Origin of the sequence: Salmonella sp. SJTUF15570 (genome assembly GCF_043357055.1) — a bacterium.
GTDB lineage: Bacteria > Pseudomonadota > Gammaproteobacteria > Enterobacterales > Enterobacteriaceae > Salmonella > Salmonella enterica.
Window position 1 is genome coordinate 1 of sequence record NZ_JBEUKJ010000001.1, and the last position, 56,675, is coordinate 56,675.

56 protein-coding genes and 2 pseudogenes (1 of these 58 running past the window's edge) are annotated in these 56,675 nt (G+C 52.9%); 39 read left to right on the plus strand and 19 right to left on the minus strand.

What is annotated here, in order from left to right:
* Window positions 1-31 precede the first annotated feature (31 nt).
* The 8 genes from dmsB to clcB all read left to right on the plus strand — a co-directional run bounded on the left by dmsB (window position 32) and on the right by clcB (window position 7,341).
* A complete protein-coding gene (gene dmsB, locus ABVN44_RS00005) occupies window positions 32-649 on the plus strand; it encodes a dimethylsulfoxide reductase iron-sulfur subunit DmsB (protein WP_000213073.1) in 618 nt (205 codons plus the stop codon).
* A 1-nt stretch (window position 650) separates the two neighbouring features.
* Entirely contained in the window at window positions 651-1,508 is an 858-nt protein-coding gene (locus ABVN44_RS00010; RefSeq protein ID WP_048348847.1) for a dimethyl sulfoxide reductase anchor subunit family protein, read from the plus strand.
* 42 nt (window positions 1,509-1,550) lie between these two features.
* Window positions 1,551-2,165, plus strand: coding sequence for a Tat proofreading chaperone DmsD (gene dmsD / locus ABVN44_RS00015; RefSeq protein WP_000206571.1), 615 nt, complete (start codon window positions 1,551-1,553; stop codon window positions 2,163-2,165).
* Window positions 2,166-2,469: 304 nt separating this feature from the next.
* A complete protein-coding gene (gene osmY / locus ABVN44_RS00020) occupies window positions 2,470-3,180 on the plus strand; it encodes an osmoprotectant ABC transporter permease OsmY (protein ID WP_000557304.1) in 711 nt (236 codons plus the stop codon).
* Between the two features lie 28 nt (window positions 3,181-3,208).
* Window positions 3,209-4,111, plus strand: coding sequence for an osmoprotectant ABC transporter substrate-binding protein OsmX (osmX, locus tag ABVN44_RS00025; RefSeq protein ID WP_001211193.1), 903 nt, complete (start codon window positions 3,209-3,211; stop codon window positions 4,109-4,111).
* A 9-nt stretch (window positions 4,112-4,120) separates the two neighbouring features.
* Complete coding sequence (gene osmW, locus ABVN44_RS00030) at window positions 4,121-4,768, plus strand: osmoprotectant ABC transporter permease OsmW (protein ID WP_000379677.1); 648 nt, start codon at window positions 4,121-4,123, stop codon at window positions 4,766-4,768.
* Window positions 4,768-5,916: an osmoprotectant ABC transporter ATP-binding protein OsmV gene (gene osmV / locus ABVN44_RS00035; RefSeq protein WP_000593088.1), complete on the plus strand. Its 1,149-nt coding sequence runs from the start codon at window positions 4,768-4,770 to the stop codon at window positions 5,914-5,916. Before osmW ends, osmV begins: the two co-directional genes overlap by 1 nt.
* A gap of 135 nt (window positions 5,917-6,051) precedes the next feature.
* Window positions 6,052-7,341, plus strand: a complete 1,290-nt coding sequence (clcB, locus tag ABVN44_RS00040) for a voltage-gated ClC-type chloride channel ClcB (RefSeq protein WP_000554909.1) — start codon at window positions 6,052-6,054, stop codon at window positions 7,339-7,341.
* On the opposite strand, the gene bioD is transcribed toward clcB, so the two are convergent.
* From bioD to ABVN44_RS00055, 3 genes are all read right to left on the minus strand, one after another.
* On the minus strand, window positions 7,297-7,992 hold the full coding sequence (gene bioD / locus ABVN44_RS00045) for a dethiobiotin synthase (protein ID WP_000919206.1): 696 nt from the start codon (window positions 7,990-7,992) through the stop codon (window positions 7,297-7,299). The two genes, clcB and bioD, sit on opposite strands and share 45 nt — an antisense overlap.
* 125 nt (window positions 7,993-8,117) lie before the next feature.
* Window positions 8,118-9,338 carry a sugar metabolism global transcriptional regulator Mlc gene (mlc, locus tag ABVN44_RS00050; protein WP_000225093.1) on the minus strand — a complete coding sequence of 407 codons (1,221 nt, stop codon included), beginning with the start codon at window positions 9,336-9,338 and terminating at the stop codon, window positions 8,118-8,120.
* A 127-nt stretch (window positions 9,339-9,465) separates the two neighbouring features.
* Window positions 9,466-10,365, minus strand: coding sequence for a LysR family transcriptional regulator (locus ABVN44_RS00055; protein ID WP_001019577.1), 900 nt, complete (start codon window positions 10,363-10,365; stop codon window positions 9,466-9,468).
* Between the two features lie 119 nt (window positions 10,366-10,484).
* Between ABVN44_RS00055 and ABVN44_RS00060 the strand changes: the two genes are divergently transcribed.
* Entirely contained in the window at window positions 10,485-11,738 is a 1,254-nt protein-coding gene (locus tag ABVN44_RS00060) for an MFS transporter (RefSeq protein WP_000091796.1), read from the plus strand.
* A gap of 66 nt (window positions 11,739-11,804) precedes the next feature.
* Here ABVN44_RS00060 and ABVN44_RS00065 read toward each other — a convergent pair whose 3' ends face one another.
* Window positions 11,805-11,897, minus strand: a complete 93-nt coding sequence (locus tag ABVN44_RS00065; RefSeq protein ID WP_001068154.1) for a KPN_01571 family protein — start codon at window positions 11,895-11,897, stop codon at window positions 11,805-11,807.
* A 235-nt stretch (window positions 11,898-12,132) separates the two neighbouring features.
* On the opposite strand from ABVN44_RS00065, the gene asr reads away from it, so the two are divergent.
* Together asr and ABVN44_RS00075 are read left to right on the plus strand one after the other, a co-directional pair.
* Window positions 12,133-12,384, plus strand: a complete 252-nt coding sequence (gene asr / locus ABVN44_RS00070) for an acid resistance repetitive basic protein Asr (protein WP_023231952.1) — start codon at window positions 12,133-12,135, stop codon at window positions 12,382-12,384.
* A 268-nt stretch (window positions 12,385-12,652) separates the two neighbouring features.
* On the plus strand, window positions 12,653-13,474 hold the full coding sequence (locus ABVN44_RS00075; protein ID WP_000549649.1) for a serine protease: 822 nt from the start codon (window positions 12,653-12,655) through the stop codon (window positions 13,472-13,474).
* 34 nt (window positions 13,475-13,508) lie between these two features.
* On the opposite strand, the gene mdtI is transcribed toward ABVN44_RS00075, so the two are convergent.
* Window positions 13,509-13,838, minus strand: coding sequence for a multidrug/spermidine efflux SMR transporter subunit MdtI (mdtI, locus tag ABVN44_RS00080; protein WP_001183821.1), 330 nt, complete (start codon window positions 13,836-13,838; stop codon window positions 13,509-13,511).
* Window positions 13,825-14,187, minus strand: coding sequence for a multidrug/spermidine efflux SMR transporter subunit MdtJ (mdtJ, locus tag ABVN44_RS00085; protein WP_000500278.1), 363 nt, complete (start codon window positions 14,185-14,187; stop codon window positions 13,825-13,827). Before mdtJ ends, mdtI begins: the two co-directional genes overlap by 14 nt.
* A gap of 417 nt (window positions 14,188-14,604) precedes the next feature.
* Here mdtJ and ABVN44_RS00090 point away from each other — a divergent pair, with 417 nt between their 5' ends.
* Window positions 14,605-15,639, plus strand: a complete 1,035-nt coding sequence (locus ABVN44_RS00090) for an AI-2E family transporter (RefSeq protein ID WP_001118268.1) — start codon at window positions 14,605-14,607, stop codon at window positions 15,637-15,639.
* Between the two features lie 174 nt (window positions 15,640-15,813).
* On the opposite strand, the gene pntB is transcribed toward ABVN44_RS00090, so the two are convergent.
* Together pntB and pntA are read right to left on the minus strand one after the other, a co-directional pair.
* Window positions 15,814-17,202: a Re/Si-specific NAD(P)(+) transhydrogenase subunit beta gene (pntB, locus tag ABVN44_RS00095; RefSeq protein WP_000014056.1), complete on the minus strand. Its 1,389-nt coding sequence runs from the start codon at window positions 17,200-17,202 to the stop codon at window positions 15,814-15,816.
* A gap of 10 nt (window positions 17,203-17,212) precedes the next feature.
* Window positions 17,213-18,742 (minus strand): Re/Si-specific NAD(P)(+) transhydrogenase subunit alpha, encoded by a 1,530-nt coding sequence (gene pntA / locus ABVN44_RS00100; RefSeq protein ID WP_001219362.1) that lies wholly within the window; start codon window positions 18,740-18,742, stop codon window positions 17,213-17,215.
* Between the two features lie 526 nt (window positions 18,743-19,268).
* Between pntA and ydgH the strand changes: the two genes are divergently transcribed.
* Both ydgH and ABVN44_RS00110 read left to right on the plus strand, forming a co-directional pair.
* Window positions 19,269-20,213 carry a DUF1471 family protein YdgH gene (ydgH, locus tag ABVN44_RS00105; protein WP_000769294.1) on the plus strand — a complete coding sequence of 315 codons (945 nt, stop codon included), beginning with the start codon at window positions 19,269-19,271 and terminating at the stop codon, window positions 20,211-20,213.
* Between the two features lie 298 nt (window positions 20,214-20,511).
* The gene (locus ABVN44_RS00110; RefSeq protein ID WP_000412353.1) at window positions 20,512-21,894 is read left to right on the plus strand and encodes an amino acid permease; all 1,383 of its coding nucleotides are present in this window, start codon (window positions 20,512-20,514) and stop codon (window positions 21,892-21,894) included.
* A 61-nt stretch (window positions 21,895-21,955) separates the two neighbouring features.
* Here ABVN44_RS00110 and ABVN44_RS00115 read toward each other — a convergent pair whose 3' ends face one another.
* Window positions 21,956-22,291 carry a GlpM family protein gene (locus tag ABVN44_RS00115; RefSeq protein WP_000524877.1) on the minus strand — a complete coding sequence of 112 codons (336 nt, stop codon included), beginning with the start codon at window positions 22,289-22,291 and terminating at the stop codon, window positions 21,956-21,958.
* A gap of 126 nt (window positions 22,292-22,417) precedes the next feature.
* Here ABVN44_RS00115 and rstA point away from each other — a divergent pair, with 126 nt between their 5' ends.
* The 5 genes from rstA to tus all read left to right on the plus strand — a co-directional run bounded on the left by rstA (window position 22,418) and on the right by tus (window position 29,038).
* Entirely contained in the window at window positions 22,418-23,149 is a 732-nt protein-coding gene (rstA, locus tag ABVN44_RS00120) for a two-component system response regulator RstA (RefSeq protein ID WP_001080048.1), read from the plus strand.
* 479 nt (window positions 23,150-23,628) lie between these two features.
* Entirely contained in the window at window positions 23,629-24,762 is a 1,134-nt protein-coding gene (gene ompC / locus ABVN44_RS00125; protein WP_023232588.1) for a porin OmpC, read from the plus strand.
* A gap of 152 nt (window positions 24,763-24,914) precedes the next feature.
* On the plus strand, window positions 24,915-26,621 hold the full coding sequence (locus ABVN44_RS00130; protein ID WP_129339449.1) for an amidohydrolase: 1,707 nt from the start codon (window positions 24,915-24,917) through the stop codon (window positions 26,619-26,621).
* Window positions 26,622-26,731: 110 nt separating this feature from the next.
* Window positions 26,732-28,033 (plus strand): two-component system sensor histidine kinase RstB, encoded by a 1,302-nt coding sequence (gene rstB / locus ABVN44_RS00135; protein WP_000732951.1) that lies wholly within the window; start codon window positions 26,732-26,734, stop codon window positions 28,031-28,033.
* A gap of 75 nt (window positions 28,034-28,108) precedes the next feature.
* Entirely contained in the window at window positions 28,109-29,038 is a 930-nt protein-coding gene (gene tus, locus ABVN44_RS00140; protein ID WP_000092489.1) for a DNA replication terminus site-binding protein, read from the plus strand.
* On the opposite strand, the gene fumC is transcribed toward tus, so the two are convergent.
* Together fumC and fumB are read right to left on the minus strand one after the other, a co-directional pair.
* The gene (fumC, locus tag ABVN44_RS00145; protein WP_000259117.1) at window positions 29,035-30,438 is read right to left on the minus strand and encodes a class II fumarate hydratase; all 1,404 of its coding nucleotides are present in this window, start codon (window positions 30,436-30,438) and stop codon (window positions 29,035-29,037) included. The genes tus and fumC overlap by 4 nt on opposite strands.
* Before the next feature lie 167 nt (window positions 30,439-30,605).
* Window positions 30,606-32,252, minus strand: a complete 1,647-nt coding sequence (fumB, locus tag ABVN44_RS00150; protein ID WP_000066611.1) for a class I fumarate hydratase — start codon at window positions 32,250-32,252, stop codon at window positions 30,606-30,608.
* 199 nt (window positions 32,253-32,451) lie between these two features.
* Here fumB and manA point away from each other — a divergent pair, with 199 nt between their 5' ends.
* Together manA and ABVN44_RS00160 are read left to right on the plus strand one after the other, a co-directional pair.
* Window positions 32,452-33,627: a mannose-6-phosphate isomerase gene (gene manA, locus ABVN44_RS00155; RefSeq protein WP_001170622.1), complete on the plus strand. Its 1,176-nt coding sequence runs from the start codon at window positions 32,452-32,454 to the stop codon at window positions 33,625-33,627.
* A 102-nt stretch (window positions 33,628-33,729) separates the two neighbouring features.
* Entirely contained in the window at window positions 33,730-35,238 is a 1,509-nt protein-coding gene (locus tag ABVN44_RS00160) for a YdgA family protein (protein ID WP_000753328.1), read from the plus strand.
* A gap of 57 nt (window positions 35,239-35,295) precedes the next feature.
* Here the strand turns inward: ABVN44_RS00160 and malI are convergent.
* Window positions 35,296-35,898 (minus strand): annotated as a pseudogene (malI, locus tag ABVN44_RS00165) (Mal regulon transcriptional regulator MalI); the annotation flags it as partial.
* Between the two features lie 18 nt (window positions 35,899-35,916).
* Here malI and ABVN44_RS00170 point away from each other — a divergent pair.
* Both ABVN44_RS00170 and add read left to right on the plus strand, forming a co-directional pair.
* Window positions 35,917-36,291: pseudogene (locus tag ABVN44_RS00170) on the plus strand (aminotransferase class I/II-fold pyridoxal phosphate-dependent enzyme); the annotation flags it as partial.
* 217 nt (window positions 36,292-36,508) lie between these two features.
* Complete coding sequence (gene add / locus ABVN44_RS00175) at window positions 36,509-37,510, plus strand: adenosine deaminase (protein ID WP_000565565.1); 1,002 nt, start codon at window positions 36,509-36,511, stop codon at window positions 37,508-37,510.
* A gap of 74 nt (window positions 37,511-37,584) precedes the next feature.
* Here the strand turns inward: add and ABVN44_RS00180 are convergent, their stop codons facing one another.
* Window positions 37,585-38,625, minus strand: coding sequence for an oxidoreductase (locus ABVN44_RS00180; RefSeq protein ID WP_000998242.1), 1,041 nt, complete (start codon window positions 38,623-38,625; stop codon window positions 37,585-37,587).
* A gap of 207 nt (window positions 38,626-38,832) precedes the next feature.
* Here ABVN44_RS00180 and blr point away from each other — a divergent pair, with 207 nt between their 5' ends.
* The 12 genes from blr to gstA all read left to right on the plus strand — a co-directional run bounded on the left by blr (window position 38,833) and on the right by gstA (window position 49,173).
* Entirely contained in the window at window positions 38,833-38,958 is a 126-nt protein-coding gene (gene blr, locus ABVN44_RS00185; protein WP_001708800.1) for a division septum protein Blr, read from the plus strand.
* Between the two features lie 297 nt (window positions 38,959-39,255).
* Window positions 39,256-39,471 carry a transcription modulator YdgT gene (ydgT, locus tag ABVN44_RS00190; RefSeq protein WP_000217946.1) on the plus strand — a complete coding sequence of 72 codons (216 nt, stop codon included), beginning with the start codon at window positions 39,256-39,258 and terminating at the stop codon, window positions 39,469-39,471.
* A gap of 88 nt (window positions 39,472-39,559) precedes the next feature.
* The gene (locus ABVN44_RS00195) at window positions 39,560-40,000 is read left to right on the plus strand and encodes a DUF2569 domain-containing protein (RefSeq protein ID WP_023232210.1); all 441 of its coding nucleotides are present in this window, start codon (window positions 39,560-39,562) and stop codon (window positions 39,998-40,000) included.
* Window positions 40,001-40,076: 76 nt separating this feature from the next.
* Complete coding sequence (gene rsxA, locus ABVN44_RS00200; RefSeq protein ID WP_000133179.1) at window positions 40,077-40,658, plus strand: electron transport complex subunit RsxA; 582 nt, start codon at window positions 40,077-40,079, stop codon at window positions 40,656-40,658.
* Complete coding sequence (rsxB, locus tag ABVN44_RS00205; protein ID WP_001092600.1) at window positions 40,658-41,236, plus strand: electron transport complex subunit RsxB; 579 nt, start codon at window positions 40,658-40,660, stop codon at window positions 41,234-41,236. The genes rsxA and rsxB overlap by 1 nt, the downstream gene beginning before the upstream one ends.
* Window positions 41,229-43,343, plus strand: a complete 2,115-nt coding sequence (gene rsxC, locus ABVN44_RS00210; protein WP_393954231.1) for an electron transport complex subunit RsxC — start codon at window positions 41,229-41,231, stop codon at window positions 43,341-43,343. Before rsxB ends, rsxC begins: the two co-directional genes overlap by 8 nt.
* Window positions 43,344-44,402, plus strand: coding sequence for an electron transport complex subunit RsxD (rsxD, locus tag ABVN44_RS00215; RefSeq protein ID WP_023258494.1), 1,059 nt, complete (start codon window positions 43,344-43,346; stop codon window positions 44,400-44,402).
* 3 nt (window positions 44,403-44,405) lie between these two features.
* On the plus strand, window positions 44,406-45,026 hold the full coding sequence (gene rsxG, locus ABVN44_RS00220) for an electron transport complex subunit RsxG (protein ID WP_000920822.1): 621 nt from the start codon (window positions 44,406-44,408) through the stop codon (window positions 45,024-45,026).
* A gap of 2 nt (window positions 45,027-45,028) precedes the next feature.
* A complete protein-coding gene (locus tag ABVN44_RS00225) occupies window positions 45,029-45,721 on the plus strand; it encodes an electron transport complex subunit E (RefSeq protein WP_023232038.1) in 693 nt (230 codons plus the stop codon).
* Window positions 45,721-46,356, plus strand: a complete 636-nt coding sequence (gene nth / locus ABVN44_RS00230; RefSeq protein WP_001030325.1) for an endonuclease III — start codon at window positions 45,721-45,723, stop codon at window positions 46,354-46,356. The genes ABVN44_RS00225 and nth overlap by 1 nt, the downstream gene beginning before the upstream one ends.
* A 601-nt stretch (window positions 46,357-46,957) precedes the next feature.
* A complete protein-coding gene (gene dtpA / locus ABVN44_RS00235; RefSeq protein ID WP_052908347.1) occupies window positions 46,958-48,463 on the plus strand; it encodes a dipeptide/tripeptide permease DtpA in 1,506 nt (501 codons plus the stop codon).
* A gap of 104 nt (window positions 48,464-48,567) precedes the next feature.
* Window positions 48,568-49,173: a glutathione transferase GstA gene (gene gstA / locus ABVN44_RS00240; protein ID WP_000765727.1), complete on the plus strand. Its 606-nt coding sequence runs from the start codon at window positions 48,568-48,570 to the stop codon at window positions 49,171-49,173.
* 58 nt (window positions 49,174-49,231) lie between these two features.
* Here gstA and pdxY read toward each other — a convergent pair whose 3' ends face one another.
* From pdxY to anmK, 5 genes are all read right to left on the minus strand, one after another.
* Window positions 49,232-50,092 (minus strand): pyridoxal kinase PdxY, encoded by an 861-nt coding sequence (gene pdxY, locus ABVN44_RS00245; protein WP_000789740.1) that lies wholly within the window; start codon window positions 50,090-50,092, stop codon window positions 49,232-49,234.
* A gap of 59 nt (window positions 50,093-50,151) precedes the next feature.
* On the minus strand, window positions 50,152-51,426 hold the full coding sequence (tyrS, locus tag ABVN44_RS00250) for a tyrosine--tRNA ligase (RefSeq protein WP_000168626.1): 1,275 nt from the start codon (window positions 51,424-51,426) through the stop codon (window positions 50,152-50,154).
* 126 nt (window positions 51,427-51,552) lie between these two features.
* Complete coding sequence (gene pdxH / locus ABVN44_RS00255) at window positions 51,553-52,209, minus strand: pyridoxamine 5'-phosphate oxidase (protein ID WP_001282334.1); 657 nt, start codon at window positions 52,207-52,209, stop codon at window positions 51,553-51,555.
* Between the two features lie 58 nt (window positions 52,210-52,267).
* On the minus strand, window positions 52,268-52,597 hold the full coding sequence (gene mliC / locus ABVN44_RS00260) for a C-type lysozyme inhibitor (RefSeq protein ID WP_001132086.1): 330 nt from the start codon (window positions 52,595-52,597) through the stop codon (window positions 52,268-52,270).
* An 87-nt stretch (window positions 52,598-52,684) separates the two neighbouring features.
* The gene (gene anmK, locus ABVN44_RS00265) at window positions 52,685-53,806 is read right to left on the minus strand and encodes an anhydro-N-acetylmuramic acid kinase (protein ID WP_000835021.1); all 1,122 of its coding nucleotides are present in this window, start codon (window positions 53,804-53,806) and stop codon (window positions 52,685-52,687) included.
* 272 nt (window positions 53,807-54,078) lie between these two features.
* Here anmK and slyB point away from each other — a divergent pair, with 272 nt between their 5' ends.
* Window positions 54,079-54,546 (plus strand): outer membrane lipoprotein SlyB, encoded by a 468-nt coding sequence (gene slyB, locus ABVN44_RS00270; RefSeq protein ID WP_000597179.1) that lies wholly within the window; start codon window positions 54,079-54,081, stop codon window positions 54,544-54,546.
* A gap of 47 nt (window positions 54,547-54,593) precedes the next feature.
* On the opposite strand, the gene slyA is transcribed toward slyB, so the two are convergent.
* Window positions 54,594-55,034 carry a transcriptional regulator SlyA gene (slyA, locus tag ABVN44_RS00275; RefSeq protein WP_000764554.1) on the minus strand — a complete coding sequence of 147 codons (441 nt, stop codon included), beginning with the start codon at window positions 55,032-55,034 and terminating at the stop codon, window positions 54,594-54,596.
* Window positions 55,035-55,228: 194 nt separating this feature from the next.
* Here slyA and ABVN44_RS00280 point away from each other — a divergent pair, with 194 nt between their 5' ends.
* The 3 genes in view from ABVN44_RS00280 to ABVN44_RS00290 are tightly spaced (at most 2 nt apart) and all read left to right on the plus strand, a layout consistent with a single transcriptional unit that may run on beyond the window.
* Window positions 55,229-55,465, plus strand: coding sequence for a DUF1656 domain-containing protein (locus ABVN44_RS00280; protein ID WP_000649755.1), 237 nt, complete (start codon window positions 55,229-55,231; stop codon window positions 55,463-55,465).
* Window positions 55,466-55,467: 2 nt separating this feature from the next.
* Complete coding sequence (locus tag ABVN44_RS00285; RefSeq protein ID WP_001518804.1) at window positions 55,468-56,328, plus strand: HlyD family secretion protein; 861 nt, start codon at window positions 55,468-55,470, stop codon at window positions 56,326-56,328.
* A protein-coding gene (locus ABVN44_RS00290) for an FUSC family protein (RefSeq protein WP_000777612.1) crosses the window boundary here: on the plus strand, window positions 56,328-56,675 show its start. Its footprint extends 1,692 nt past the window's final position; the window shows 348 of its 2,040 coding nt (coding positions 1-348); its start codon is at window positions 56,328-56,330; its stop codon lies beyond the right edge, outside the window. Before ABVN44_RS00285 ends, ABVN44_RS00290 begins: the two co-directional genes overlap by 1 nt.

The window sequence follows — 56,675 nt, forward strand, 5'->3', positions numbered from 1 at the left end:
GTTCAGGTTGAAAAGGCGTAAGGAGTAACCGATGACAACCCAGTATGGATTTTTTATTGATTCCAGTCGTTGCACCGGTTGCAAAACCTGCGAACTGGCCTGCAAGGACTACAAAGATCTCACTCCCGACGTCAGTTTCCGGCGGATATATGAATACGCGGGCGGCGACTGGCAGGAAGATAACGGCGTCTGGCACCAGAACGTCTTTGCCTATTATCTCTCCATTTCATGCAACCACTGCGAAGACCCGGCCTGTACCAAAGTCTGCCCGAGCGGCGCGATGCACAAGCGCGATGACGGTTTTGTGGTAGTGAACGAAGAGGTCTGTATCGGTTGCCGCTACTGCCACATGGCCTGCCCGTACGGCGCGCCGCAGTACAACGAGGCCAAAGGTCATATGACCAAGTGCGACGGCTGTTATGACCGGGTGGCGGAAGGCAAGAAACCGATCTGCGTCGAATCCTGTCCGCTGCGGGCGCTGGATTTCGGCCCGATAGACGAACTGCGCAAAAAACACGGTGAGCTGGCTGCCGTCGCGCCGTTGCCGCGCGCGCATTTCACGAAGCCGAATATTGTGATTAAACCCAACGCCAACAGCCGCCCGACCGGGGACACTACCGGTTACCTGGCCAATCCGAAGGAGGTATAAGATGGGAAGTGGATGGCATGAATGGCCGTTGATGATCTTCACGGTCTTTGGTCAGTGCGTGGTCGGCGCGTTAATCGTTAGCGGACTGGGCTGGCTGACGGCAAAAGACGATACCATCGCCCGTCAGCGCATCGTGCGCAGCATGTTTTTTCTGTGGCTAGTGATGGGACTGGGATTCCTCGCGTCGATTATGCATCTCGGCTCGCCGATGCGCGCGTTTAACTCGCTTAACCGCGTAGGCGCTTCCGCACTGAGTAATGAAATCGCCGCAGGATCGGTGTTCTTTGCCGTAGGCGGCATCTGGTGGCTGGTGGCGGTACTCGGTAAAATGCCCCCGGCGCTGGGTAAAGTGTGGCTGCTGGTCAGTATGGCGCTCGGCGTTGCATTCATCTGGGCAATGACGCTCGTTTATCAGATAGATACCGTGCCAACCTGGTATAATGGCTACACCACGCTGGCCTTTTTCCTCACGGCATTCCTGTGCGGCCCGGTGTTTGCAGCGCTACTGCTACGCATCGCGCGCGTCCCATTTTGCAGCGTGACGTTTGCCAGTATTAGCGGCCTGGCATTGGTGGTGTGCGTGGCGGTCATCGTACTACAAGGACTGTCTCTCTCAACCATTCACAGTTCCGTGCAACAGGCCAGCCATCTCGTACCGGATTACGGTATGCTACAGGTCTGGCGCATTGTCTTGCTTGCTGCCGGATTAGGCTGCTGGCTATGTCCGCTAATCCGTCGCCGCGAACCGCATACCGTTGGTTTGCTGCTCGGTGTCGTGCTGGTGCTGGCAGGCGAAATTATTGGCCGCGGACTTTTTTATGGCCTGCATATGACCGTAGGTATGGCCGTCGCAGGTTAATTTATGCGTGCGGGGCGACCCGCACCTTTCGGGATTGTTTGAATGACCACTTTTTTACAACGTGATGATTTTTCAGTAACGGCGCGTGTTCTCGGCGCGTTGTTTTATTATTCGCCGGAAAGCCACGAAACCGCTCCTCTGGTTCAGGCGCTATTAACCGACGACTGGCAGGCGCAGTGGCCGCTTGATGCCGAGGCGCTTGCGCCTGTGGCGGCTATGTTTAAGACCCACAGCGAAGAGTCGTTGCCACAGGCCTGGCAGCGTCTGTTTATCGGCCCTTACGCTCTGCCGTCTCCGCCGTGGGGTTCCGTCTGGCTGGATCGTGAGAGCGTATTATTTGGCGATTCTACGCTGGCGCTACGTCAGTGGATGCGCGAAAACGGAATTCAGTTTGAAATGCAGCAAAACGAGCCAGAAGATCATTTTGGGTCGCTGTTGCTGCTGGCGGCCTGGCTTGCCGAGAATGATCGTCATCATGAATGCGAACAACTCCTGGCCTGGCATCTGTTTCCGTGGTCGTCCCGCTTTCTGGACGTATTTATCGATCATGCCGGGCATCCGTTTTATCAGGCGTTGGGGCAACTGGCGCGTCTGACGCTGGCGCAATGGCAAGCTCAACTTATTATTCCCGTCGCTGTAAAACCGTTATTCCGTTAATCCCCACAAAAGGCAGGATTTTACCTGCCTTTTCTCCCATTGCGGCCTATTTTTATCTACAAAAAGTGACAACGTCACACTACGCTTCTATTTTTAAGATAATTCTTTATCGTGAATGTTCACGCTAAGCCGCATAAGGGCAAAACATAATTGTTAATAGATGTTTAACAGTGTTAAACATCACGCTCCGCTGGAATCCTTCCCAACCTGTTGCTATAGCTCAAAGCACCCTGCCGGAACATGGCATAACAACACGCGACTCTTAACGTCGCCATAACACATGCAAACAGGGAGACACACCGCAATGCACACCCTCACCCTAAAACGTGTACTTGGGTTCACTATCGTCATTTTGCTGTTACTGGCGCTGTTTATCTGGGGAATCGGTCTGGAGACGCTGAAAGCACGTCAGGTCGATCTGCTGTATCTCGGACAACGGCATTTGATGCTGGTCTTTACGTCCATGTTTTTTGCTTTACTGGTCGGTATCCCGAGTGGGATTTTACTCAGCCGTCCTGCGGCAAAAGGATTTGCTGAATATGTCATGCAAATCTTTAATGTTGGTAATACCTTGCCGCCACTGGCCGTCCTGGCCTTAGCGATGGTGATTATCGGGATCGGCGATACGCCCGCCATTGTCGCGCTATTTCTGGCTTCTCTTCTGCCTATCGTCCGCAATACCTATGCGGGCCTCTGTTCCGTTCCCGCCTCACTGATTGAAGCGGCGAACGGGATTGGGATGACAAAATGGCAGCGGCTTCGTCAGGTAGAGCTACCTAATGCGTGGCCAGTGATGCTGTCCGGTATTCGCATCGCGACCGCCATCAATGTCGGCACCGCGCCGCTGGCCTTTCTGATTGGCGCCAGCAGCTACGGCGAGCTGATTTTCCCGGGAATTTATCTCAACGATTTTCCGACGTTGATCCTCGGCGCAACGGCCACGGCGTTATTCGCGCTGATTCTTGACACTCTGCTTGCCTGGTTTGGGCGACGCCTTAGCCCTCATACCGTCTGAACGCATAAATAACAATAAGGAGCGTTAAATGAGATTCAAAAAACACCTGTTGGGATGGCTTGCCGCAACGCTGTTGTTCAGTAGCCAGACGCAGGCCGCGCCGCTGGTTCTCGCCACCAAAAGCTTTACCGAGCAGCATATTCTTTCCGCTATGACCGTTCAGTATTTGCAGAAGAAAGGCTTTCAGGTTCAGCCGCAAACCAATATCGCCGCGGTGATTTCACGTAATGCGATGGTGAATAAACAAATTGATATTACCTGGGAATACACCGGTACATCGCTGATTATTTTCAACCGTATCGATAAGCGCATGAGTCCACAGGAAACCTACGACACGGTAAAACGCCTGGATGCGAAGCTGGGCCTGGTATGGCTCAAACCGGCTGACATGAACAATACTTACGCGTTCGCGATGCAGCGCAAACGCGCCGAGTCGGAAAATATCACCACCATCTCGCAAATGGTGGCAAAAATCGAACAGGTCCGGCAGAACGATCCTGACCACAACTGGATGCTCGGCCTCGATCTGGAATTTGCCGGGCGCAGCGACGGAATGAAGCCCCTTCAGCAAGCCTACCAGATGCAGCTTGATCGCCCGCAAATACGACAGATGGACCCAGGGCTGGTCTATAACGCCGTTCGGGATGGGCTGGTTGACGCCGGGCTGGTCTATACCACCGACGGACGGGTGAAAGGGTTTGATCTGAAAGTGCTGGAAGATGATAAAGGCTTCTTTCCAAGTTACGCTGTCACGCCCGTGGTGCGTAAAGAGGTGCTGGAAGCCAATCCTGGCCTTGATGACGCCTTAAACACCCTTTCCGGCCTGCTCAATAACGATGTGATATCGACCCTAAACGCCCAGGTCGATATCGAGCATCGCACGCCGCAACAGGTAGCCCATCAATTTTTGCAGGACAAAGGTCTGCTGTAAGGAGCGCCTATGGATACGATACATTATATGCTGGATAACGCAGGCTATCTCGCCAGCCTTACCTTTCAGCATCTCTGGCTGGTCGCGCTGGCCGTCGGTCTGGCGATTATCATCGGCGTACCGTTAGGCGTTTTGATTGTACGCCACAAATGGCTGGCAACGCCGGTATTGGGCGCCGCCACGCTACTTCTTACCATTCCGTCTATCGCGCTGTTTGGGTTAATGATCCCGCTCTTTTCGCTGATCGGACATGGTATTGGCGTTCTGCCCGCCGTGACGGCTGTTTTTCTCTACTCTTTACTGCCGATTGTCCGTAATACCCATACTGCGCTTGATAGTTTGCCGCCCGGTCTGCGTGAAGCGGGACGCGGCATCGGTATGACTTTCTGGCAACGGCTGCGCTGGGTCGAAATCCCAATGGCCCTACCGGTTATTTTCGGGGGTATCCGCACCGCGGTAGTGATGAATATCGGCGTAATGGCGATTGCCGCGGTGATCGGCGCCGGCGGTCTGGGACTGCTACTGTTAAACGGCATTAGCGGCAGCGATATTCGCATGTTAATTGCCGGCGCGCTGATGATCTGTCTACTGGCGATTGTGCTTGACTGGCTGTTGCATCGTCTGCAAGTCGTACTGACACCTAAGGGGATACGATAATGATAAAACTGGAAAATCTCACCAAACAATTTGTACAGAAAAAGGGTCAGCCGCTAAAAGCCGTCGACAACGTCAACCTGAACGTGCCGGAAGGCGAAATGTGCGTCTTACTCGGTCCCTCCGGCTGCGGCAAAACCACCACGTTAAAGATGATCAACCGGCTGATCGCGCCCAGCAGCGGTAATATTCTTATCAACGGCGAGAATACCAACGATATGGATACGGTAACGCTACGCCGCAATATTGGGTATGTTATCCAGCAGATCGGCCTGTTTCCTAATATGACGATTGAAGAAAATATTACCGTTGTGCCGCGCATGTTGGGTTGGGACAAAGCGCGCTGCAAGCAACGCGCCGAAGAGTTGATGGACATGGTGGCGCTGGATGCCAGAAAATTTCTGCATCGCTATCCAAAGGAGATGTCCGGGGGACAGCAACAGCGTATTGGCGTGATCCGCGCTCTGGCCGCCGATCCGCCGGTACTGCTGATGGATGAGCCCTTCGGCGCGGTGGACCCCATTAACCGCGAAGTGATCCAGAACCAGTTTCTGGATATGCAGCGTAAGCTAAAAAAGACCGTGATGCTGGTCAGCCATGATATCGACGAAGCGCTAAAACTCGGCGACCGTATCGCCGTGTTCCGTCAGGGGCGAATTGTACAGTGCGCCAGTCCTGATGAACTGCTGGCCAAACCGGCTAACGAGTTTGTCGGGTCGTTTGTCGGTCAGGACAGAACGTTAAAGCGTTTGCTACTGGTCTCCGCAGGCGATGTGACCGACCAACAGCCAACCATTACCGCGCGGCCTTCAATGCCGTTAAGCGAGGCGTTCGGCATTATGGATGATCACGATATTCGCGCCATTACCGTCATTGACAACGACGGTAAGCCACTGGGATTTGTGAAGCGCCGGGAGGCTCGGAACGCCAGCGGAATCTGCGCCGATATCACCCATCCTTTCCGTATTACGGGCAAAGCGGAAGATAATCTGCGTATTGTGCTGTCCAGATTGTACGAAAGTAATACTAGCTGGATGCCGATCGTTGATGAAGACGGACGCTATAACGGTGAAATCTCTCAGGATTACATCGCCGATTATCTCAGCTCAGGCCGCACGCGTCGGGCGCTAAATATTCACGAAAACAGCTAACGCTGCCGCCGGATGGCCTCTCGCTATCCGGCAATATCATTATTGTACGCAATATTATATCGCACATAGTGCTTTTGCGTCTGACGCCATTTCCCCGCAGAATAGGCTATCCTGAAACTCCCTGTTTACCCGCTCATGCATCGTTTACACGCTTACCCGGATCTGCGCGCGATGTTTCGTCGCCTGCTGATCGCTACGCTCATCGGTATTCTCGCGGCGCTGGCTGTCGCCGCCTTCCGTCATGCGATGCAATTGCTGGAGTGGATTTTCCTGAGCAATGACACTGGCAGTCTGGTGAATGCGGCTGAGGGGCTTTCGCCCTGGCGACGGCTGATTACGCCAGCGCTTGGCGGCCTGGCCGCTGGTCTGTTGCTGTGGGGGTGGCAAAAAATGAACCAACAACGCCCCCATGCGCCCACTGACTATATGGAAGCATTGCAAACCGACGGGCAATTTGACGTTGGCGCCAGTCTGGTGAAATCGCTGGCCTCGCTGCTGGTCGTGGTCAGCGGCAGCGCAATTGGTCGCGAAGGCGCAATGATCCTCCTCGCCGCGCTGGCGGCATCCAGCTTTGCCCGACGCTTCACGCCGCGTGAGGAATGGAAATTATGGATCGCCAGCGGCGCCGCTGCGGGCATGGCGGGCGCTTACCATGCGCCGCTGGCGGGCAGCCTGTTTATCGCGGAGATCCTGTTCGGTACCTTAATGCTGGCTTCCCTCGGCCCGGTTGTCGTTTCCGCCGTCGTCGCCCTGCTAACCACCCATGTATTAAACGGTAGCGATTCACTACTCTATACCGTACATCTGACCGTTGATCTCCACGCGCGGGAGTACGTCATGATAGTCAGTACCGGTCTGGTCGCCGGTCTGTGCGGCCCATTGCTGATGTGGCTGATGACGGCCAGCCATAATAGTTTCTTACGCTTAAAACTGTCCCCGCCCTGGCAACTGGCGTTGGGCGGGCTTATTGTCGGATTACTGTCGTTACTCACGCCCACGGTATGGGGAAACGGCTATAGCGTCGTACAATCATTTTTGCTCTCTCCGCCGCTATTCTCGCTGATTGGCGGAATTTTTGCGTGCAAAATCCTGGCGGTGCTCGCCAGCAGCGGGTCTGGCGCGCCGGGCGGCGTCTTTACGCCAACATTATTTGTCGGATTATCCATTGGAATGTTTCTGGGTCGGATATGGGGATTCTGGCTGCCAGGCTCGGATGAAATAGCGATTTTATTGGGGCTGGTGGGTATGGCGACGCTACTGGCGGCGACAACCCATGCGCCGATAATGTCCACCCTGATGATTTGTGAAATGACCGGCGAGTATCAGTTACTCCCCGGTCTGCTGATTGCCTGTGTAGTCGCGTCAGTGCTCTCGCGAACGTTACGCCATGATTCTATCTACCGCCAGCACGCTGCCGAGCATTGACAAACGAATATACTGCCCCAGCTCACGCTGCTCGGCGCGCGGCAGGTACGGTAACTCGCCAATCAGCGGCGCTGGCAGTTTTTTCCCAAGCACATCAATAATTTCAGCATAATGCGCCAGGCCAGGATTGATACGATTCGCCACCCAGCCAATTAATGGCAGTCCATCGTTAGCGACAGCTTGCGCAGTCAGTAGCGCATGATTAATGCACCCCTCCTGAATCCCTACCACCATCAATACCGGTAACTGTTCCTGTACCACCCATTCGGACAATGGACGTAAATCATTCATCAAACTACGCCAGCCGCCAGTACCCTCCACAACCACGTGGTCCACTTTATCGCTCAGGCTCGCCAGACCGTTGGACAGCAAGGTGTAATTTATAGGACAGCTATGCGCGACGCTGCTTTCTTCTTCGCTTAACGCGATCGGATTAATCGCCTCATACGGCAACTCCAGCGAAGAGACGCTTTGCAATACCAGCGCGTCTTTGTTGCGCATCCCTTCTGCAGTCTCTTTGCTCCCTTTAGCGACAGGTTTATACCCTGCAACGCTCTTACCACCCGACGCTAACGCTTGTAGTAATGCGCGGGAAACCACCGTCTTCCCAACAGAAGTGTCTGTACCTGTAATAAAGAAACGCTTCAGCATCACTAACTCCACCGTTATGCTTCGAAAATATAAGCCAGGAAAATAATACAGTGGAGAAAGTCTAAGATATGGCAAGGGCAATCAGCTTGAGTTAGCGCAAATTTTTGTACAACAGTTAAAAAATGTTAACCCTGTAATAGACGAATCAACAAAGAGCCGTTATACATCGCGTCTTTTACCAACGCCGCCCCGGCCATCGTACCCTGGTTGGTAAACTGCGTGCTTTCCACAACCGTATTCCTGCTGTAGGCGGGCAGCGCCTGCTGACGGATACTGTCAGCAATGGCCGGAAAAAGGATATCAGCCGCTTTACTTAGCGGCGAACCAATAAGAATTTTTTGCGGATTAAATAAATTCACCATGATAGCCAGAATGCGTCCGACATGCGCGCCAACGCCGCTAATAATATCTTTTGCTAATAGATCTCCCTGCATCGCCGCCTGACACAGTGAATCTACCGTTAACGGCTGGCCGTGCAACATTGAACTCATTGACTGATTAAGCCGAAGCTGCGTAAGTTCCAGCACGCTATCGACGCTGGCTATGGTCTCCAGACAGCCATGATTACCGCAATAACAGCGCTTACCATAAGGATCGACCTGGGTATGCCCAATCTCTACCAGACTGCTACTGCCCGCATGAAGCAAATGACCGTCGGTGATAACGCCCGCCCCCACATTATGATCAATCACCACCTGGATAACGTCGCGCGCGCCGCGTGAAGCGCCAAAAAGCGCCTCTGCCATCGTCCAGGCGCTAATATCATGCTGAATGTAAACCGGTACGCCGGTGTGCCGCTCCAGCGCATCTCCCAAAGGCATCTCTTTGACATCTTCGTAATACGGCATTCGGTGCACAACGCCGTTTTCGGTATCGATAATGCCCGGTAACGTAATGGCAATAGAGGTCAGACGCTCCAGTTTCTGCTGATGGCGGGTAAAAAACCGATCAACGTGCGTAATAATTCGCTCAAGCAACGGCGTGGCTTCGTTTAACGGCAGCGGCAGACACTCTTCTACCACCAGTTTGCTGCTAAGATCGCGCAGCGCAAGGAAAATTTCGCCACGGCTAATACGAATAGATAAATAGTGCCAGGCCTCCGTTTCCACCATCAGCCCGACGGCGGGACGTCCGCGACTGCCCGCCTCTTTAATTTCAAGTTCCTGAACCAAATGCGCTTCCAGCATTTCGCGAACAATTTTCGTAATACTGGCAGGCGCCAACTGCGCCAAACGAGACAGGTCAATTCGCGATACCGGTCCGAGCTGATCAATCAGGCGATACACTGCGCCAGCATTGGTCTGCTTAATTTGATCGATATGCCCAGGCTGACTATCAGCAACCACCGCTCACTCCCTTTATTTTCGCGCTCCGAAATAATCTGTGTGCTATGGTGAAACACTTCAATACTCGCCGTCAACTTTTTGCTTAGCCGTGTGATTAACTGCACATTTTCACCCTTTTTAAGCGTAATTAATCCCGTCGGGCAGCCAGTAATAGCAGTTGGCAAAACCGCTGTACGGCATGACTCTGTTCATGATGCTTTGGCCATACCAGCCACATTTCAGATACGGCGTCCTCTTCTGCCAGGGGAACCCAGCGCATCTCGCTCATCTGTACACGCTTAAAGGATGCCGGCAGAATCGAGACGCCCAGTCCCGCCGCCACCAGACCGATAATAGTCATTGCCTCGCCAACCTCCTGCGTGATGGTCGGCGACAGGTTATAGCGCCGCATCAGGCCGAGAATATCGTCGTAGAGGCCCGTCCCGACATGTGGATCGAAAAAGACGAAAGGTTCTTCCGCCAGTTCTGTCAGACTGACGACCGGCTTTTGCGCCAGCCGATGTTCGCGCGGGATCATGGCCATAAGCGGCTCATGCAAAATCACCTCGCGATTAAGTGTGTCGGGCAGCGGCGTATTCCGCAGCAAGCCAATATCCAGTACGCCTTCGTTGAGCGGCGCGATTTGCTCACGCGTATTCATTTCACGCGTTTGCATATGCACTCCCGGATAGGACTGGCGGAACAGCGAAAAGGTATGCGATACCGCCCGAATAAAAGGCGCTGAAGACGTAAAGCCAATACGGATTTCACCCGCTTCGCCCTGATGCAACCGCTCGGCGCGAGCGGCGGCGTCGTTTACCAGACTCAGGATGTGTCGGCTATCCACCAGAAACTGTCGCCCGGCGGCGGTTAACGCTACGCTGCGGTTGGTCCGCGCCAGTAATCGCGCGCCGACCTGCTGCTCCAGAATTTGTATCTGCTGACTCAGCGGCGGCTGCGAGATATTGAGGCGCGCGGCGGCGCGACCAAAATGCAGCTCTTCTGCTACCGCCACAAAGTAACGTAAATGACGTAATTCGATATTCATATTTTTAACGTCTTATTTGAGACAATTAATATATTAGACAGAATATTTTGCTTTTTCTATGCTTTACATGTCGGTTATACCCGTCTCCTGTTGACGGAGATGTAAAGCAAGGATTTAACGTGAGTCGTACAACTATTCTCGATGACGCCACGGCGAGCGATATCGATGAACAACGCCATTCTCAGCCGGTTCAATTTATTAAACGCGGTACAGCGCCTTTCATGCGCGTCACGCTGGCTCTTTTTTCCGCGGGCCTGGCGACTTTCGCGCTCCTTTATTGCGTCCAGCCTATACTACCGGTACTTTCCCAGGAGTTTGGCGTCTCCCCCGCCAGCAGCAGCGTTTCACTTTCTATTTCTACCGCCATGCTGGCTATCGGCTTACTTTTTACCGGCCCGCTTTCTGATGCGATAGGCCGTAAACCGGTGATGGTCACCGCCTTGTTATTAGCCTCCTGCTGCACATTGTTATCAACCATGATGACCAGCTGGCATGGTATTCTGATTATGCGTGCGCTGATCGGTCTGTCGTTAAGCGGCGTCGCCGCGGTGGGAATGACCTACCTGAGTGAAGAAATCCATCCCAGCTTTGTCGCTTTCTCTATGGGACTCTATATTAGCGGTAATTCCATCGGCGGGATGAGCGGGCGTTTATTAAGCGGCGTCATGACCGACTTTTTTAACTGGCGCATCGCGCTGGCGGCCATCGGATGCTTTGCGCTGGCGTCCGCGCTGATGTTCTGGAAGATTTTACCCGCCTCGCAACATTTCCGTCCCACGTCGCTACGGCCTAAAACGCTATTTATTAATTTCCGTCTCCACTGGCGCGATCGAGGGTTACCTCTGCTGTTTGCGGAAGGCTTTTTACTGATGGGCGCGTTCGTCACCCTGTTTAACTACATTGGCTATCGCCTGATGCTCTCCCCCTGGGAATTAAGCCAGGCCGTGGTCGGACTGTTATCCGTAGCCTATCTCACCGGCACATGGAGCTCGCCGAAAGCTGGCGCAATGACCTCACGCTATGGCCGGGGGCCGGTGATGCTGTTCTCTACCGCAGTAATGCTGGGTGGGCTTTTACTGACGCTTTTTACCTCGCTTTGGCTGATTTTTGCCGGGATGCTGCTTTTTTCCGCCGGCTTTTTCGCCGCGCACTCCGTGGCCAGTAGTTGGATTGGCCCGCGTGCGCGCCGGGCGAAGGGACAGGCCTCGTCACTTTATCTTTTCAGCTATTATCTGGGGTCCAGTATCGCCGGGACGCTAGGCGGCGTATTCTGGCATAGTTACGGCTGGAACGGCGTAGGTGGTTTTATCGCGCTAATGCTGGTGCTGGCCATCCTGGTCGGGACGCGGTTACATCATCGTCTTCACGCCTGAAAAGAAATAATCCGGCGATAGCAACGTGCGCTATCGCCGGGCTGGTTTCACGCCACGACTCACTGTTCACCATAGACCTGTCAGGCTTGATACGCCCATAACTTCTCTGATTGCATCCAGCGCCAGAAGCGTAAATACCACCCAGATTATCGGATTCATATACAGTGTGCCTGTTATTCTGGAGGGCGGATATTACCGACTCTGCGACCAAAAATAACGGCCGGTAACGTAAAGCTACCTATTATGGTGGGGGCTTACATCGCGTTACCGGGGGATTGTACATAGCGTTACATGCCGAAACCAATCACTCACGGAAGCCTTTTGATAACAGCGATATAGTCATTTCACCGGCCCCGCAGTGGGGTTGAATGAAAACCAAATCGAGGGTATCAAAATGAAAAAAGTATTAGCTCTGGTTGTTGCCGCTGCAATGGGTCTCTCTTCCGCAGCATTCGCGGCTGAGACTGCAACGCCTGCGAAAACCGCAACGCCTGCCAAAACAACCCAGAACACCCAGCACCACAAAAAACAGCATAAAAAAACCGTTGAGCAAAAAGCGCAGGCGGCTAAAAAGCACCAGAAAAAAGATGGCAAAAAAGCCCCAGCCAAATCTACGTCAAAACCAACTACTCAACCGGCTGCGTAAGTCGTAACATGCTGCGGCGCGCCCCCGCGCCCGTTTTTACGGCGCTAAATTGTTCTGGTTTAGCGCCGCCTTCCGGGAGGGCAAAAAAGTGTCTCGCTACCGCTTTGAGCTCATTCTTATCGTGCTTATTTTATGCGCCGTTATTGCCACGCATTTCTATCTTTCCTGAGTGTAGTTATCTGATTTTACTCCCACTTTCTTACCGTCACGTCTATAGTAGTACTGAGGGTTTGTTGTTAATAATCATAATTACCCACCAGAGTGTGATATGCATAAAACCATTGCTGTATTACTGGGCATAGTGTGTTTTTTACCGGTTATGGCGAAAGCCAGGGGGGCTGAAACAGACGCCACGGATGCCAGCGACGTCAAAACGCTTTTTTTTAACCATGATGATCGGGTGCCCGTCGCCGATCCTACCCAATCGCCGTGGGATGCCATCGGGCAACTAGAGACCGCCAGCGGTAATTTGTGTACGGCAACGCTTATCTCCCCGCATATCGCCCTGACAGCAGGTCACTGCCTGCTAACGCCACCGAAAGGAAAACCAGACAAGGCGGTTGCGCTGCGTTTTGTGGCGCGAAAAGGAGTATGGCGCTATGAAATCCACGGCATTGAAGGCCGCGTTGAACCGTCGCTGGGCCGACGCCTGAAAGCGGATGGCGATGGCTGGATTGTGCCGCCTGCCGCGGCAAGCTGGGATTTTGGTCTGGTAATATTGCGCTACCCACCTTCCGGTATCACGCCAGTGCCTTTATTTACCGGCGATAAAGCGGCGCTTACTGCGGCGTTGAAAGCCGCAGACCGAAAAGTCACGCAGTCCGGTTATCCGGAAGATCATCTGAATGCGCTTTATTCCCATCAGGATTGCGTCGTGACCGGCTGGGCGCAGAATGCCGTACTCTCACACCAGTGCGACACGTTACCTGGCGACAGCGGCTCGCCGCTCTTATTGCACACGGATAGCGGATGGCAGCTCATTGGTGTACAAAGCTCCGCTCCTGCGGCTAAAGATCGCTGGCGCGCCGATAACCGCGCCATATCCGTCACCGGCTTTCGCGATAAGCTGAAAGCCCTGGCGCAGGACTAATACGCGAATCGCTGCCTGACCGGCAGCGATCGTCTCAGGCAAATTTTATCATGACCATTCCGGCGAGCAGTAATATCACGCCAACCCAGCCTTTGGGATTTAAGCGCTGGCCGAAGAGCACCCAGCCCGCCGCCAGCGTGGCGGCAATACCAAAACCGCCCCATAACGCATACGCCACCGACAGGTCTATCCCTTTTACCGCCTGGGAAAGCGCGCTGAAGGCGGCCAGAACAGCGGCAAGCGATAAGATGCCATAGCATTTACGGCGAAAGCCGTCCGAAAATTTCAACAGTACGTTAGCCGCGATTTCCAGCATTATTGCCAGCCCAAGCCAGGCGCCGTGTATCCATTCAAATTGTTGCACGAGTCGCCTCCTTCACCGGTTTGCCGGGTTTACGCGTCCCTGATTTGATCAATACGATGCCAGCGACCAGCGTCAGCAAGCCGGCAATCTTCATGGTTGATAATGCTTCATCAAATAGCAGCACGCTAAAAATGGTAATAAATAAAATGCCGATCCCTTCCCATAAGGCATACGCTACACCCAGGGCAATCTTTTTTACCGCAAAAGAAAGAAATATATATGACAGCGTGATCATCACCAGCATTAAAATAAAACCCGCATTGCCATTACCCACGCTAGCCCATTTCATTGAGAGCGTGCCGGTAATTTCAGTCGCGATAGCCAGAGCTAATAAAATCCAGTAAAACATGACACTTCTCCTGCATGAGAATATACTCTTTCGAGTCTGCTGCACGCAGCAAACTAAAAAATAAAATCAGTTAGCACAGCGCATTGCGCCAGCTCAGGCAGAAGTGAGAGACTAAAGTGCGTTACGCCAGTGCTGCTCGCCGATAAGCAGGAAAAAGGAGGTAGAGTGAAGATGCGTTTGCGTGGAGAAAAAAGCGCTGAACATATTGTCCATAATATTACAATTATCCGCAGTGTTGCTTCTCGTCATCGCGGATGATAATTGTCCTCGGTAGTTGAACACGCCTGATTTGTATCATAAGCCAGGAATTAACTCAAAATATTTTCACTTCTTTACCTGAAGTGTTTGATTTTAACCAGAACAGGTCGACCGACATCACATTATTATTCGTGTCGGCATCAGAAAACAGGGACTGATATGGCAAAACCGATCATCACGCTCAATGGTCTAAAAATCGTCATTATGCTGGGAATGCTGGTGGTTATTCTGAGCGGTATCCGCTTCGCCGCAGATATCATTGTTCCCTTTATTTTGGCGTTATTTATTGCAGTCGTTCTCAATCCCGTTGTGCAACGGATGACCCGATGCCGAATTCCGCGCGTTATCGCAGTATCATTGCTCATTGTGATTATTGTTATGTTAATGGTACTGCTACTGGCCTATTTGGGGACATCATTAAATGAACTGGCTCGTACCCTACCGCAATATCGCTCCTCATTGGTGATACCGTTGCAACGTATTGAACCGTGGTTACAGCGAGCAGGCATTGGCGTGTCGGTTGATGAGCTGGCGAAATATATCGATCCAAACGCCGCCATGACTCTGGTAACGAACCTGCTCACCCAACTGTCCAATGCCATGTCGTCCATCTTTTTATTGTTATTGACCGTGGTATTTATGCTGCTGGAGGTTCCACAATTGCCTGAAAAACTGCAGCAGATGATGAGCCGTCCGGTGGAGGGCATGGCGGCAATTCAACGCGCGCTTGATAGCGTTTCCCATTATCTGGTGTTAAAAACAGCGATCAGTATCGTGACGGGGCTGGTCGCATGGGGAATGCTGGCCGCGCTGGATGTCCGCTTCGCCTTTGTCTGGGGTCTACTGGCCTTCGCGCTGAACTATATTCCTAATATTGGATCGGTGCTCGCTGCCCTGCCGCCCATTATTCAGGTGCTGGTATTTAACGGGTTTTATGATGCGCTGCTGGTGCTGGCAGGCTATCTGCTGATTAATCTGGTCTTCGGCAATATCCTTGAGCCACGAATCATGGGACGTGGTTTAGGCCTTTCAACCTTAGTGGTATTTTTGTCGTTAATTTTCTGGGGCTGGTTATTAGGTCCGGTGGGCATGTTGCTCTCCGTTCCGTTAACCATCATTGTCAAAATCGCCCTCGAACAGACCACCGGCGGGCAGAGTATCGCCGTTCTGCTTAGCGATTTAAACAAAAGATAAAATGCAATACATACACAAAATCATTCAAGATGCCTCGCGGCGGCAAGGGAAGAAATCCCCGGGAGCATAGATAACGATGTGACCGGGGTTTCTGAGCGCAGCCAACAAAGAGGCAGCTTAAAGGATGAAGTGTATAAAAACGGCCTCCAAAGAGGCCGTCGCACGTTTAAAAGATTAAAGCGCTTTCAGAATTGCATCCACGCTGGCTTTGGCATCGCCAAACAGCATTTGCGTATTCTCTTTAAAGAACAGCGGGTTCTGCACACCAGCATAACCGGTATTCATTGAACGCTTAAAGACCACGACATTCTGTGCTTTCCACACTTCGAGAACCGGCATACCGGCGATCGGGCTGCGGGGATCGTCTTGCGCCGCCGGGTTCACCGTATCGTTCGCGCCAATCACCAGCACGGTATCGGTATCGGCGAAATCATCGTTGATCTCATCCATTTCCAGCACGATGTCATAAGGCACTTTCGCCTCCGCCAACAGCACGTTCATATGCCCCGGCAGGCGACCCGCCACCGGATGAATGCCGAAACGCACGTTGATACCGCGTGCACGCAGTTTTTCGGTGATTTCCGCCACCGGATACTGCGCCTGCGCCACCGCCATCCCGTACCCCGGCGTAATAATGACGGAGTGGGAGTTTTTCAGCATCTCAGCGGTCTCTTCCGCCGTGATTTCGCGATGTTCGCCAGCTTCCTGATCGTCGCCCGTTGAGGAGCCGTCAGTACCGAACCCACCAGCAATAACGCTGATGAAAGAGCGGTTCATCGCTTTACACATAATGTAAGACAGGATCGCGCCTGACGAACCGACCAGCGCGCCGGTCACAATCAGCAAATCGTTGCTCAACATGAAGCCAGCCGCCGCGGCAGCCCAACCGGAATAGGAGTTCAGCATTGAAACAACCACCGGCATGTCCGCCCCGCCGATAGAAGCGACCAGATGCCAACCAAACGCCAGCGCGATAATGGTCATCAGCAGTAGCGCCAGAACCTGTAGACCCACGCTTTCGGTACGAACAAAAACCAGCAGCAACAGGAAAGAAACAACCAGCGCCGCCAGGTTCATTTTGTGACGGTTAGGCAACATCAACGGCTTAGAAGAGATTTTGCCGCGCAGTTTACCAAACGCTACGATCGATCCAGTGAAAGTGACTGCGCCAATAAAGATACCGAGGAAGACTTCGGTCAGATGGATATTCACCAGCACCGGCGCCAGACTGGCGTCATGGTACAGATAGCTGTTAAAGCCAACCAGTACCGCCGCCAGGCCCACGAAACTGTGCAGAATCGCGACCAGCTCCGGCATCTCGGTCATCTCAACTTTTTTCGCCATGCGGATGCCAATCGCGCCGCCAATAATCATGGCGACCAGAATCCATGCCACGTTGCCGGTATCCGGCCCAAAAATGGTCGCCAGCAACGCGATCGCCATCCCGGCAATACCGAAGTTATTCCCCTGGCGGGACGTTTCATGCTTTGAAAGCCCGGCAAGACTGAAAATAAACAGGATCGCGGCAACAATGTATGCAGCTGTAACTAATCCTCCAGACATGTGTTACCCCTTAGTTTTTCCGGAACATTTTCAGCATACGCTGAGTCACGGTGAAGCCACCGAAAATATTAATGCTGGCGATAAGCACCGCGATAAAGCTCAGGAAGCTGACCCAGCCGCCCTGACCAATTTGCAATAATGCCCCGACAACAATAATCCCTGAAATTGCGTTGGTCACCGACATTAATGGCGTATGAAGCGCATGAGACACGTTCCACACCACGTAATAACCAACCACGCAGGCGAGCGCAAACACGGTAAAATGGCCGAGGAACTCTTTTGGCGCGACATCGGCCAGCCAGCCAAAAAGAATGATCGCCAGCGCCATTAACGCATACTTCCGCCAGGGTGAAGTGGGCTTTTCCGGCTCTTTTGGCGCAGGTGCTGCTTTAGGCGCGGCCTGTGGCTGCGCGGAAACCTGGATTGGCGGCGCAGGCCAGGTAATGTCGCCGTCGCGAATCACCGTCACGCCACGGATCACGACATCGTCAAAATCCACGTCAATATTGCCGTCTTTCTCTTTGCACAGCAGCTTCAGCAGGTTAACCAGGTTGGTGCCATAAAGCTGGGATGACTGCGTCGGCAAACGCCCCGGTAGATCGGTGTAGCCAATCACTTTCACGCCATTGTCCGTCGTCACAACCTGATTGGCGACGGTATATTCGCAGTTACCGCCATTCTGCGCGGCCAGGTCGACAATCACGCTGCCAGCCTTCATAGAATCGACCATATCGCGGGTAATCAGCTTCGGCGCAGGTTTGCCCGGAATCAACGCGGTGGTAACAATGATATCGACTTCTTTGGCCTGGGCGGCAAAGAGCGCCATTTCCGCTTTGATAAACGCCTCGGACATCACTTTGGCGTAACCATCGCCGCTACCGGCTTCCTCTTTAAAATCCAGTTCGAGGAACTCAGCCCCCATACTCTGGACCTGCTCTTTGACTTCAGGACGAGTGTCAAACGCGCGGACAATCGCCCCCAGGCTGTTTGCCGCGCCGATAGCCGCAAGACCGGCAACGCCCGCGCCAATCACCATCACCTTCGCCGGCGGCACTTTCCCGGCGGCAGTGATTTGGCCGGTAAAGAAGCGCCCAAATTCATGCGCGGCCTCTACAATGGCGCGATAACCCGCGATATTCGCCATTGAGCTTAACGCGTCGAGCGACTGCGCGCGGGAAATACGCGGCACGGAGTCCATCGCCATCACCGTGACCTTACGTTCGGCAAGTTTCTCCATTAACCCAGGATTTTGCGCAGGCCAGATAAAACTGACCAGCGTAGTTCCGGGGTTCAGTAAAGCGATTTCCTCTTCTTCAGGCGCATTAACCTTGAGAATAATTTCCGACTGCCAAATAGCATTGCCGTCTACAATATCCGCGCCAGCCTGCGCAAACGCTTTGTCGTCAAAACTTGCCAGTTGACCCGCCCCGCTTTCGATAGCGACGCTAAACCCCAGCTTCAGTAGCTGCTCTACCGTTTTCGGCGTCGCAGCGACACGGGTTTCATTGGGTAACCGCTCTTTTGGTATGCCAATTCGCATAAATGTTCCCTTCCATCGGTATTTTTAATGATGGTTTGTCAGTAAGCGCGAGAAGCGTACGCCTGCCCGCGTTTGAGGTAAATGTTACCCCAGCAGAATAAAACCGTTACAAACTCTCTATAACCTACTGAAAATAACGCCTGTGATCTAGCGCCAAAAAACAGAATTTTTTATCAAATTTGCAAAACATGAACGATTCAGCCGCTAAGCAGCCATAATGCCTTGAAAATGGCCTGCGAGGGCTGATAATTCGCTCAAATTTGACAGCAAAACATCATTAAACCCCTGGCGCGATCAAGAAATTAACATTAAATTAACTTATTAAATTTATGCGCTTCATTAGCTTAGCCGCCCGGACGCTGTTTTTTTCGACATATCGGCAAATGTTATCATCAAAGATAGGATACATGACACGATGCGTGAAAAATCCCGCAGACATCCATATGGTTTAAATGCAATAATCAGCCACGTTTCTAGTCAATAACAATACCAGTACCTGGTTTGCGCAAGGCGAAGGATTATTTTTATGAAGCTTAAGAACACTCTCCTGGCGTCGGCTCTGCTTTCTGCGGCTGCTTTTTCTGTCCATGCAGCAACAGAACTGACGCCGGAGCAAGCGGCTGCACTAAAACCTTATGACCGCATCGTTATTACCGGTCGTTTTAATGCTATTGGCGATGCGGTCTCCGCCGTGTCCCGCCGCGCAGATAAAGAAGGCGCAGCCTCCTTCTATGTTGTCGACACCTCGGAGTTCGGCAACAGTGGTAACTGGCGTGTTGTGGCGGACGTGTATAAAGCCGACGCGCCGAAAGCCGACGCGCCCAAAAATCGTGTCATTAATGGCATCGTGGAATTACCGAAAGACCAGGCCGTACAATTAGAACCGTATGATACCGTCACCGTTCAGGGCTTCTACCGTAGCCAGCCGGAAGTTAACGATGCCATTACGAAAGCGGCGAAACAAAAAGGCGCATACGCTTTCTATATTGTTCGTCAGATAGATGCGAATCAGGGCGGAAACCAGCGCATCACTGCATTTATCTATAAACAAGATGCGAAAAAACGCATCGTCCAGAGCCCGGACGCTATTCCGGCAGACTCTGAAGCTGGCCGCGCCGCGCTGGCTCAGGGCGGCGAAGCTGCGAAGAAAGTCGAAATTCCAGGCGTCGCCACGTCAGCCTCGCCGAGCGCCGAAGTAGGCCGTTTCTTCGAAACGCAATCCTCCAAAGGCGGGCGTTACACTGTCACACTACCGGATGGCACAAAAGTTGAGGAGCTGAATAAAGCGACGGCTGCGATGATGGTGCCTTTCGACAGCGTTAAGTTCACCGGCAACTACGGCAATATGACAGAAATCTCCTACCAGGTCGCCAAACGCGCGGCGAAGAAAGGCGCTAAGTATTATCATATTACGCGTCAGTGGCAGGAGCGCGGCAATAACATCACCATCAGCGCCGACCTCTATAAATAAGGCGCGCGTCGCCATCAGGCTTTCTCGCCGGATGGCGGCATACCTGCCTTATCAGGCCTACACTATCGTTCAACGGCAGGCCTGATAAGCCGCCATCCGGCACTTTCTCGCGGGATGCCAGTTCCGTCAAATATCGCGATGAATCTCACTTTTCGCTTTTTTGGCGATAAATCTTATCCAGGCCGTTGCATGCGGTCCCTTCTCTCCGTAAAATCCCGCGCCTTAGTGGCTTTCACCATTTTTATGCGTTTTGCCATAATAATTATTCTTCCAATTTCATTTTTATAGCTGGATACCAATGGAAAAAAAACTGGGACTGAGCGCGCTGACCGCGCTGGTTTTAAGCTCAATGCTTGGCGCAGGTGTTTTCAGTCTGCCCCAGAATATGGCCGCCGTTGCCAGTCCGGCTGCGTTGTTAATTGGCTGGGCCATTACCGGCGTGGGGATACTCTTACTGGCATTCGCCATGTTAATCCTTACACGCATTCGCTCCGAGCTTGACGGCGGTATCTTTACTTACGCCCGCGAAGGCTTCGGCGAACTGATTGGCTTTTGTTCTGCCTGGGGCTATTGGCTGTGCGCGGTCATCGCCAACGTATCCTATTTGGTTATCGTTTTTTCAGCGCTGAGTTTCTTTACCGATACGCCTGCCCTGCGTCTGTTTGGCGACGGTAATACCTGGCAGGCTATTGTCGGCGCTTCAGTCCTGCTCTGGATTGTCCATTTCCTCATCCTGCGCGGCGTACAAACGGCAGCCAGCATCAATCTGGTTGCGACTCTGGCGAAACTGTTGCCGCTCGGCGCGTTTATTGTGCTGGCTATCATGATGTTCAAACTGGATACCTTCACTCTGGACTTCACTGGTGTTGAACTCGGTATTCCCGTATGGGAACAGGTCAAGAACACCATGCTTATTACGCTGTGGGTGTTTATTGGCGTTGAAGGCGCCGTCGTCGTCTCGGCCCGAGCGAAAAATAAACGCGATGTAGGCCGCGCCACGCTACTGGCAGTACTCGCAGCGCTGGGAATATATCTCCTGGTCACGCTGCTTTCTCTTGGCGTTCTTGCGCGTCCGGAACTGGCGGAGATGCGCAACCCGTCGATGGCCGGACTAATGGTAAAAATGATGGGGCCGTGGGGAGAAATTATTATTGCAGCGGGACTGATTGTGTCTGTCTGCGGGGCTTATCTAAGCTGGACTATCATGGCGGCGGAGGTGCCATTTCTGGCGGCAGCCTATAAATCCTTCCCGGGCATCTTCGCGCGACAAAATGCGCAAGGCGCGCCTTCTGCATCGTTATGGCTCACCAATATCTGTGTGCAAATCTGTCTGGTGCTGATCTGGCTGACCGGTTCGGACTACAACACGCTATTGACGATTGCGTCAGAAATGATTCTGGTGCCCTACTTTCTGGTCGGCGCATTTCTGCTGAAGATTGCAACACGTCCCCTCCATCGGGCGGTCGGTATCGGAGCCTGTATTTATGGCTTATGGTTATTATATGCGTCGGGTCCCATGCACCTGCTGCTGTCCGTCGTGCTGTACGCGCCTGGATTACTGGTTTTCCTGTATGCGCGTCGGACGCACAAGCATGACAACGTGTTAAATCGTCAGGAAGTCGTGCTGATTGGTTTATTGCTGGTCGCGGCGGTTCCGGCTACGTGGATGCTGGTGGGTTGACAACCTCCCCATCGTAATATCCGTCTGTATTACGATGGGGAAACCACGGTCTTTGCCAATATTAATGCCATTTAATCCAGCAAAAAATCAGCAGCCACGCGCTTAGCCCCCAGCAGACCACCGCACCGCCAAGCGCGACGGGCAGGCGCATCACGCCGCTGAAATACCATAGCGTTGCAAGATAAATGAAATAAGGAATGATCGACCACATGCTAAAGACGATGGTGGTACGCATCGCGTCGATGCCCCGCTCGCTGGCCACGATATAGTGCGCGATAAGCGCAAACGTTGGAAACAGAGGAATTAATCCGGCGATATAATAATTTTTTGTTTTTGACAGCAGACCAATCAATACGACGACCAGCGCCCCCAGGGCAGCTTTAATCACGAGTCCCATTACCTTGCCTTAACACGCTAATAACAACAGCGTGTAGCATAACGGAACCGCTCTCGTTTAGAAAAGATTTATGGAAGGGAAAACAGAGGCGGTGTATGTTGGCGTTTTCTATTCTCCATTTATAATATGAACCGCATTGTATTTGTTGAAGACGACGCTGAAGTGGGTTCTCTCATTGCCGCTTATCTGGCGAAACATGATATTGATGTCATTGTTGAGCCGCGTGGTGACCGGGCGGAGGATCTTATCCTCACCACTCAGCCCGATCTGGTTTTACTGGATATTATGCTTCCAGGTAAAGATGGCATGACGATATGCCGCGATTTACGCCACCGCTGGCAAGGCCCGATTGTCCTGCTCACCTCGCTGGACAGTGATATGAATCATATTCTGGCGCTGGAGATGGGCGCCTGCGACTACATCCTCAAAACCACGCCTCCGGCCGTTTTGCTGGCGCGTCTGCGCTTACACCTGCGGCAAAGCGAACAAACGCAACAGGCAAAAAGTCTTCAGGAGAGCGCGCTTACGCCGCATAAAGCGCTGCGTTTTGGCGCGTTAACCATCGATCCCCTTAACCGGGCGGTCCAGCTCAATGGCGATTTCATATCGCTCTCCACCGCCGATTTTGAATTGCTCTGGGAACTGGCGACACACGCCGGACAAATTATGGATCGCGACGCGTTGCTAAAAACGCTGCGCGGCGTCAATTATGATGGTCTGGATCGCAGCGTGGATGTGGCGATTTCCCGCCTGCGTAAGAAACTGCTGGATAGCGCTGCTGAGCCCTATCGTATAAAGACCATTCGCAATAAAGGCTATCTTTTTGCCCCTCATGCCTGGGACGAAACGACGGGATAAGTTAGCCGACAAATTTTACCTGCCTTTATCAAGTCATAGTGGCGATGCTCATCACCGCCACTGTTCAAAAAACAGACATTGTATACATGGATGCTATTTTTATTAGTCGAAACGGCCCCTTTATTACCGTTTTCTCTGCGTTGTGGTTCATGATTACGTCTTTTTCGCTCAAGAAAGTTAAATTAAAAAAACTCGAAGCCAGTTCACAAAATTGATAACAGAATGTCTGCCCGCCGCTATATTGCCATCTTTTTTCGCAAATTGTGAAATAAAACAAATCACAACCATGAATATACAATAACAAATATATTCACCATAAATATATGCGTTTCCGATAGTAACTTTTGTATTAATTAATAACATATAAGAAAAGTTAGCATTTGCTGAAATAATATTATTCAGATTAGGATGCCTTTGATTCAACGAATCTGTAGAAGTTCAATCTTTTGCAAATAAGTTAAGTTTTTAAGGATAAAAAAATGAAAAGAAAAGTATTGGCACTTGTCATCCCGGCTCTGCTGGCTGCTGGCGCAGCACACGCCGCTGAAATTTATAACAAAGACGGCAACAAACTGGACCTTTACGGGAAAGTAGACGGCCTGCACTATTTCTCTGATGACTCTTCTAAAGATGGCGATCAGACCTATATGCGTGTCGGCTTTAAAGGCGAAACGCAGATTAACGACCAACTGACCGGTTACGGCCAGTGGGAATATAACGTTCAGGCTAACACTACCGAAGGCGAAGGTGCTAATTCCTGGACTCGTCTGGCATTCGCCGGCCTGAAATTCGGCGACTACGGCTCATTCGACTATGGTCGTAACTACGGCGTCCTGTACGACGTAGAAGGCTGGACCGATATGCTGCCTGAGTTCGGCGGCGACTCCTACACTTACGCTGACAACTTCATGACCGGTCGTGCTAACGGCGTGGCCACCTACCGTAACACTGATTTCTTCGGTCTGGTAGACGGTCTGAACTTCGCGTTGCAATATCAGGGTGCCAATGAAAACCAGGTTTCTCATGAGCAGGAAGGCACTAATAACGGCGGCGATCGTAACGTGAAGAACGCTAACGGTGACGGCTTCGGTATCTCATCAACTTATGATCTGGGTATGGGCGTAAGTTTCGGCGCGGCATATACCACTTCCGATCGTACTAATGGTCAGGTTAATTACTCTACCGCTGGCGGTGATAAAGCGGATGCATGGACTGTTGGCGCTAAATATGATGCTAATAATATCTATCTGGCCACAATGTATTCAGAAACCCGTAATATGACGCCTTACGGCAATGACGATTGTCGCTCATGCGTAGCAAACAAAACGCAAAACTTCGAAGTTACAGCCCAATATCAATTTGATTTCGGTCTGCGCCCGGCGGTTTCTTTCCTGATGTCTAAAGGTAAAGATCTGACCTATAACAACGTTAATGGCGATGATAAAGACCTGGTTAAATATGCTGATGTAGGTGCTACCTACTATTTCAACAAAAACTTCTCCACCTATGTTGATTATAAAATCAACCTGCTGGATGATGACGACCCGTTCTATAAAGATGCCGGTATCAGCACTGATGATATCGTCGCGCTGGGTATGGTTTACCAGTTCTAATTATTCATTAATTCTTCTCAAGCCCGCCGTTTCGGCGGGCTTTTCTTTTTTCATTACCACCGTTCTAAAAACAGAACGCACTGTTCCCTGGGCACAGATTGAACAATTCTTGTTCGCTCTCTATGGTTTGCTTATCGCCCGACAAAAGGAACATGCTAATGATCAGTCTCGTCCCGCCTCTGCTTTCCAGAACCGCGCTTCTCTTTCTGCTCACGGCCACAGGCGCAGCCACCGCCGCCCGCCCGGCAGCGGATATTATTTTGCATAACGGTAATATCATCACTCTGAATGATGCCCAGCCGCAGGCCAGCGCGCTGGCGATTTCCGGCTCGCGGATTGTGGCGATTGGCGATGATACGGCGACAAATGAATGGCGCGGCAACCATACCCGTACCATCGATTTACAGGGTAAAACCGTGATACCCGGCCTGACCGATACCCACATTCATGCCATTCGCGGCGGACAAACCTGGACATTCGAAACCTACTGGTACGACAGCCCTTCGCTTAAAGACGCGCTGGATAAATTACGCGCCGACGCTAACCGTCGTCCCCACGATCAATGGGTAGCCGTAGTGGGATCGTGGATACCGGCGCAATTTGCAGAAAACCGGGCGCCGACGGTAGCCGAATTGAGTCACGCCCTTCCCGATCATCCGGCTTATATTCAGTATCTGTACGACTATGCGTTAGTGAATCAGCGCGGTATAGACGTACTTGGCCTTAACAACACCCCTCCTCCTGATTTAGCGGGAATCCGCGTAGAGCGCGACGCAAAAGGTAGCGCCACGGGGAAATTATTTGGTGACATCGCCGCGTTTAACCAGCTTTTTGCCAGCATAAGTAGTAACGCCGATCGCGAGGGCGGTCTGCGACAATTTTTCGCTGATATGAACGCTCGCGGCGTGACCGGCATCATTGCCCCCTCTGCCGGGCCTGCCGCCGCTTATGAGCCTTTATTTGCAATGCGAAACCAGGGGGATTTACCGCTGCGCGTGGGGTATCGCATTCCGGTACAGCCAGAAGCGAAAGGTCATGAAGCGCAGTGGTTCAGCAACCTGATGGCCTTTCGCCCGGCGCGTGCCGATGACGGGCAACTGGCTTTTCTTGGCCTGGGGGAAAGCCTGGTGGCCGGAATGAATGACGGCGTGCGGATGGCCCCAGGGTTTTCTTCCTCAGAGCAGGACAAAACCGCGCTTCGCCAGGTCGCGACGTTTGCGGCAAAACGGGGAATACCGCTTGAGATCCACGCCTATACCGATGACAGCGCCGACGCGATATTGACGATTTTTGAGCAGGTAGCGCAGCAGTACGATCTGCGCCCTCTCCGCTGGTCTATTGCGCATCTGAATACCGGTTCGCCACAGACGCTTGAGCGGATGCGTAAGCTGGGCCTGGCATACACTGTGCAAATGGGGCCTTACTTTGAGGGGCTTGCCATCCGTGACGCCAATCCATCCGGCGCGACGGACAATTCGCCGCCGGTTCGACTGGCGCTGGATAAAGGGCTTGTCGTAGCTGGCGGCACCGATTCGACGCGTATTGGCATTGCCGGTGTCTGGCACGCTATCGAATATCATATCACCGGTATAGCGTCAGGCGGTTCCGTGCGTAAACCCGCCAGCGAGCGGCTCACGCGTCTGGAAGCGCTAGCGTTATATACACGTCATGCCGCCTGGCTCGCCTTTGCCGAACAACACCGGGGCCAGCTTAGCGTCGGAAAACAGGCCGATCTGGCGGTACTCAATCAGCCATTTATGACGATGCCGGAAGACAGAATTGATACCATTCGCGCTGTTTTGACGCTTGTCGATGGACGCATTGTTCACGAAAGTCCGGACCTTAACGCCGGACAATGAGGTTGTCAGTTGACGCAAAGCCTGCTTTTATAACCCACCAGCGGCGCTGACGGGAAATCTTTTTCGTCAGCGCGCGATAGAGCTAATGTATTGAGATCCGGTGGGCGTTGATGAAAAAGCTGTTTGTGCAGTTTTACCTTTTGCTGTTCGTCTGTTTTCTGGTCATGACCTTATTGGTCGGACTGGTGTACAAATTCACCGCCGAACGCGCGGGCAGGCAATCGCTCGACGATCTGATGAAAAGTTCGCTCTATCTGATGCGCAGCGAACTGCGGGAAATCCCGCCGCGTGAATGGGGGAAAACGTTAAAAGAGATGGACCTGAACCTCTCTTTCGATTTACGCGTTGAACCGTTAAATCACTATAAGCTTGATGCCGCCACCACGCAGCGACTGCGTGAAGGCGATATTGTCGCGCTTGACGATCAATACACCTTTATTCAGCGTATCCCGCGCAGCCATTACGTCCTGGCGGTTGGCCCGGTTCCCTATCTCTATTTCCTGCATCAAATGCGACTGCTGGATATCGCCTTAATGGCGCTCATTGCCTTTTCTCTCGCCTTTCCTGTGTTTATCTGGATGCGCCCGCACTGGCAAGAAATGCTCAGGCTCGAATCCGCCGCGCAGCGCTTTGGCGAGGGTCACTTGACTGAACGCCTGCACTTCGATAATGGCTCCAGTTTCGAACGTCTGGGTGTCGCGTTCAACCAGATGGCGGATAACATTAATGCCCTGATCGCCAGTAAAAAACAGCTGATTGACGGTATCGCCCATGAGCTTCGCACGCCGCTGGTACGTTTACGCTATCGGCTTGAAATGAGTGAAAATCTGACACCGCCGGAATCACAGGCGCTCAATCGCGATATTGGTCAACTGGAAGCGCTGATTGAAGAACTGCTCACCTATGCGCGCCTTGACCGACCACAAAATGAACTGATGTTGACCGAACCCGACCTCCCCGCCTGGTTGCTCGCGCATTTGCAGGATGTGCAGAGCGTGACCCCGGAACGTGCCGTAAACCTTGTCACATGTGTAATCGGCGATTATGGCGCGCTTGATATGCGGTTAATGTCGCGAGTGCTGGATAACCTGCTGAATAATGCGTTGCGCTACAGTCATACCACCGTTCAGGTCAGTCTGTTACTCGACGGCAGTCAGGCAACGTTGATAGTCGAAGATGATGGCCCCGGCATTGAAGCGGATGCGCGAGAGCGCGTATTTGAACCTTTTGTCAGACTCGACCCCAGTAGAGACCGGGCGACAGGCGGCTGCGGGCTTGGACTCGCCATCGTACACTCTATCGCACTGGCGATGGGCGGTAGCGTCGTCTGTGACGAGAGCGAACTGGGCGGCGCAAAATTTAGCTTTCGCTGGCCGGTCTGGCACGCGATGCCCGACATGACCGCTGCCTGACGCATTTTGCACGCTGGTTGAGCGGTGGGAACTGTGCTATACAGATAGTATGTTGTAACTAAAGTGAGTGATACCATGTCACGCTACGATCTCGTTGAACGCCTGAATGGCACTTTTCGCCAGATAGAACAACACCTGGCGGCGCTGACGGATAATCTACAGCAGCATTCGCTACTTATCGCCCGTGTCTTTTCACTGCCGCAGGTGACCAAAGAGGCGGAACATGCGCCGCTGGATACTATCGAGGTAACGCAACATCTGGGGAAAGAGGCCGAAGCGCTGGCGCTACGTCACTATCGCCATTTGTTTATTCAACAGCAGTCCGAAAACCGCAGCAGTAAAGCCGCCGTCCGCCTGCCTGGCGTCTTATGCTATCAAGTGGATAATGCGACACAGTTAGATCTGGAAAATCAGATACAGCGCATTAACCAGTTGAAAACCACCTTCGAGCAGATGGTTACGGTAGAGTCCGGTCTTCCCTCAGCGGCACGTTTTGAGTGGGTGCATCGGCATCTACCCGGCTTAATTACGCTGAACGCTTACCGCACGCTGACGCTTATCAATAACCCCGCCACCATACGTTTCGGCTGGGCAAATAAACATATTATTAAAAATTTAAGCCGGGATGAGGTTCTGAGCCAGTTGAAAAAAAGCCTCGCGTCGCCGCGCAGCGTCCCGCCGTGGACGCGCGAACAATGGCAATTCAAGCTGGAACGGGAATATCAGGATATCGCTGCCTTACCGCAGCAGGCCCGACTCAAGATTAAGCGTCCGGTTAAAGTACAGCCGATCGCCCGCATCTGGTATAAAGGCCAGCAGAAACAGGTGCAACACGCCTGCCCCACGCCGATTATCGCATTAATCAACACGGACAACGGCGCTGGCGTGCCGGATATTGGCGGGCTGGAAAACTATGACGCCGATAATATTCAGCACCGTTTTAAACCACAGGCGCAGCCGCTGCGACTGATTATTCCGCGACTGCACCTGTATGTGGCGGATTAACGTCCCGGCGTCATACTGCCAACCATTAACTCCGGACGTACCCAGGCGTCGAACTCCTCGTCGCTAAGGTATCCTAATGCCACGGCTGAGGCTTTGAGCGTCAGCCCTTCTTTATGCGCCTTCTTCGCAATCTCCGCCGCTTTATCGTAACCGATGTGCGTATTGAGCGCAGTGACCAGCATCAGCGACTCATTCAGCAACTGCGTAATACGCTCGCGGTTTGGCTCGATTCCTGACGCACAGTGTTGATTGAAACTCGCCATGCCATCGGCCAGCAGGCGCACCGTTTGCAGAAAATTATGAATAACCATCGGACGATAGACGTTGAGCTCAAAGTTGCCCGATGCGCCCCCCATATTGATGGCCACATCGTTACCCATCACCTGGCAACATAGCATCGTTACCGCTTCACACTGGGTCGGATTCACTTTACCAGGCATAATGGAACTGCCTGGCTCATTCTCCGGGATAGCAATCTCGCCAATGCCGCAGCGCGGGCCGGACGCCAGCCAGCGAACATCGTTGGCGATTTTCATCAGCGAGGCCGCCAGTCCTTTTAATGCGCCATGCGCCTGTACCAACGCGTCACAGGTCGCCAGCGCTTCGAATTTATTCGGGGCGGTAACAAACGGCGCCGCGGTAATCGTCGCCAGTTCCTCGGCCACGCGCCGGGCATATTCCGGATGGGTATTAAGCCCTGTCCCCACTGCGGTTCCGCCGAGCGCCAGTTCCGCAACGTGCGGTAAACTGTGCTCAATGTGCCTGAGGTTATGTTCCAGCATGGCTACCCAACCGGAAATCTCCTGGCCTAAGGTGAGCGGCGTCGCGTCCTGCAGGTGAGTACGGCCAATTTTGACAATATCGGCGAAAGCGTGGGATTTATCGCGAAGCGTATCCGTTAATGCGGATAATTGCGGGATGAGGTGTTCGCGTAACGCCAGTAACGCCGCCACGTGCATGGCGGTTGGGAACACATCGTTTGAGCTTTGACTCTTATTGACGTCATCATTGGGATGCACCTTGCGTTCCATACCGCGAACGCCGCCCAAAATTTCACTGGCGCGGTTCGCTAACACCTCATTCATATTCATGTTGCTTTGCGTACCGGACCCGGTCTGCCAAATCGCCAGCGGAAACTCATCAGCATGTTTTCCCGCCAGCACTTCATCAGCCGCCTGGATAATCGCGCTGGCTTTTTCCGCCGCCAACAACCCTAAGTCCTGGTTGACCTTCGCAGCAGCGCGCTTGGTCAACGCCAGAGCGTGAATGAGCGAGACGGGCATTTTCTCCGTGGAAATCCGAAAATGCTCCAGCGAACGTTGAGTCTGCGCCCCCCACAGTTTATCTGCCGGGACTTCAATCGCGCCCATTGAATCTTTCTCGCGGCGTACCGTTACCATTACCTGCTCCTTACTCAAGTTGATGAGATCATGTGTCGACATTGCTCACATGTTTGCGGTCTTATGAGTATTAACGATAACAACACAACGGTGTAGACCGGATAAGGCGCTTGCGCCGTTCTCCGGCAAAATAGCGAATCATGTTACCGCCCCGCAGGGCGGCGACATTACTTAACGCAGCGTGCGCACTGCGATGACTGAATCTGCTGGAAGAAATCGTTGCCTTTATCATCCACCAGAATAAAGGCCGGAAAATCCTCCACTTCAATTTTCCAGATAGCCTCCATACCCAGTTCAGGATATTCCACGCACTCCAGGCGCTTGATACTGCCCTGCGCCAGAACGGCTGCCGGGCCGCCGATACTGCCCAGGTAGAAGCCGCCATGTTTCTTACAGGCATCGGTCACCTGCTGGCTGCGGTTGCCTTTCGCCAGCATGATCATACTGCCGCCCTGCGACTGGAGCTGATCAACATAAGAGTCCATCCGTCCTGCGGTAGTCGGCCCAAGCGACCCGGAGGCGTACCCTTCCGGCGTTTTTGCCGGCCCCGCATAATAGATAGGATGATCTTTGATGTACTGCGGCAAACCTTCGCCGCTGTCCATCCGTTCTTTCAGTTTAGCGTGCGCGATGTCGCGGCCCACAATAATTGTGCCGTTCAGCGACAGGCGCGTTGATACCGGATACTGCGACAGTTGTTGCAGTATCTCGCTCATGGGACGGTTAAGATCAACGCGCACCGCCTCGCCCTCTCCCGCCTGGCGCAGCGCCTCTGGAATATATTTACCGGGATTGCGCTCCAGCTTCTCGATCCAGATCCCTTCCCGGTTGATCTTCGCTTTAATGTTTCGATCCGCGGAGCAGGACACGCCCATACCTACCGGACACGATGCCCCGTGGCGCGGCAATCGGATGACACGAATATCGTGAGCGAAATACTTGCCGCCGAACTGCGCGCCTAAGCCAAGATTTTGCGCCTCAAGCAACAATTCTTTTTCCAGCTCAATATCGCGGAAGGCCTGCCCGTGTTCATTGCCTTCGGTTGGTAGCGCATCATAGTATTTTGCCGAGGCCAGCTTAACGGTCTTCAGGTTCGCTTCCGCCGAGGTGCCGCCAATGACAAACGCGATGTGATACGGCGGACAAGCGGCGGTGCCCAGCGTACGCATCTTATCAACGAGATAATTTTTGAGCTTACCCGGCGTCAGAAGCGCTTTTGTCTCCTGATAGAGGTAGGTTTTATTCGCCGATCCGCCGCCTTTAGCGATACAGAGGAATTTATATTCATCGCCATCGACGCTGTAGAGATCGATCTGCGCCGGCAGATTAGTACCGGTATTGACCTCTTTGTACATATCCAGCGCCGCGTTTTGCGAATAGCGCAGGTTATCTTCGATATAGGTGTTATATACGCCGCGAGCCAGCGCCGCTTCATCACCTCCGCCAGTCCAGACGCGTTGGCCTTTTTTGCCGACAATAATGGCCGTACCGGTATCCTGGCAGGTGGGCAACACGCCCTTGGCCGCGATATCGGAGTTTCGCAGGAATTGCAGCGCGACATATTTGTCGTTTTCACTGGCCTGCGGATCGCGCAGAATATCCGCCACCTGCTGCTGATGCGCGGGACGTAACATAAAAGACGCATCGTGGAAGGCCTGACGCGCCAACAACGTTAGCGCTTCCGGCGCGACTTTCAGGATCTCTTGTCCTTCGAATTCGGCGACGGAAACATGTTCGCTGGTCAACAAGTAGTACTCGGTATCGTCCTTTTTGAGGGGAAAAGGGTCTTGATAAAAGAAGGGTTTGTTTGACATTGTGCTCTCACTTACCGCTCGGTATGGTTATTCTCTGGGCAGGTGTTCCATTGCCCGACTCAAAGCGAGTAACACTATCCTACACAATTTTTTAACAAAAACTGAGACAAGTACGACTTTTTACGCCCGGAGGTTACTTCATGCGGGTTTCTTGGTTTAATACCTCCCATTGATCTCCACATTGAAACAGGGCTTGATAATGCAAAAACTCATTAACTCAGTGCAAAACTATGCCTGGGGAAGTAAAACTGCGTTAACGGAACTTTATGGCATCGCCAATCCGCAGCAGCAGCCAATGGCTGAACTCTGGATGGGCGCGCATCCCAAAAGCAGCTCGCGAATCACCACCGCCAACGGCGAAACCGTCTCCCTGCGTGACGCCATCGAAAAGAATAAAACCGCCATGCTGGGCGAAGCGGTAGCCAACCGTTTCGGCGAACTGCCGTTTCTGTTTAAAGTACTGTGCGCCGCACAACCGCTCTCTATTCAGGTGCACCCGAATAAACGCAACTCCGAAATCGGTTTCGCGAAAGAAAATGCGGCGGGTATCCCCATGGATGCCGCAGAGCGGAACTATAAAGATCCTAACCATAAACCAGAGCTGGTTTTTGCCCTGACGCCTTTCCTGGCGATGAACGCGTTCCGCGAATTTTCTGACATTGTCTCTTTACTGCAACCTGTCGCCGGCGCGCATTCCGCTATCGCCCACTTTTTGCAGGCGCCGAACGCTGAACGTCTGAGCCAGCTTTTCGCCAGCCTGTTGAATATGCAAGGCGAAGAAAAATCCCGCGCGTTAGCCGTACTCAAAGCGGCGCTTAACAGCCAGCAAGGCGAACCGTGGCAAACGATCCGCGTGATTTCAGAGTATTATCCTGACGACAGCGGGCTTTTCTCTCCTTTGTTGCTGAATGTGGTCAAACTGAATCCCGGCGAGGCGATGTTCCTGTTTGCCGAAACGCCTCATGCTTATCTGCAGGGCGTTGCGCTGGAAGTCATGGCGAACTCCGATAACGTTCTGCGCGCTGGCCTTACGCCAAAATATATCGACATCCCTGAGCTGGTCGCGAACGTGAAGTTCGAACCTAAGCCTGCCGGCGAGTTGCTGACTGCCCCGGTGAAAAGCGGCGCGGAGCTGGACTTCCCAATTCCGGTTGACGATTTTGCTTTTTCACTGCACGACCTGGCGCTTCAGGAGACGAGCATCGGCCAACACAGCGCCGCGATTCTGTTCTGCGTTGAGGGTGAGGCGGTGTTACGTAAAGATGAACAGCGTCTGGTACTGAAGCCGGGTGAATCTGCCTTTATCGGCGCGGATGAGTCTCCGGTTAACGCCAGCGGCACGGGCCGTTTAGCGCGTGTTTATAACAAGCTGTAGCAACGTACTGAATTTTTTAACAACTCTTGCTAAGCTTATAACAGACGTAAAACTCCTCCAGGCGGTTTAATCCGCCTGGTTTCATTTTTATGGACAATTGATATGAAAAAAACACTGGTAGCTGCAGGTGTAGTAATTGCACTTGGCATCGTCTGGACAGGCGGCGCCTGGTATACGGGGAAAAAGCTGGAGAACCATCTTGCAGAAATGGTGACTCAGGCCAATGAACAGCTCAAGCGTACTGCGCCGGAGGCCGGTGTCGAATTAAGTTATCAAAACTACCAGCGCGGCGTGTTCAGTAGCCATCTGCAACTGGTTGTCAAACCGGTTGCCGGCGCAGACAATACCTGGTTGAAGCCCGGGCAAAGCATTGTGCTGGACGAGTCCGTTTCACATGGCCCCTTCCCGCTCGCCCAGCTCAAAACGCTCAATCTGATCCCTTCTATGGCGTCGGTAAAAACCACTCTGGTGAATAACGATGCGGCAAAACCCCTCTTTGATATCGCGAAAGGCGACACGCCCTTTGTTATCAATACCCGCATTGGTTATGGCGGCGATACCCGCTCCGATATCTCTCTCAAGCCGTTAAACTACGAGAATGCCGGTGAAAAGGTCGCCTTTAGCGGCGGCGAGTTCCAGCTTAACGCCGATAAAGACGGTAATGTGGTTTCGCTGTCGGGCGAAGCGCAGAGCGGCCTGGTCGATGCCGTTAACGAATATAATCAGAAGGTCCAACTCACCTTTAATAATTTGAAAACAGACGGTACCAGTAAGCTGGCAAGCTTTGGCGAGCGTGTAGGCGACCAAAAGTTAACGCTGGATAAACTGTCCATCGCCATTGAGGGTAAAGAGATGGCGGTGCTGGAAGGGATGGAAATTGCCGGCAAGTCCGATCTCGTCAACGACGGAAAAACCATTAACAGCCAGTTGGATTACTCGCTTAACAGCCTGAAAGTGCAGAATCAGGATTTAGGCAGCGGTAAATTAACGCTGAAAGTCGGTCAAATCGACGGCGAAGCCTGGCACCAGTTTAGTCAGCAATATCATGCGCAAACGCAGGCGCTGTTGAATCAGCCGGACGTGGCGCAGAATCCTGAGCTTTATCAGCAAAAAGTCACTGAAGCGTTCTTTAGCGCTCTCCCCGTGCTGTTAAAAGGCGATCCGGTACTGACTCTGGCGCCGCTTAGCTGGAAAAACGCCAAAGGGGAAACCACGCTGAATCTGTCGCTGTTCCTCAAAGATCCGGCAACCACAACGGCACAACCGCAAACGCTGGCGCAGGAAGTCGACCGCTCCGTGAAATCGCTGGATGCGAAACTGGCAATTCCGATGGACATGGCGGTCGAGTTTATGACGCAGATAGCAAAGCTGGAAGGCTATCAGCAGGATGATGCGGAAAAACTGGCAAAACAGCAGGTGCAGGGGCTGTCCGCAATGGGTCAGATGTTCCGACTGACAACGCTGAAGGATAATACTATCGCCTCCAGTTTGCAGTACGCCAATGGCCAGATCACGCTCAACGGACAAAAAATGCCGTTGGAAGACTTTGTCGGCCTGTTTGGAATGCCAGCGCTTTCCGTACCGGACGTTCCGGCGCTGCCTCAACAATAATCGCCTTGCCGGGTGTCGCGACGCTGCACCCGGTCTGCGCCGAACGACGCGCAGCCTCTACTTTTGCGTTACCAGGCGAGCGGCTATCGTTTGACTCCGCACATGGTGCTCGTCGTGAGCAATACGCTGCAATATTCGTTCGGCCAGGGTATAGCCTATTTCTCGCGCCGGCGTACTGGCCCAGATAATCGGCAGGTCGTCGAGGGCGTTCTCCGCCACATCAGCAAACGCCGCCAGCGACACCTGCTGCTCGAAATAACGATCGACACCGCTCTCGCCACTCTGTCGTCCGGCTCTCAGCAGTCCAAACCACGCCCCCATCGCAATGGTTTCGTTGTAACAAACGACAGCGCTAATGGTCGGATTGTATCGCAACAGCGCGGTAATGCTTTCTGCTGCCTGTTTCTGACTGGAAGCGCATTCCACGACCCACTCGCTGTGAAACGGTAGACCGTATTTTAACAACGTCGCGCAATAGCCGCCCACGCGCTCCGCGCGGGTTAAAGATGCGCTTTGTCCTCCCAGCCAGGCGATGCGCTGATGGCCCTGACGAATAAGGTACTCCGTCAGGAGTTGCGCCGCCTGCATGTTGTCAGGCCGAACGGTATCCGCATCATCAAGATAGCTGGCGCGTGACGCAAACACCACCGGAATACCTTGTGCGTCGGCCTGCGCTCTTCTTCGCCAGCGGTGCTCTCGCTCACGGCGCATATTGCCGCGTATCAGCACGGCGCGCCGTGGCTGGATGCGTTACGCGCCTCGCTGGCGGCTAATATGCGCTATATTGAGCAGGCGCTGAATGGCGCCTTTCCGACGTTGAACTGGCAAGCGCCGCCATCGACCTATCTGGCCTGGATTGATCTCCGTCCACTCGGCATCGACGATCAAAAATTACAGCACACGCTCATTCATCAGGAGAAAGTCGCCATTATGCCCGGCGATACCTATGGCGCCGAAGGCCGGGGATTTGTGCGTCTGAATGCCGGATGCCCTCGCCTGAAACTTGAAAAAGGCGTCAACGGATTGATTAACGCTATCCGCACCGTTCGCTGATACTGTCTACAAGCGGGGGGTTGACCCTTTATCCTGAGAGGCGATAACAGAGACGGCCCCCGTGAGCTGACCGGGGGCGCGTTAAAGAGAATGATACAAAATTTCTCCCGCGCTCTCGCGAAGTTGCAACGTAATGACTCCGTTTTTGCAAAATTTCCAGAGCATTATCAATCTGTAGTATAATGGTGCGCACTTTTATTAAAAATTGAGTGCGCCCATGATTGATATTACGCTTCCTTTGACTGACATCCACCGCCACCTTGATGGCAACATTCGCGCCCAAACAATTCTGGATCTTGGTCGGCAGTTCAACATCGCCCTTCCCGCCCAAACGCTGGAAACGCTGATTCCGCATGTCCAGGTCACCTCAACCGAACCCGATTTAGTGAGCTTTCTCACGAAGCTCGATTGGGGAGTAAAAGTCCTGGCGTCGCTTGACGCCTGCCGCCGTGTGGCCTTTGAAAATATTGAAGATGCCGCACGTAACGGCCTGCATTACGTCGAGCTTCGCTTTTCGCCCGGCTATATGGCGATGGCGCATCAGTTACCGATCGCAGGCGTGGTTGAAGCCGTTATCGACGGTGTACGCGACGGCTGTAATACGTTTGGCGTCGAGGCACGACTCATTGGCATTATGAGCCGTACCTTCGGCGAGGCGGCATGTTTACAGGAGCTTGATGCGCTGCTGGCGCACAGAGAGAAAATCACCGCGCTGGATTTAGCCGGTGATGAGCTGGGCTTTCCCGGCAGTCTGTTTTTATCACACTTTAATCGGGCGCGCGATGCGGGCTGGCATATTACCGTTCACGCTGGCGAAGCCGCAGGGCCGGAAAGTATCTGGCAGGCGATTCGCGAACTGGGGGCCGAACGTATCGGACATGGCGTAAAAGCTGTCGAAGATCGCGCGTTAATGGATTTTCTTGCACAGCAGCGTATCGGTATTGAATCCTGTCTGACCTCGAATATTCAGACCAGTACCGTCGCATCGCTGGCAGATCATCCGCTCAAAACCTTCCTTGAGCATGGCGTTCTCGCCAGTCTTAATACGGACGATCCGGCTGTTCAGGGCGTAGATATTATCCATGAATATCACGTCGCCGCGCCAGCGGCAGGATTGAGCCGCGAACAGATTCGCCAGGCGCAGATTAACGGTCTGGAAATCGCCTTTCTGAGCGATGGCGAAAAACGTGCGCTGCGCGAAAAAGTGGCCGCGGCGTAAAATTGCTTTATTGATGCTAACGCCCTCTCTCCGCCTGCGGTTTAATGCTATCCCAGGCGGAGAAATGCGACATCTCAGGCAAGACACAGCGTCGCGCGATGTTTTGCCGATTCCATGCCCAGTTCAATCAACTCCATAATTTGAATCGCCTGACTTGCCGGCACGGGATTTTCACCGTTACCGTTTAACGCATCGCGGATGGCGGCATAATATGCCGGATAGTTACCCGGCAACGTAAGCCAGTTTTCTTCTTTGCGCGTCTCTCCCTCAACCAGGGTCAATACGCCGTCACGCATGTCGTATCCCCAGTCTTCCTGCGGTAAACGCTCGCCGTTTTTTAACCGTTCTTCCTGGGGATCGAGGCCATATTTTACATAGCTACCGCGCGAACCATGAACGATGTATCGCGCGGATTCCGCCGCGGCCAGCATCGTACCGTGCAAAATCACGCGGCGCTGGGGGTAGGATAAAATCGCGTGGAAATAATCTGTAGATTGCGCGCCCGGACGCAGTTGCGCTAAATCCACCGTCATGCTGACCGGCAGGCCAAAAAGTTGAATGGCCTGATCCAACAAGTGCGGCGCCAGATCGTACCAGATACCACTTCCTGGCCCGCCTTGCTCGCGCCAGCGGTCGCGCACCTGGGGACGGAAACGATCAAAGTGGGATTCAAACAAGGACACCTCGCCGAGCACGCCATCCGCCAGTAAGGCCTTCAGCGTCAAAAAATCGCTGTCCCAGCGTCGGTTGTGGAAGACGGAAAGTACCCGACCAGTGCTCCGCGCAAGCGCATCCAATTCTCGCGCCTGTGACAGTGTCACGGTAAAGGGTTTATCAACCACCACATGCTTACCGGCTTCCAGCGCAGCTTTCGCCAGCGGGAAATGGGTATCGTTGGGCGTCGGGATCACGATCAGGTCGATATGCGGATCGTTAAATAAATGTCGGGGCTCAGAGACCACGGAAACCGCCGGCCAGTCTGCTTTCACTTTTGTTTCATCGCTGCTGGATACCGCCGCAAGCTCTAGCCCTGGCGTTCCCATAATTAAGGGCGCATGAAAGGTTTTACTGGCGTAACCATAACCGATTAACCCAACGCGGATTTTGTCATTCATCTCACTGCCTCCGGTTTTAGATATCGCTATTCCACACCATCGTGCGATTAGCCGCAATAGCGTCCTGACCATCAACGTAGCATCAAATGATTAACTTGTTACAGAACAGAGGCTGAAAACGTTTCCCTCCCTCTTGCCGACCGTTCGCCAGGAAAGTAACATTTACCCCCTGTGTTTATGGATAAATCAAAGCAAATGTCGTCAATAATGAATCGTCTTATTGAATTAACTGGGTGGATAGTTCTCGTTATCTCAGTCATTCTTTTAGGTATTGCCAACCATATTGACAATTACCAACCACCAGAGCCCACGGCTTCCGTTCAGAAGAAGTAAGCGTCAGATAATGTAAAGGCATTTTCGCGTGGTACGGTAAGCGGCGCCCCGGGGGGTGCAAAGAAAAGTCAAAAACCGGCAAAAAAAACGAAATATGTCCTATCTGGTCTGACGTTTATTGCCTGTTGTAGGAAAGCGCGTTAACCTTTCGCCCCAGGCGCCATGTGGCGCCTGACTCTTTACCGGTAAGAATATTCCCTTTTTACCTGCACCCCTGACCTCTCACTGGTGCAGTTTTGTTTATTTTTTATCAGTGACTACTCCGTTGGCATTATATTTAATATGGATCAACTTTATATGACTGTTCAGGATTATCTATTAAAATTCCGCAAAATTAGTTCGCTCGAAAGTCTGGAAAAACTGTTCGACCACCTTAACTATACCCTTACTGATGACATGGACATTGTTAATATGTATCGCGCTGCAGATCACCGCCGTGCCGAACTGGTTTCCGGAGGACGCCTGTTTGATGTAGGTCAGGTTCCGCAATCCGTCTGGCGCTATGTGCAATAAAGAAAGTAGCGTTTAACATCAAAAACCTTATAATATTTGCCCCAAAATGAGCGGCATGACCGTTAATGCGCGTAACCCCGGAGAAGATATGACTACAACACCGCCACAACGAATTGGAGGCTGGCTTCTTGGCCCGTTAGCCTGGCTGTTAGTCGCGTTGTTGAGCGCCTCGCTGGCGTTATTACTCTACGTTATGGCGCTTGCCACACCGCAAACGTTCAAGACGCTTAGCGGACAGGAAACCGGTAATTTACTGCTATGGGGCATTTCATTTATTACCGCTATCGCCATGTGGTACTATACCCTGTGGTTGACGATCGCATTCTTCAAGCGCAGACGCTGCGTGCCGAAGCATTACATTATCTGGCTGCTGGTGTCTGTGTTACTGGCGGTTAAAGCATTTGCCTTTTCGCCCGTCTCAGATGCCTTTGCCGTGCGTCAGTTACTCCTCCCACTGTTGGCGACGGCGCTCATTGTGCCTTATCTCAAACGTTCAGCGCGCGTTAAAACAACGTTTGTTAATCCGTAATAACCCTACAGTTAACCTGTTGTCGCCTGTGGTAGTTTGACAGATAATAGGCGGCTTTTTTATTTCAGGCCGAAACATGACTGATTACCTGCTGCTCTTTGTCGGAACTGTACTGGTCAATAACTTTGTACTGGTCAAATTCCTGGGCCTTTGTCCCTTTATGGGCGTATCCAAAAAACTGGAAACCGCCATGGGGATGGGCCTCGCGACGACCTTTGTCATGACGCTGGCGTCGATATGCGCCTGGCTTATCGACACCTGGATACTTATTCCGCTGGATCTGATTTATCTGCGGACGCTGGCCTTTATCCTCGTCATTGCTGTGGTCGTGCAATTTACCGAAATGGTTGTGCGGAAAACCAGCCCGGCGTTATACCGCTTGTTAGGCATCTTCTTACCACTGATTACCACTAACTGTGCGGTTCTGGGCGTAGCGTTACTGAATATTAATCTCGGTCATCACTTTCTTCAGTCGGCGCTGTACGGATTTTCCGCCGCCGTCGGTTTTTCATTAGTGATGGTTCTGTTTGCCGCTATCCGCGAACGCCTTGCCGTGGCGGATGTGCCCGCCCCTTTTCGTGGTAACGCGATAGCATTGATTACCGCAGGATTAATGTCTTTGGCCTTTATGGGCTTTAGTGGTTTGGTGAAGTTGTAATGAATACTATCTGGATTGCCGTTGGCGCCCTGACCCTTCTGGGTCTGGTGTTCGGCGCCATTCTGGGTTATGCCTCCCGCCGATTCGCGGTTGAAGATGATCCGGTTGTTGAAAAAATCGATGCGATTTTGCCGCAGAGTCAGTGTGGTCAGTGCGGCTATCCCGGCTGTCGCCCCTACGCCGAAGCCGTGGGTCTCCAGGGCGAGAAAATCAATCGTTGCGCGCCCGGCGGCGAAGCCGTCATGCTGAAAATGGCAGAGTTGCTAAACGTAGAGCCGCAACCATGCGATGGTGAAGAACAGCAGGCCGCGCCAGTACGTATGCTGGCAGTTATTGATGAAAATAACTGCATTGGCTGCACAAAATGCATTCAGGCCTGCCCGGTTGACGCCATCGTTGGCGCAACGCGCGCCATGCACACGGTCATGAGCGATCTCTGTACTGGCTGTAATCTGTGCGTCGATCCGTGTCCGACGCACTGCATCGAATTACGTCCGGTGAATGAGACGCCCGACAGTTGGAAATGGGATTTGAACACCATTCCCGTTCGCATCATTCCCGTGGAACAACATGCTTAAACTATTTTCCGCTTTCAGAAAAGATAAAATCTGGGATTTCGACGGTGGTATTCATCCGCCCGAAATGAAGTCCCAGTCAAACGGCACGCCGCTGCGCCAGGTGCCTTTGGCGCCGCGCTTTGTTATCCCTTTAAAACAGCACATTGGCGCTGAGGGCGAGCTGTGCGTTAGCGTCGGCGATCGCGTGCTACGCGGCCAGGCGCTTACCCGTGGACGTGGGAGAATGCTGCCGGTACACGCGCCCACCTCCGGGACGGTTATCGCTATTGCCCCCCACTCGACGGCACATCCTTCGGCGCTGGCGGAGTTAAGCGTCATCATTGATGCCGACGGCGAGGACCGCTGGATTGAACGCGAGGGCTGGTCTGATTACCGCGCCCACAGCCGTGAAGCGCTCATTGAACGCATTCATCAGTATGGCGTTGCCGGGCTTGGCGGCGCAGGGTTTCCCACCGGCGTTAAATTGCAGGGTGGCGGCGATAAAATCACCACGCTTATTATCAATGCCGCAGAGTGCGAACCTTACATTACGGCGGACGATCGTCTGATGCAGGACTGCGCCGCGCAGATTGTGGAAGGTATTCGCATCCTGGCGCATATTCTGCAACCGCGTGAGGTATTAATCGGCATTGAAGATAACAAACCGCAGGCTATTTCCATGCTGCGCGCCGTACTGGCTGACGCTCACGACATTTCGTTACATGTTATCCCAACCAAATACCCTTCCGGCGGCGCAAAACAGCTCACCCAAATACTGACGGGAAAACAGGTTCCCCACGGCGGGCGCTCCTCTGATATTGGCGTGCTGATGCAAAACGTCGGTACGGCTTATGCCGTTAAACGCGCCGTGGTTGACGGCGAACCGATCACAGAACGCGTCGTCACCTTAACGGGTGAAGCGGTAAGCCGTCCGGGTAACGTCTGGGCGCGGCTCGGCACTCCCGTTCGTCATTTGCTTAACGATGCCGGGTTCTGCCCTTCCGCTGACCAGATGGTCATCATGGGCGGCCCGTTGATGGGATTCACCCTTCCCTGGCTTGACGTACCGGTCGTAAAAATCACCAACTGCCTGCTGGCGCCATCCGTGACTGAAATGGGGGCGCCTCAGGAAGAGAAAAGCTGTATTCGTTGCAGCGCTTGCGCTGACGCCTGCCCTGCCGACCTTTTACCGCAGCAGCTTTATTGGTTCAGCAAAGGGCAGCAGCATGACAAGGCTACCGCTCACCATATTGCTGATTGTATAGAATGCGGCGCCTGCGCCTGGGTCTGCCCCAGTAATATTCCGCTCGTCCAATATTTCCGTCAGGAAAAAGCGGAGATTAATGCAATCAGGCTTGAAGAAAAACGCGCCGCCGAAGCCAAAGCACGTTTTGAGGCTCGTCAGGCAAGACTGGAGCGTGAAAAAGCCGCCCGCCTTGCACGTCATAAGAGCGCAGCGGTACAACCAGCGGCAAAAGATCAGGATGCCATTGCCGCTGCACTGGCGCGGGTAAAAGAGAAACAGGCGCAGGCCACGCAACCGGTGGTTATTCAGGCGGGTAGTCTGCCAGACAATACCGCCGTCATCGCGGCCCGTGAAGCGCGTAAAGCGCAAGCGCGCGCTAAACAAGCCGCTCATCCGGTGGCTGACAGCGCGATACCCGGCGACGACCCGCGTAAAGCCGCAGTGGAGGCGGCTATCGCCCGCGCCAAAGCCCGCAAACAGGAGCAGCAGGCCGGAAGCGAACCTGCCGAACCGGTCGATCCGCGCAAAGCCGCGGTGGAGGCGGCCATCGCCCGCGCCAAAGCCCGCAAACAGGAGCAGCAGGCCGGAAGCGAACCTGCCGAAGCGGTCGACCCGCGCAAAGCCGCGGTGGAAGCGGCTATCGCCCGCGCCAAAGCCCGCAAGCAGGAGCAGCAGACCGGAAGCGAACCTGCCGAACCGGTCGATCCGCGTAAAGCCGCGGTGGAAGCGGCCATCGCCCGCGCCAAAGCTCGTAAACAGGAGCAGCAGGCCGGAAGCGAACCTGCCGAACCGGCCGACCCGCGTAAAGCCGCGGTTGCTGCGGCTATCGCCCGCGTTCAGGCAAAAAAAGCAGCACAGCAGCAGGTTGTTAACGAGGATTAAATGGTATTCAGAATCGCAAGCTCGCCTTATACCCATAACCAGCGCCAGACATCGCGAATCATGTTGCTGGTAGTCATCGCCGCTCTGCCGGGGATTGCCGCGCAGACGTGGTTTTTTGGTTGGGGAACGCTTTTCCAGATCGTTCTGGCTGCTATCACGGCGCTCGTCGCAGAAGCCATTGTCCTCAGGCTGCGCAAACAATCGGTCGCCAGTCACCTGCAGGATTATTCCGCGTTATTGACGGGGCTTTTGCTGGCGGTCAGCATCCCTCCGCTTGCGCCCTGGTGGATGGTCGTGCTGGGAACCGGATTCGCCATTATTATCGCTAAACAGTTATATGGCGGGCTGGGACAAAACCCCTTTAATCCGGCCATGATCGGTTACGTGGTGCTATTAATTTCCTTTCCGGTACAAATGACAAGCTGGTTGCCGCCTTATGAAATAGCCGCAACAACGCCCGATATGCTGGACACGTTACGGATGATTTTTAGCGGGCATACCGCCAGCGGCGGCGATATGACGCTGCTACGTATCGGTATTGACGGTATCAGCCAGGCGACGCCGCTGGATACGTTTAAAACGTCCTTGCGCGCCGGGCACTCCGTTGAGCAAATCATGCAGTACCCGATATACAGCGGCGCGCTGGCTGGCGTGGGCTGGCAGTGGGTTAACCTCGCCTGGCTTGTCGGCGGCGTATTCCTGCTGTGGCAAAAAGCCATCCGCTGGCATATCCCGGTCAGTTTTCTGCTGACGCTGGCGCTATGCGCCGCGTTAGGCTGGCTTTTCTCGCCCGCTACGCTGGCCTCGCCGCAGCTTCATCTGCTGTCAGGCGCCACTATGCTGGGCGCATTTTTTATCTTGACGGATCCGGTTACCGCCTCCACGACCAACCGTGGACGTTTAATTTTCGGCGCGCTGGCTGGGGTATTAGTGTGGCTGATTCGTAGCTTCGGCGGCTATCCGGACGGCGTTGCTTTTGCTGTCCTGTTGGCGAATATCACGGTTCCTCTGATCGACTACTACACGCGCCCCCGCGTCTATGGACATCGCAAAGGATAAACCATGCTGAAAACGATTCGTAAACACGGTATTACGCTGGCGCTTTTTGCCGCAGGCTCTACGGGATTGACCGCGGTGATTAATCAGATGACAAAATCAACCATCCACGAACAAGCGCTGCAACAACAACATGCCCTGTTCGATCAGGTATTGCCGCCAGATCGTTACAATAATAATCTGCAAGAGAGCTGTTATCTGGTCGATGCGCCCGCCCTCGGCAAAGGCACACACCGTGTTTTTATCGCTCGCAAGGATGATAAACCCGTAGCGGCCATCATTGAGGCCACCGCGCCAGATGGCTATTCCGGCGCTATCCAGCTTATTGTTGGCGCAGATTTCAACGGTACCGTCCTGGGGACGCGTGTGACGGAACATCATGAGACGCCAGGGTTAGGTGATAAAATTGAGCGCCGTTTGTCTGACTGGATTACCCACTTTAGCGGTAAAACCATCAGTGGTGAAAATGATACGCACTGGGCGGTGAAAAAAGATGGCGGTGATTTTGATCAATTTACCGGGGCGACAATAACGCCGCGTGCCGTAGTGAATGCGGTTAAACGCGCCGGGCTGTACGCCGAATCACTGCCCGCTCAGCTCCCCCATTTAACCGCCTGTGGAGAATAACCATGAGCGAAATAAGAGACATTGTTGTTCAGGGGTTATGGAAAAATAACTCTGCTCTGGTGCAGCTACTTGGCCTGTGCCCTTTACTGGCGGTGACGTCTACGGCAACCAACGCTCTGGGGCTGGGTCTGGCCACAACGCTGGTATTAACGCTGACCAACCTTACGGTGTCCGCACTACGTCGCTGGACGCCGGCAGAAATCCGTATCCCGATTTACGTCATGATCATTGCCTCGGTGGTAAGCGCAGTACAGATGCTGATCAATGCGTATGCGTTCGGTTTGTATCAGTCTTTAGGGATTTTTATTCCTCTGATTGTAACGAACTGCATTGTTGTTGGTCGCGCCGAAGCGTTTGCCGCGAAAAAAGGACCGTGGCTTTCCGCGTTGGACGGTTTTTCCATCGGCATGGGCGCGACAGGCGCGATGTTCGTGCTGGGTTCGCTGCGCGAGATCCTCGGGAATGGTACGCTTTTCGATGGCGCGGATAGCCTGCTGGGAGGCTGGGCAAAAGTATTACGGGTCGAGATATTTCACACCGACTCGCCTTTCCTGCTGGCGATGCTGCCGCCAGGCGCGTTTATCGGCCTGGGGCTCATGCTGGCGGTAAAATATCTTATTGATGAAAAAATGAAGAAACGCCGCGCCGAAACCGCGCCTTCCGCAGTTCCGGCAGGTGAAACAGGGAAAGTCTGATGAACAAAGCAAAAAGGCTGGAAATTCTGACGCGCCTGCGCGACAGCAATCCGCACCCCACAACGGAACTCAATTTCACGTCGCCGTTTGAGTTGCTGATTGCCGTGTTGCTTTCCGCGCAGGCAACCGACGTCAGCGTGAACAAGGCGACCGCCAAACTTTACCCGGTCGCCAATACGCCAGCCGCGATGCTGGAACTGGGCGTTGAAGGCGTGAAATCCTATATCAAAACCATCGGCTTATTTAACAGTAAAGCGGAAAACGTGATTAAGACCTGCCGTATTTTACTGGACAAGCATAATGGCGAAGTGCCGGAGGATCGGGCGGCGCTGGAAGCGCTTCCCGGCGTGGGGCGTAAAACCGCTAACGTAGTACTAAATACCGCCTTCGGCTGGCCGACCATCGCCGTTGATACGCATATATTTCGTGTATGCAACCGAACGCAGTTCGCGCCGGGTAAAAATGTCGAGCAGGTAGAAGAGAAGTTGCTGAAAGTGGTGCCGAATGAGTTCAAAGTGGACTGCCATCACTGGTTAATTTTGCATGGCCGCTATACCTGTATCGCCCGAAAACCCCGCTGCGGCTCCTGCCTCATTGAAGATCTTTGCGAATACAAAGAAAAAGTCGATATTTGATATGGTCGGAGTGCGTCCGTCACGCCAGCGCGCTCCCACCTTCGGCCTGGATCTATTTTAGCCATCAATCATTCCAGTCTCTGTCCTTTTTCTGATGTAATGTGCTTTCGTTTTCACTCCACGTCAGGTTAATCATTTTTTTAATCGCAAAAAATTCTATCTATCCGTGATCAGGATCACTTTGATAACTTCATGTGAAATTTAATGACATCTAAGGTTACATTTACAACCGGATAGACTGACGCCCCGTTTTCACTACAAAACATTACTCTGCCATTTTTTCAGATAATGGCCTATATCACTGCTTTTCACCTTAAATAGCAGAAGATATCGCCTTTCACCCAAACCAATGGCCTTTTTGCAGTGTAAAAATCTGCCATTCTTCAAATGAAGAAATTTAACGCTGGATAACATTTCTGACATCGGACGATTCAACCAGAAGAGTTATATGTAACAGATTATTACAAAGCTCTTGTCTGGAGAGGAAAGATAGTGAACATTACCTGCCGTTTCCCCTCCAATATAACAATCGGACGGATGAGTCTGACTCATCACGCGCCAGACAATCCCTGTTAATACGGGGCGTAAAAAAGAGGTAAAAGTGTCTACTGCAAACAAAAAACCAACTGAAAGCGTCAGTTTGAACGCTTTCAAACAACCGAAGGCGTTCTATCTCATCTTCTCGATAGAGTTATGGGAGCGTTTTGGTTATTACGGCCTGCAAGGCATTATGGCCGTCTACCTGGTAAAACAACTGGGTATGTCAGAAGCGGATTCCATCACCCTTTTCTCTTCCTTCAGTGCGCTGGTGTACGGCCTGGTCGCCATTGGCGGTTGGTTAGGTGATAAAATTCTGGGCACCAAACGCGTTATTATGCTGGGTGCCGTGGTGCTGGCTATCGGTTATGCGCTGGTCGCATGGTCTGGTCATGACGCTGGCATCGTCTATATGGGCATGGCGGCTATCGCTGTGGGTAACGGTCTGTTTAAAGCTAACCCGTCTTCCCTGCTGTCTACCTGTTACGCGAAGGACGATCCGCGTCTCGACGGCGCATTTACGATGTATTATATGTCCGTCAACATCGGCTCCTTCTTCTCTATGCTGGCGACGCCGTGGCTGGCGGCGCGTTATGGCTGGAGCACCGCGTTTGCGCTTAGCGTCGTCGGTATGCTGATAACCGTCGTTAACTTTGCTTTCTGCCAGCTCTGGGTGAAAAGCTACGGTTCCAAACCCGACTTTGAACCGATCAACTTCCGTAATCTGCTGCTGACAATCGTGGGTATTGTCGTTCTGATTGCGGTCGCCACCTGGCTGCTGCACAACCAGGATATCGCGCGTATGGTGCTGGGCGTAATCGCTCTTGGCATCGTCATTATCTTCGGTAAAGAAGCGTTTTCCATGCACGGCGCGGCTCGCCGTAAAATGATCGTCGCCTTTATTTTGATGCTGCAGGCGATTATCTTCTTCGTACTGTACAGCCAGATGCCGACGTCGCTGAACTTCTTTGCCATTCGTAACGTCGAGCACTCTATTCTCGGTATCGCGTTCGAACCGGAACAGTATCAGGCGCTGAACCCATTCTGGATCATTATCGGCAGCCCGATTCTGGCCGCTATCTATAACAGGATGGGCGATACGCTGCCGATGCCGATGAAATTCGCCATTGGTATGGTGCTGTGTTCCGGCGCGTTCCTGATTCTGCCGCTGGGCGCCAAATTTGCGAACGATGCCGGCATCGTATCCGTAAACTGGCTGATCGCGAGCTACGGCCTGCAAAGTATCGGTGAGCTGATGATCTCCGGTCTGGGACTGGCAATGGTCGCACAGTTGGTTCCGCAGCGTCTGATGGGTTTCATCATGGGTAGCTGGTTCCTGACAACGGCAGGCGCTAACATCATCGGCGGTTATGTCGCCAACCTGATGGCTGTGCCGAGCGACGTGACTGACCCGCTGATGTCCCTGGAAGTCTATGGTCGCGTATTTATGCAGATTGGCATAGCAACTGCCGTTATCGCCGTCCTGATGCTGCTGACAGCGCCTAAGCTGAACCGTATGACCCAGGACGATGATACCGCTGAAAAAGGCTCTAAAGCCGCTACAGTTTAATTTTCCGGGAAACAACATTCAGGCCGCTAACTGTGCGTTAGCGGCTTTTTTTTTGCACGTCCCCGCACTACCATACTTTAAACCTCAGCAAAAAGGAGTTACCGATGAAACTGTTCTACAAACCGGGTGCCTGCTCTCTTGCTTCCCATATTACCCTGCGCGAAATTGGCAAAGACTTTACGCTTGATGGCGTCGATCTCGCAAAAAAACGCCTGGAAAACGGTGATGATTACCTGGCAGTCAACCCTAAAGGACAGGTTCCGGCTCTGCTGCTGGATGACGGCACACTGTTGACTGAAGGCGTCGCCATTATGCAGTACCTCGCCGACAGCGTTCCCGACCGCCAGCTTCTGGCGCCGGTAAGTAGTCTTGCTCGCTATCATACGCTGGAATGGCTCAACTATATTGCAACGGAACTGCATAAAGGCTTTACCCCGCTGTTCCGCCCTGACACGCCGGAAACACTCAAACCCGCCGTTCGCGCCGGTCTGGAAAAGAAATTGCAGTATGTGGATGAGTCGCTTTCAGACGACCAGTGGATTTGCGGCCAGCGTTTTACCATTGCAGACGCTTATCTGTTTACCGTATTGCGTTGGGCCTATGGCGTAAAACTGAATATGGACGGGTTAACGCATATTGAAAGTTATATGCAGCGTGTCGCAAAAAGACCGACCGTTGCGGCAGCGCTTAAAGCGGAAGGACTGAATTAATGTCATGTTGCCGGATAGCTCGCTGTACCGCCATCCGGCCTCTTTTTAGCAGCAATAATTACAGCCGCGTTGCGCTGAAGTAATGTTCAGGGTTAGCGATCCTGTCCTGGGCCGCCACGACCTGCAGTTCGTACTCCTGCATCGTTTTGGTGGCGATCATAATCTCATAGACTGCCGCCGTAACGTGCTCCAGCGCCTGCTGCAACGTCGCGCCCTGCAAAAGTTTGACCAGCAATAAACCACTGGTGACATCGCCAACGCCAACCGGCTGACGTGAGCCGAAATCCACCAGCGGACGGCTAATATGCCAGGCTTCCTGCGCTGTCACCAGCAGCATTTCAAAGCGTTCTGAACTGTAACCGGCGCGGGCGAGATGTTTTACCAGTACAATTTCTGGCCCCTGAGCAATCAGTTCGCGCGCCGCCTGCACGGCGTCATCCACACTATTCACGCTATGTTTGCTGAGAATTTCCAGTTCAATCAGGTTAGGCGCGATAATATCGCTGGCGGGTAGCGCATAACGCACATGGAACTCTGCGACGCCAGGCGCCACGATACAGCCCTTTTCCGGATGCCCCATCACGGGATCGCAGAAATATTTTGCCTGCGGATTTGCCGCTTTAACCTGGCGCACAATACCGAGAATGTGTTCTCCCTGCTCGGCAGATCCCAGGTAACCGCTAAGTACGGCGTCGCAGTGCGCTAACTGGCCAATGTCCGCAATCCCCTGGACAATCTCAGTCAGATGGCTGGGCGGCATGACACAGCCGGTCCATTTACCATATTGCGTGTGGTTAGAAAACTGAACGGTATTCAGCGGCCAAACATTCGCGCCAAGACGGCGCATGGGAAATTCGGCGGCGCTGTTGCCCGCATGTCCGAAAACAACATGGGACTGGATAGCGAGGATATTCTTCATTTTTTTACCTGAACATCAAAAATAAGGGAGTGATTTCTCACTCCCTGTTACTTAATGCCTTATTTCCAGCAAATCAGACAATAGTTCTTTTTGCCGCGACGTAATAAGGTATAGCGGCCAAACAGACGGTCCTCATCGTTAAAGATGTATTCAGGATCGGATTGTTTTTCACCATTGATAGTGACAGCGTTGGAGGCGATAGTCTTACGCGCCTGACCACGCGACGGCTGGAGTTCGGCGTCTACCAGCGCCTGCATCAGGTCGGCGCCTTTTTCCATTTCAACCATCGGTACGCCGTCCTGCGCCAACTGCTCAAAGTCAGCTTCGCTCAGCGCGCTCAGTGAACCGCTGAACAGGCATTCGGTGATCCGTTTCGCCGCGACCAGCCCCTCTTCACCATGAACCAGGCGCGTCACCTGCTCGGCCAGCACATACTGCGCGCGCGGCGCTTTACCGCTGTTTTTATCTTCTTCTTCCAGGGCATTGATCTCTTCAATGTCCATAAAAGTGAAGAATTTCAGGAAGCGATAAACATCGGCATCTGCGGTGTTAATCCAGAACTGGTAGAATTTGTACGGACTGGTTTTCTTCGGATCCAGCCAGACAGCGCCGCCTTCGGTTTTACCGAATTTCGTGCCGTCAGCTTTGGTGATCAGCGGAACGGTCAAACCAAATACCTGATTCTGGTGCAGGCGACGGGTCAGGTCGATACCGGAAGTGATGTTCCCCCACTGGTCAGAACCGCCAATCTGTAAGGCAACGCCGTGCAGTTTATTCAGACAAGCGAAGTCGTACCCCTGTAGCAGGTTATAAGAGAACTCCGTGAAAGAGATACCCTGATCGTCACGGTTCAGACGCTGCTTCACCGCTTCTTTGTTGATCATCTGATTAACGGAAAAATGTTTACCGATATCGCGCAGGAAAGTCAGCACATTCATGCTGCCGAACCAGTCATAGTTATTGGCCGCGATGGCGGAGTTTTCGCCGCAATCAAAGTCCAGGAATGGGGCAACCTGTTTACGAATTTTCGCCACCCACTCCTGAACGGTCTCTTCAGTGTTCAGTTTACGCTCGGCGGCTTTGAAGCTCGGGTCGCCAATCAGACCGGTCGCGCCGCCTACCAGCGCAACAGGTTTGTGCCCTGCCTGCTGGAAGCGTTTCAGGCATAACAATGGAACCAGATGCCCCAAATGCAAGCTGTCAGCGGTAGGATCGAAGCCGCAATAGAGCGCGATCGGGCCTTGCGCCAGTCGCTCTGCCAACGCGTCTTCGTCCGTCACCTGGGCTACCAGCCCCCGCTCTTGCAATTGTTTAATCAAGTTACTGCTTGCCATCAAAATCTCCATGTATAAAACGACTGCACCTTTGCCGGTACACGACTTTTCGCCAGACGCGAAAGAGACATAGCATAAAACGGCGGATTCATCCGCACCAGTGCTTAAAACAAGATTTTTGCATCTTTAGGGCGCAAGACGGTCGATTTTCCATGCGCCGTCGTCGCGTTGGTATAAAAAGCGATCGTGCAGACGATGTTCGCCGCCCTGCCAGAACTCCATCTGTTCGATACTCACGCGAAAACCACCCCAGAAGCTGGGTAACGGCACTTCGCCCTGTTGAAACTTCTGCTTGAGCTCCAGGAATTTGCTTTCGAGGATACCGCGCGCGGAAATGCGGCTGGATTGTTTAGAGACCCATGCGCCGATCTGGCTGTCGCGCGGACGGCTGTGGAAATACCTCACCACCTCAAGAGTGGAGAGACGCTCGGCTTTGCCTGTCACCATCACCTGGCGTTCAAGCATATGCCAGGGAAATAACAGGCTGATACGCGGATTGTGCTCAATTTGATGCGCCTTGCGGCTTCCCAGGTTGGTATAAAAGACCAGGCCTTTTTCATCGTAATGCTTGAGCAATACAATACGCTGGTACGGTTGCCCCTTGTCATCTACGGTCGCCACGACCATTGCCGTCGGATCGGCCAGTCTGGCGTCGCACGCTTGCCCAAGCCAGCGCTCAAATAAGGTTAACGGTTCAGCGGGTAAATCGCGGCGACGCAAGCCGCCTTTCGTGTATTCACGGCGCAGATGCGCGATCTGCTGCAATTGGTCGTTATCAGACATGGCGTTGATCAGAAATAATCAGTGGGTGGCGCTATTGTGCGCCCCCATACTGAAAATCTCAACGCTTCGGATTTTGTAACTGACAGTTATTAAGCACAATTCTGTCTCGCTTATAGACCGTGGCGCTCTCGCCTTGCGACCAGAAAACATAAATCCCGTCGGTATAACGCGCGCCCGAGGCCGAGATTCCTTGCTTCAGGGTCAGCAGCTTATTGTCATAAACAAAACTGACCTCTTCACGCGGGTTATTGACTTTAACGGTAAGCGGCTTCTCATCACACTGGTATTCCAGCGTATCCGTTTGCATACGTTCAACAAATTGTTGATAAACGCTACAGCCGGTCAGCAGCACAGGTAAACACATTATTGCGATCTTTTTCATAGGCATATCCCGAAAGCTCTCCTGCTTCTGGAAGGGCAAACGCCCCTTCCTGACCTTGCTAGTTTACTGATATAGGGTCCGGGAAAAATTCAGTTAACTCTGAGTTATTGGGTTAGCCGGGTAAATAGCGCCTAAAACACTGGCTTCTGTAGCCCCCGTCACGGAAGGTAAATTTCCCGGCAGGCCCGCGAGCGTTCGCCAGGCAAGCCATGCAAAGGCCAGCGCTTCCATATCATCGCCGCTGATCCCCGCCTTATCGGTGGTCGAAACCTCGATACCGGGCAACAGCGCCGCCAGACGGGCCATCACTAACGGATTCCGGCTTCCGCCGCCACAGACCATCAGCCGCTCGCAGCCGCCATTGAGCAGCACCTGTTGGGCGATGGAGACCGCCGTCAGCTCCGCCAGCGTGGCCTGTACATCGCGCGCGTCTGCGCCAGGGAAAGCCGTAAGATGGCGCTCTAACCAGCCATAGTTGAAATATTCGCGTCCTGTACTTTTGGGCGCCGACGCAGCAAAGTACGGATCGCGCAACATCTTTTGCAGCAATGGAAGAATAACCTGACCTTCTTTCGCCCATGCCGCGTCTTTGTCGTAGGGCTGCGCGCATTGTCGCCAAATCCACGCATCCATCAACATATTACCCGGCCCCGTGTCGTACCCGCGCACCGCCTGTCCGGGGAAAAGCAGAGATAAATTGGCGATGCCGCCGATATTCAGGACCATACGTTTTTCCGTCGGATGTCCCAACAGCGCGTGATGGAAAGCGGGCACCAGCGGCGCGCCTTGTCCGCCCAGCGCAATATCCCGCCGCCGAAAATCGCCGACCACTGTAATCCCCGTATGGGCGACGATGTGATTATTATCGCCAATTTGCAGCGTATGCGGGGCCTCGCCGGTCGGCTCATGCCAGACCGTTTGCCCATGACAACCAATGGCGACGATATCCCGCGGCTGCAAACGTTGTTGCGCTAACAGCGCATTAACCGCCTGTGCAAAAAGCCGGCCTAACTGGGTATCCAGCTGGCCGAGTTGCGAGAGCGTAAGCGGTTGTCCCTGGCAAATATCGAGAATGCCTTTTTTCAGATGAACGGGAATGGGCCAGGTGAGACTTGCCTGTTGCGCAACCATGGTTTCATCAATTGCCGCCAGTACAACATCCACGCCATCAAGGCTGGTCCCGGACATAACGCCAATAAAACGGCCCGATTTCATACCTCTTCCTTATTAAGCTGGGTTAAGCCTTAACACTCGGCATAACGTATTTTGCAATGCGATGCCCGCGTCACGTTTTTTGCCGTGCCGTCCACGGATATCAATAACCTATCTTTTCTTGCTTCCCACTTCGTTTAAGATTAGTTAATTAACTTCTGATTATGATTTTTACATTCTTTCGGCAGAAGATATGACCTTAACTGCATAAATGCCATATAATTTAGCTATAGGGATGCTGAAATAGCGTTTCGTGAAGAACAGGAGATGGGTAAATGATTAAACGTGTACTGGCCGTTTCACTGATGGGGTTATCCTTAGCTGGGTGTGTTAACAATGATAGCCTTTCGGGTGATGTTTATACCGCATCCGAGGCTAAACAAGTTCAGAATGTAACGTACGGTACTATCGTTAACGTTCGTCCGGTTCAAATTCAGGGCGGTGATGATTCTAACGTGATTGGCGCTATCGGCGGCGCGGTGTTGGGCGGATTCCTCGGCAACACTATCGGCGGCGGTACGGGTCGTTCACTGGCGACCGCGGCAGGCGCGGTGGCTGGTGGCGTAGCGGGCCAGGGCGTCCAGAGCGCAATGAATAAAACCCAGGGTGTGGAACTGGAAATTCGTAAAGACGATGGCAACACCATTATGGTTGTGCAGAAACAAGGAAATACGCGTTTCTCGGCAGGTCAGCGTGTCGTGCTGGCCAGCAACGGCAGCCAGGTTACTGTCTCTCCACGCTAAACCAGGCTTTACGTGTGGTCACATGGCCACACGTATGCCCCTGCACCTCAATCGTGAGAGTGCAATTCCATAATGTTGTGTTCAAGTTTAGCGACAAGTTTAATCAGAAGCTCAATCTCCTCTGAAGAAATCCCAGCCAAAATTTCACCGCGCGTTTTATGAATGACCTCTTCCATCTCAGCGATCAGCGGCTCCGCTTTTTCGGTCAGTTTAATCCGCTTAGCGCGACGATCGCTGGCGCAGGTTTGCCGCGAAATTAGCCCCTTATCTTCAAGTTGATCCAACGTGCGTACCAGCGATGGCTGCTCAATGCCTATCGCTTTAGCCAATTGAATCTGCGACTGGTCAGGCGGCAATTGATGAATATTGTGCAACGTGACCCAATGTGTCTGCGTCAATTCCAGAGGCTTGAGGCGATGGTCAATCAGAGCACGCCAAATGCGCACCAACCGTGCCAGATCAGAACCTAGTGGCGATTCCAATTTCATCTCCTTATAATTAGCTTGCTAAGTTATTATGCTGATTTTAGAATAGTGTGCAGTATTTGTATTCTCAAAACAAATGTATTGCTAAATTTGCTTACCAATAGACATTTTTTCAGACATAGTGCGCACCTGGCACCTGTAGCTTCAGTTTTGGCTAAAACTAAAGCATCGATGTCTGACGCAAAGGAACATTGCTTGTGAAGTGTATACTCAACGCCACAGGATTGCCCTTACAAGATCTCATGTTGGGAGCATCTGTTTACTTTCCGCCATTCTTTAAAGCCTTTGCGCTTGGGTTCGTTATCTGGTTGTTTATTCACCGACTCCTGCGTGACCGGATATACTCTGATGAAATCTGGCATCCCCTGTTAATGGATCTCTCCCTCTTTACGCTTTGCGTATGTCTGGGCCTCGTTTTACTGATCGCGTGGTAAATATGTCGTTAAAAACAATAAAATATTTTTCTACTCTCATTGTCGCCGTCGTCGCCGTTCTGGCCGCATGGTGGTTATGGAATTACTATATGCAGTCACCGTGGACGCGCGATGGTAAAATCCGCGCGGAACAGGTCAGCGTAACGCCGCAGGTTTCTGGCAGCATTACCCAACTCAATATCAAAGATAATCAGTTCGTCAACGCCGGGGACGTTCTTTTTGTCATTGATAAAACGCCCTTCCATATTGCAGAACTTAACGCGCAGGCGCAGTTGGCCAAAGCGCAGTCCGATCTGGCAAAAGCGAATAATGAAGCCGATCGACGTCGACATTTATCGCGTAACTACATCTCTGCTGAAGATCTGGATAGCGCCAATCTGAATGTTAAAGCGATGCAGGCCAGCGTAGATGTCGCACTGGCGACGTTAAAACAGGCGCAGTGGCAGCTTAGCCAGACGGAAGTAAAAGCGCCGGTATCCGGCTGGGTGACCAACCTTTCCACGCGTACCGGTGATTATGCCAGTACCGGTAAGCCGCTTTTCGCCCTGGTAGATAGCCATTCATTTTATGTAATGGGATATTTCGAAGAAACCAAACTACGCCATATCCGCGAAGGTGAACCTGCATTAATAACACTGTATAGTGGCAATATTAAGTTACAGGGTCACGTTGGCAGTATCGGGCGCGCTATTTACGACCAAAGCGTGGAAAGCGACTCCGGTTTAGTGCCCGATATCAAACCCAACGTACCGTGGGTACGTCTGGCGCAACGCGTACCGGTACGTATCGAATTTGACGCTTTGCCGCAGGATATCACGCTCGTCTCCGGCACTACCTGCAGCGTAGCCATTGGACAGCGGTAATGAAACTCTCCCTGCCGGCCCTGCGAAATACGCCCTGGTTTAAAGCGACCTCCGGCCAGTGGCGTTACGCGTTGCGCAATACCATTGCCATGTGTCTCGCGCTGACATTCGCTTATTATCTCAATCTGGATGAGCCCTACTGGGCGATGACTTCGGCCGCAGTGGTGAGCTTTCCGACCGTAGGCGGCGTAATCAGTAAAAGTCTGGGGCGTATTGCCGGGAGTTTACTCGGCGCGACCGCCGCGTTAATTATTGCTGGCCATACGCTGAATGAACCCTGGTTGTTCTTATTTAGCATGGCCGCCTGGATCGGTTTTTGTACCTGGGCCTGCGCGCATTTTACCAAT

Excerpts from the sequence above, each read along its gene's own strand:
- dmsB (WP_000213073.1), top strand. The coding sequence starts at position 32 with ATGACAACCCAGTATGGATTTTTTATTGATTCCAGTCGTTGCACCGGT.
- ABVN44_RS00010 (WP_048348847.1), top strand. The coding sequence starts at position 651 with ATGGGAAGTGGATGGCATGAATGGCCGTTGATGATCTTCACGGTCTTT.
- dmsD (WP_000206571.1), top strand. The coding sequence starts at position 1,551 with ATGACCACTTTTTTACAACGTGATGATTTTTCAGTAACGGCGCGTGTT.
- osmY (WP_000557304.1), top strand. The coding sequence starts at position 2,470 with ATGCACACCCTCACCCTAAAACGTGTACTTGGGTTCACTATCGTCATT.
- osmX (WP_001211193.1), top strand. The coding sequence starts at position 3,209 with ATGAGATTCAAAAAACACCTGTTGGGATGGCTTGCCGCAACGCTGTTG.
- osmW (WP_000379677.1), top strand. The coding sequence starts at position 4,121 with ATGGATACGATACATTATATGCTGGATAACGCAGGCTATCTCGCCAGC.
- osmV (WP_000593088.1), top strand. The coding sequence starts at position 4,768 with ATGATAAAACTGGAAAATCTCACCAAACAATTTGTACAGAAAAAGGGT.
- clcB (WP_000554909.1), top strand. The coding sequence starts at position 6,052 with ATGCATCGTTTACACGCTTACCCGGATCTGCGCGCGATGTTTCGTCGC.
- bioD (WP_000919206.1), bottom strand. The coding sequence starts at position 7,992 with ATGCTGAAGCGTTTCTTTATTACAGGTACAGACACTTCTGTTGGGAAG.
- ABVN44_RS00055 (WP_001019577.1), bottom strand. The coding sequence starts at position 10,365 with ATGAATATCGAATTACGTCATTTACGTTACTTTGTGGCGGTAGCAGAA.
- ABVN44_RS00065 (WP_001068154.1), bottom strand. The coding sequence starts at position 11,897 with ATGAATCCGATAATCTGGGTGGTATTTACGCTTCTGGCGCTGGATGCA.
- asr (WP_023231952.1), top strand. The coding sequence starts at position 12,133 with ATGAAAAAAGTATTAGCTCTGGTTGTTGCCGCTGCAATGGGTCTCTCT.
- ABVN44_RS00075 (WP_000549649.1), top strand. The coding sequence starts at position 12,653 with ATGCATAAAACCATTGCTGTATTACTGGGCATAGTGTGTTTTTTACCG.
- mdtJ (WP_000500278.1), bottom strand. The coding sequence starts at position 14,187 with ATGTTTTACTGGATTTTATTAGCTCTGGCTATCGCGACTGAAATTACC.
- ABVN44_RS00090 (WP_001118268.1), top strand. The coding sequence starts at position 14,605 with ATGGCAAAACCGATCATCACGCTCAATGGTCTAAAAATCGTCATTATG.
- pntB (WP_000014056.1), bottom strand. The coding sequence starts at position 17,202 with ATGTCTGGAGGATTAGTTACAGCTGCATACATTGTTGCCGCGATCCTG.
- pntA (WP_001219362.1), bottom strand. The coding sequence starts at position 18,742 with ATGCGAATTGGCATACCAAAAGAGCGGTTACCCAATGAAACCCGTGTC.
- ydgH (WP_000769294.1), top strand. The coding sequence starts at position 19,269 with ATGAAGCTTAAGAACACTCTCCTGGCGTCGGCTCTGCTTTCTGCGGCT.
- ABVN44_RS00110 (WP_000412353.1), top strand. The coding sequence starts at position 20,512 with ATGGAAAAAAAACTGGGACTGAGCGCGCTGACCGCGCTGGTTTTAAGC.
- ABVN44_RS00115 (WP_000524877.1), bottom strand. The coding sequence starts at position 22,291 with ATGGGACTCGTGATTAAAGCTGCCCTGGGGGCGCTGGTCGTCGTATTG.
- rstA (WP_001080048.1), top strand. The coding sequence starts at position 22,418 with ATGAACCGCATTGTATTTGTTGAAGACGACGCTGAAGTGGGTTCTCTC.
- ompC (WP_023232588.1), top strand. The coding sequence starts at position 23,629 with ATGAAAAGAAAAGTATTGGCACTTGTCATCCCGGCTCTGCTGGCTGCT.
- ABVN44_RS00130 (WP_129339449.1), top strand. The coding sequence starts at position 24,915 with ATGCTAATGATCAGTCTCGTCCCGCCTCTGCTTTCCAGAACCGCGCTT.
- rstB (WP_000732951.1), top strand. The coding sequence starts at position 26,732 with ATGAAAAAGCTGTTTGTGCAGTTTTACCTTTTGCTGTTCGTCTGTTTT.
- tus (WP_000092489.1), top strand. The coding sequence starts at position 28,109 with ATGTCACGCTACGATCTCGTTGAACGCCTGAATGGCACTTTTCGCCAG.
- fumC (WP_000259117.1), bottom strand. The coding sequence starts at position 30,438 with ATGGTAACGGTACGCCGCGAGAAAGATTCAATGGGCGCGATTGAAGTC.
- fumB (WP_000066611.1), bottom strand. The coding sequence starts at position 32,252 with ATGTCAAACAAACCCTTCTTTTATCAAGACCCTTTTCCCCTCAAAAAG.
- manA (WP_001170622.1), top strand. The coding sequence starts at position 32,452 with ATGCAAAAACTCATTAACTCAGTGCAAAACTATGCCTGGGGAAGTAAA.
- ABVN44_RS00160 (WP_000753328.1), top strand. The coding sequence starts at position 33,730 with ATGAAAAAAACACTGGTAGCTGCAGGTGTAGTAATTGCACTTGGCATC.
- add (WP_000565565.1), top strand. The coding sequence starts at position 36,509 with ATGATTGATATTACGCTTCCTTTGACTGACATCCACCGCCACCTTGAT.
- ABVN44_RS00180 (WP_000998242.1), bottom strand. The coding sequence starts at position 38,625 with ATGAATGACAAAATCCGCGTTGGGTTAATCGGTTATGGTTACGCCAGT.
- blr (WP_001708800.1), top strand. The coding sequence starts at position 38,833 with ATGAATCGTCTTATTGAATTAACTGGGTGGATAGTTCTCGTTATCTCA.
- ydgT (WP_000217946.1), top strand. The coding sequence starts at position 39,256 with ATGACTGTTCAGGATTATCTATTAAAATTCCGCAAAATTAGTTCGCTC.
- ABVN44_RS00195 (WP_023232210.1), top strand. The coding sequence starts at position 39,560 with ATGACTACAACACCGCCACAACGAATTGGAGGCTGGCTTCTTGGCCCG.
- rsxA (WP_000133179.1), top strand. The coding sequence starts at position 40,077 with ATGACTGATTACCTGCTGCTCTTTGTCGGAACTGTACTGGTCAATAAC.
- rsxB (WP_001092600.1), top strand. The coding sequence starts at position 40,658 with ATGAATACTATCTGGATTGCCGTTGGCGCCCTGACCCTTCTGGGTCTG.
- rsxC (WP_393954231.1), top strand. The coding sequence starts at position 41,229 with ATGCTTAAACTATTTTCCGCTTTCAGAAAAGATAAAATCTGGGATTTC.
- rsxD (WP_023258494.1), top strand. The coding sequence starts at position 43,344 with ATGGTATTCAGAATCGCAAGCTCGCCTTATACCCATAACCAGCGCCAG.
- rsxG (WP_000920822.1), top strand. The coding sequence starts at position 44,406 with ATGCTGAAAACGATTCGTAAACACGGTATTACGCTGGCGCTTTTTGCC.
- ABVN44_RS00225 (WP_023232038.1), top strand. The coding sequence starts at position 45,029 with ATGAGCGAAATAAGAGACATTGTTGTTCAGGGGTTATGGAAAAATAAC.
- nth (WP_001030325.1), top strand. The coding sequence starts at position 45,721 with ATGAACAAAGCAAAAAGGCTGGAAATTCTGACGCGCCTGCGCGACAGC.
- gstA (WP_000765727.1), top strand. The coding sequence starts at position 48,568 with ATGAAACTGTTCTACAAACCGGGTGCCTGCTCTCTTGCTTCCCATATT.
- pdxY (WP_000789740.1), bottom strand. The coding sequence starts at position 50,092 with ATGAAGAATATCCTCGCTATCCAGTCCCATGTTGTTTTCGGACATGCG.
- tyrS (WP_000168626.1), bottom strand. The coding sequence starts at position 51,426 with ATGGCAAGCAGTAACTTGATTAAACAATTGCAAGAGCGGGGGCTGGTA.
- pdxH (WP_001282334.1), bottom strand. The coding sequence starts at position 52,209 with ATGTCTGATAACGACCAATTGCAGCAGATCGCGCATCTGCGCCGTGAA.
- mliC (WP_001132086.1), bottom strand. The coding sequence starts at position 52,597 with ATGCCTATGAAAAAGATCGCAATAATGTGTTTACCTGTGCTGCTGACC.
- anmK (WP_000835021.1), bottom strand. The coding sequence starts at position 53,806 with ATGAAATCGGGCCGTTTTATTGGCGTTATGTCCGGGACCAGCCTTGAT.
- slyB (WP_000597179.1), top strand. The coding sequence starts at position 54,079 with ATGATTAAACGTGTACTGGCCGTTTCACTGATGGGGTTATCCTTAGCT.
- slyA (WP_000764554.1), bottom strand. The coding sequence starts at position 55,034 with ATGAAATTGGAATCGCCACTAGGTTCTGATCTGGCACGGTTGGTGCGC.
- ABVN44_RS00285 (WP_001518804.1), top strand. The coding sequence starts at position 55,468 with ATGTCGTTAAAAACAATAAAATATTTTTCTACTCTCATTGTCGCCGTC.